At 61.1% G+C, this 54,632-nt stretch carries 58 protein-coding genes and 2 tRNA genes; 36 read left to right on the plus strand and 24 right to left on the minus strand.

The annotated features are described in order from the left end of the window. Window positions 1-203: 203 nt before the first annotated feature. Window positions 204-473, minus strand: a complete 270-nt coding sequence (locus GGQ85_RS13790; RefSeq protein WP_309774984.1) for a hypothetical protein — start codon at window positions 471-473, stop codon at window positions 204-206. 157 nt (window positions 474-630) lie between these two features. Here GGQ85_RS13790 and GGQ85_RS13795 point away from each other — a divergent pair, with 157 nt between their 5' ends. Then, window positions 631-999, plus strand: a complete 369-nt coding sequence (locus GGQ85_RS13795) for an IS1634 family transposase N-terminal domain-related protein (RefSeq protein WP_309774985.1) — start codon at window positions 631-633, stop codon at window positions 997-999. On the opposite strand, the gene GGQ85_RS13800 is transcribed toward GGQ85_RS13795, so the two are convergent. Then, window positions 974-1,474, minus strand: coding sequence for a hypothetical protein (locus GGQ85_RS13800; protein WP_309774986.1), 501 nt, complete (start codon window positions 1,472-1,474; stop codon window positions 974-976). The two genes, GGQ85_RS13795 and GGQ85_RS13800, sit on opposite strands and share 26 nt — an antisense overlap. Window positions 1,475-1,507: 33 nt before the next feature. Continuing rightward, window positions 1,508-2,152: a hypothetical protein gene (locus GGQ85_RS13805; RefSeq protein ID WP_309774987.1), complete on the minus strand. Its 645-nt coding sequence runs from the start codon at window positions 2,150-2,152 to the stop codon at window positions 1,508-1,510. Window positions 2,153-2,348: 196 nt separating this feature from the next. Here GGQ85_RS13805 and GGQ85_RS13810 point away from each other — a divergent pair, with 196 nt between their 5' ends. After that, entirely contained in the window at window positions 2,349-2,564 is a 216-nt protein-coding gene (locus GGQ85_RS13810) for a hypothetical protein (RefSeq protein WP_309774988.1), read from the plus strand. A 158-nt stretch (window positions 2,565-2,722) separates the two neighbouring features. Here the strand turns inward: GGQ85_RS13810 and GGQ85_RS13815 are convergent, their stop codons facing one another. Together GGQ85_RS13815 and GGQ85_RS13820 are read right to left on the minus strand one after the other, a co-directional pair. Further along, entirely contained in the window at window positions 2,723-3,616 is an 894-nt protein-coding gene (locus GGQ85_RS13815; protein WP_309774990.1) for a replication-relaxation family protein, read from the minus strand. A 74-nt stretch (window positions 3,617-3,690) separates the two neighbouring features. Next, entirely contained in the window at window positions 3,691-4,725 is a 1,035-nt protein-coding gene (locus GGQ85_RS13820) for a type IV secretory system conjugative DNA transfer family protein (protein ID WP_309774992.1), read from the minus strand. A gap of 120 nt (window positions 4,726-4,845) precedes the next feature. Between GGQ85_RS13820 and GGQ85_RS13825 the strand changes: the two genes are divergently transcribed. The 5 genes from GGQ85_RS13825 to GGQ85_RS13845 all read left to right on the plus strand — a co-directional run bounded on the left by GGQ85_RS13825 (window position 4,846) and on the right by GGQ85_RS13845 (window position 6,777). Then, a complete protein-coding gene (locus GGQ85_RS13825; protein WP_309774993.1) occupies window positions 4,846-4,977 on the plus strand; it encodes a hypothetical protein in 132 nt (43 codons plus the stop codon). Between the two features lie 57 nt (window positions 4,978-5,034). Further along, on the plus strand, window positions 5,035-5,394 hold the full coding sequence (locus tag GGQ85_RS13830) for a hypothetical protein (RefSeq protein ID WP_309774994.1): 360 nt from the start codon (window positions 5,035-5,037) through the stop codon (window positions 5,392-5,394). Further along, window positions 5,391-5,585, plus strand: coding sequence for a helix-turn-helix transcriptional regulator (locus GGQ85_RS13835; protein WP_309774995.1), 195 nt, complete (start codon window positions 5,391-5,393; stop codon window positions 5,583-5,585). The genes GGQ85_RS13830 and GGQ85_RS13835 overlap by 4 nt, the downstream gene beginning before the upstream one ends. Before the next feature lie 170 nt (window positions 5,586-5,755). Further along, window positions 5,756-6,199, plus strand: coding sequence for a hypothetical protein (locus tag GGQ85_RS13840; protein ID WP_309774996.1), 444 nt, complete (start codon window positions 5,756-5,758; stop codon window positions 6,197-6,199). Between the two features lie 47 nt (window positions 6,200-6,246). Further along, complete coding sequence (locus GGQ85_RS13845; protein WP_309774997.1) at window positions 6,247-6,777, plus strand: hypothetical protein; 531 nt, start codon at window positions 6,247-6,249, stop codon at window positions 6,775-6,777. A gap of 64 nt (window positions 6,778-6,841) precedes the next feature. Here GGQ85_RS13845 and GGQ85_RS13850 read toward each other — a convergent pair whose 3' ends face one another. From GGQ85_RS13850 to GGQ85_RS13860, 3 genes are all read right to left on the minus strand, one after another. Then, window positions 6,842-7,687, minus strand: coding sequence for a TrmH family RNA methyltransferase (locus tag GGQ85_RS13850; RefSeq protein WP_309774999.1), 846 nt, complete (start codon window positions 7,685-7,687; stop codon window positions 6,842-6,844). A 78-nt stretch (window positions 7,688-7,765) separates the two neighbouring features. Continuing rightward, window positions 7,766-7,851 (minus strand) — tRNA-Tyr (locus GGQ85_RS13855). A 207-nt stretch (window positions 7,852-8,058) separates the two neighbouring features. Next, window positions 8,059-8,235, minus strand: a complete 177-nt coding sequence (locus GGQ85_RS13860) for a hypothetical protein (RefSeq protein ID WP_158081533.1) — start codon at window positions 8,233-8,235, stop codon at window positions 8,059-8,061. 603 nt (window positions 8,236-8,838) lie between these two features. Between GGQ85_RS13860 and GGQ85_RS13865 the strand changes: the two genes are divergently transcribed. The 16 genes from GGQ85_RS13865 (at window position 8,839) to GGQ85_RS13945 (ending at window position 21,959) form a co-directional block, all read left to right on the plus strand. Then, window positions 8,839-9,492 carry a hypothetical protein gene (locus GGQ85_RS13865; RefSeq protein WP_079447132.1) on the plus strand — a complete coding sequence of 218 codons (654 nt, stop codon included), beginning with the start codon at window positions 8,839-8,841 and terminating at the stop codon, window positions 9,490-9,492. A gap of 414 nt (window positions 9,493-9,906) precedes the next feature. Beyond that, a tRNA-Gly gene (locus GGQ85_RS13870) sits at window positions 9,907-9,980 on the plus strand. Between the two features lie 316 nt (window positions 9,981-10,296). After that, window positions 10,297-10,710, plus strand: coding sequence for a GTA-gp10 family protein (locus GGQ85_RS13875; protein ID WP_079447130.1), 414 nt, complete (start codon window positions 10,297-10,299; stop codon window positions 10,708-10,710). A 538-nt stretch (window positions 10,711-11,248) separates the two neighbouring features. Beyond that, window positions 11,249-11,398, plus strand: coding sequence for a hypothetical protein (locus GGQ85_RS13880; protein WP_158081532.1), 150 nt, complete (start codon window positions 11,249-11,251; stop codon window positions 11,396-11,398). Window positions 11,399-11,433: 35 nt separating this feature from the next. Continuing rightward, window positions 11,434-12,183: an energy transducer TonB gene (locus tag GGQ85_RS13885; RefSeq protein WP_309775001.1), complete on the plus strand. Its 750-nt coding sequence runs from the start codon at window positions 11,434-11,436 to the stop codon at window positions 12,181-12,183. Between the two features lie 77 nt (window positions 12,184-12,260). After that, window positions 12,261-12,755, plus strand: coding sequence for a DUF3016 domain-containing protein (locus tag GGQ85_RS13890; RefSeq protein ID WP_309775002.1), 495 nt, complete (start codon window positions 12,261-12,263; stop codon window positions 12,753-12,755). Between the two features lie 355 nt (window positions 12,756-13,110). After that, window positions 13,111-14,337, plus strand: a complete 1,227-nt coding sequence (locus GGQ85_RS13895) for a PepSY-associated TM helix domain-containing protein (RefSeq protein WP_374708895.1) — start codon at window positions 13,111-13,113, stop codon at window positions 14,335-14,337. Then, a complete protein-coding gene (locus tag GGQ85_RS13900; protein WP_309775004.1) occupies window positions 14,337-14,867 on the plus strand; it encodes a PA2404 family protein in 531 nt (176 codons plus the stop codon). Before GGQ85_RS13895 ends, GGQ85_RS13900 begins: the two co-directional genes overlap by 1 nt. After that, window positions 14,864-15,190 carry a hypothetical protein gene (locus GGQ85_RS13905; protein WP_309775005.1) on the plus strand — a complete coding sequence of 109 codons (327 nt, stop codon included), beginning with the start codon at window positions 14,864-14,866 and terminating at the stop codon, window positions 15,188-15,190. Before GGQ85_RS13900 ends, GGQ85_RS13905 begins: the two co-directional genes overlap by 4 nt. A gap of 13 nt (window positions 15,191-15,203) precedes the next feature. Beyond that, window positions 15,204-16,436, plus strand: a complete 1,233-nt coding sequence (locus tag GGQ85_RS13910; protein ID WP_309775006.1) for an efflux RND transporter periplasmic adaptor subunit — start codon at window positions 15,204-15,206, stop codon at window positions 16,434-16,436. Continuing rightward, window positions 16,433-18,382, plus strand: coding sequence for an ABC transporter permease (locus GGQ85_RS13915; RefSeq protein ID WP_309775007.1), 1,950 nt, complete (start codon window positions 16,433-16,435; stop codon window positions 18,380-18,382). Before GGQ85_RS13910 ends, GGQ85_RS13915 begins: the two co-directional genes overlap by 4 nt. 19 nt (window positions 18,383-18,401) lie before the next feature. Further along, a complete protein-coding gene (gene exbB / locus GGQ85_RS13925) occupies window positions 18,402-19,556 on the plus strand; it encodes a tonB-system energizer ExbB (protein ID WP_374708896.1) in 1,155 nt (384 codons plus the stop codon). A 6-nt stretch (window positions 19,557-19,562) separates the two neighbouring features. Next, on the plus strand, window positions 19,563-20,045 hold the full coding sequence (exbD, locus tag GGQ85_RS13930) for a TonB system transport protein ExbD (RefSeq protein ID WP_292618271.1): 483 nt from the start codon (window positions 19,563-19,565) through the stop codon (window positions 20,043-20,045). Then, entirely contained in the window at window positions 20,042-20,839 is a 798-nt protein-coding gene (locus tag GGQ85_RS13935) for an energy transducer TonB family protein (RefSeq protein WP_309775008.1), read from the plus strand. The genes exbD and GGQ85_RS13935 overlap by 4 nt, the downstream gene beginning before the upstream one ends. After that, entirely contained in the window at window positions 20,836-21,411 is a 576-nt protein-coding gene (locus tag GGQ85_RS13940; protein ID WP_309774091.1) for an invasion associated locus B family protein, read from the plus strand. The genes GGQ85_RS13935 and GGQ85_RS13940 overlap by 4 nt, the downstream gene beginning before the upstream one ends. Before the next feature lie 107 nt (window positions 21,412-21,518). Next, entirely contained in the window at window positions 21,519-21,959 is a 441-nt protein-coding gene (locus GGQ85_RS13945) for a hypothetical protein (protein ID WP_309775009.1), read from the plus strand. Between the two features lie 39 nt (window positions 21,960-21,998). Here GGQ85_RS13945 and GGQ85_RS13950 read toward each other — a convergent pair whose 3' ends face one another. From GGQ85_RS13950 to GGQ85_RS13960, 3 genes are all read right to left on the minus strand, one after another. After that, window positions 21,999-22,562, minus strand: coding sequence for a nitroreductase family protein (locus GGQ85_RS13950; protein ID WP_309775010.1), 564 nt, complete (start codon window positions 22,560-22,562; stop codon window positions 21,999-22,001). Window positions 22,563-22,707: 145 nt separating this feature from the next. Next, the gene (thrS, locus tag GGQ85_RS13955; RefSeq protein WP_309775011.1) at window positions 22,708-24,750 is read right to left on the minus strand and encodes a threonine--tRNA ligase; all 2,043 of its coding nucleotides are present in this window, start codon (window positions 24,748-24,750) and stop codon (window positions 22,708-22,710) included. A gap of 144 nt (window positions 24,751-24,894) precedes the next feature. Continuing rightward, window positions 24,895-25,368: a copper uptake system-associated protein gene (locus GGQ85_RS13960; protein WP_309775012.1), complete on the minus strand. Its 474-nt coding sequence runs from the start codon at window positions 25,366-25,368 to the stop codon at window positions 24,895-24,897. Between the two features lie 28 nt (window positions 25,369-25,396). Here GGQ85_RS13960 and GGQ85_RS13965 point away from each other — a divergent pair, with 28 nt between their 5' ends. From GGQ85_RS13965 to GGQ85_RS13975, 3 genes are all read left to right on the plus strand, one after another. Continuing rightward, window positions 25,397-25,759 carry an ArsC family reductase gene (locus tag GGQ85_RS13965; protein ID WP_309775013.1) on the plus strand — a complete coding sequence of 121 codons (363 nt, stop codon included), beginning with the start codon at window positions 25,397-25,399 and terminating at the stop codon, window positions 25,757-25,759. 285 nt (window positions 25,760-26,044) lie between these two features. Next, entirely contained in the window at window positions 26,045-26,689 is a 645-nt protein-coding gene (locus GGQ85_RS13970; protein WP_309775046.1) for a DUF47 domain-containing protein, read from the plus strand. Window positions 26,690-26,703: 14 nt separating this feature from the next. Then, window positions 26,704-27,705, plus strand: a complete 1,002-nt coding sequence (locus GGQ85_RS13975; RefSeq protein ID WP_079447112.1) for an inorganic phosphate transporter — start codon at window positions 26,704-26,706, stop codon at window positions 27,703-27,705. Here GGQ85_RS13975 and sugE read toward each other — a convergent pair. Further along, entirely contained in the window at window positions 27,698-28,012 is a 315-nt protein-coding gene (sugE, locus tag GGQ85_RS13980) for a quaternary ammonium compound efflux SMR transporter SugE (RefSeq protein ID WP_079447111.1), read from the minus strand. The two genes, GGQ85_RS13975 and sugE, sit on opposite strands and share 8 nt — an antisense overlap. A gap of 179 nt (window positions 28,013-28,191) precedes the next feature. On the opposite strand from sugE, the gene GGQ85_RS13985 reads away from it, so the two are divergent. Further along, window positions 28,192-29,811, plus strand: a complete 1,620-nt coding sequence (locus GGQ85_RS13985; protein WP_079447188.1) for a peptide chain release factor 3 — start codon at window positions 28,192-28,194, stop codon at window positions 29,809-29,811. Window positions 29,812-29,951: 140 nt separating this feature from the next. Here the strand turns inward: GGQ85_RS13985 and GGQ85_RS13990 are convergent, their stop codons facing one another. Beyond that, complete coding sequence (locus tag GGQ85_RS13990; protein ID WP_309775014.1) at window positions 29,952-30,248, minus strand: hypothetical protein; 297 nt, start codon at window positions 30,246-30,248, stop codon at window positions 29,952-29,954. 171 nt (window positions 30,249-30,419) lie between these two features. Here GGQ85_RS13990 and GGQ85_RS13995 point away from each other — a divergent pair, with 171 nt between their 5' ends. The 6 genes from GGQ85_RS13995 (at window position 30,420) to der (ending at window position 36,840) form a co-directional block, all read left to right on the plus strand. Continuing rightward, entirely contained in the window at window positions 30,420-31,004 is a 585-nt protein-coding gene (locus tag GGQ85_RS13995) for an NnrU family protein (RefSeq protein ID WP_309775015.1), read from the plus strand. 1 nt (window position 31,005) lies between these two features. After that, a complete protein-coding gene (gene panB / locus GGQ85_RS14000) occupies window positions 31,006-31,830 on the plus strand; it encodes a 3-methyl-2-oxobutanoate hydroxymethyltransferase (protein ID WP_079447108.1) in 825 nt (274 codons plus the stop codon). Between the two features lie 173 nt (window positions 31,831-32,003). Continuing rightward, entirely contained in the window at window positions 32,004-33,818 is a 1,815-nt protein-coding gene (locus tag GGQ85_RS14005) for a di-heme-cytochrome C peroxidase (protein WP_309775016.1), read from the plus strand. Window positions 33,819-34,181: 363 nt separating this feature from the next. After that, window positions 34,182-34,835, plus strand: a complete 654-nt coding sequence (locus tag GGQ85_RS14010) for a tetratricopeptide repeat protein (protein WP_309775017.1) — start codon at window positions 34,182-34,184, stop codon at window positions 34,833-34,835. Window positions 34,836-34,873: 38 nt separating this feature from the next. Continuing rightward, entirely contained in the window at window positions 34,874-35,392 is a 519-nt protein-coding gene (locus tag GGQ85_RS14015; protein WP_079447106.1) for a hypothetical protein, read from the plus strand. Window positions 35,393-35,457: 65 nt separating this feature from the next. Further along, window positions 35,458-36,840: a ribosome biogenesis GTPase Der gene (gene der / locus GGQ85_RS14020; protein WP_309775019.1), complete on the plus strand. Its 1,383-nt coding sequence runs from the start codon at window positions 35,458-35,460 to the stop codon at window positions 36,838-36,840. Between the two features lie 450 nt (window positions 36,841-37,290). Here the strand turns inward: der and GGQ85_RS14025 are convergent, their stop codons facing one another. Next, complete coding sequence (locus tag GGQ85_RS14025; RefSeq protein ID WP_309775020.1) at window positions 37,291-38,034, minus strand: SDR family NAD(P)-dependent oxidoreductase; 744 nt, start codon at window positions 38,032-38,034, stop codon at window positions 37,291-37,293. A 52-nt stretch (window positions 38,035-38,086) separates the two neighbouring features. On the opposite strand from GGQ85_RS14025, the gene GGQ85_RS14030 reads away from it, so the two are divergent. Then, window positions 38,087-38,617 (plus strand): GNAT family N-acetyltransferase, encoded by a 531-nt coding sequence (locus GGQ85_RS14030; protein ID WP_079447103.1) that lies wholly within the window; start codon window positions 38,087-38,089, stop codon window positions 38,615-38,617. 27 nt (window positions 38,618-38,644) lie between these two features. Here GGQ85_RS14030 and purF read toward each other — a convergent pair whose 3' ends face one another. From purF to GGQ85_RS14060, 6 genes are all read right to left on the minus strand, one after another. Next, a complete protein-coding gene (gene purF, locus GGQ85_RS14035; RefSeq protein ID WP_309775022.1) occupies window positions 38,645-40,159 on the minus strand; it encodes an amidophosphoribosyltransferase in 1,515 nt (504 codons plus the stop codon). A gap of 58 nt (window positions 40,160-40,217) precedes the next feature. Beyond that, window positions 40,218-40,847, minus strand: coding sequence for a CvpA family protein (locus GGQ85_RS14040; RefSeq protein WP_309775024.1), 630 nt, complete (start codon window positions 40,845-40,847; stop codon window positions 40,218-40,220). Window positions 40,848-41,014: 167 nt separating this feature from the next. After that, a complete protein-coding gene (gene radA / locus GGQ85_RS14045) occupies window positions 41,015-42,466 on the minus strand; it encodes a DNA repair protein RadA (RefSeq protein WP_309775025.1) in 1,452 nt (483 codons plus the stop codon). A gap of 18 nt (window positions 42,467-42,484) precedes the next feature. Then, window positions 42,485-43,672 (minus strand): alanine racemase, encoded by a 1,188-nt coding sequence (alr, locus tag GGQ85_RS14050; RefSeq protein WP_309775026.1) that lies wholly within the window; start codon window positions 43,670-43,672, stop codon window positions 42,485-42,487. A 123-nt stretch (window positions 43,673-43,795) separates the two neighbouring features. Next, window positions 43,796-45,286: a replicative DNA helicase gene (locus tag GGQ85_RS14055; RefSeq protein WP_309775027.1), complete on the minus strand. Its 1,491-nt coding sequence runs from the start codon at window positions 45,284-45,286 to the stop codon at window positions 43,796-43,798. A 311-nt stretch (window positions 45,287-45,597) separates the two neighbouring features. Further along, complete coding sequence (locus GGQ85_RS14060; RefSeq protein ID WP_309775028.1) at window positions 45,598-46,848, minus strand: cyclopropane fatty acid synthase; 1,251 nt, start codon at window positions 46,846-46,848, stop codon at window positions 45,598-45,600. Window positions 46,849-47,104: 256 nt separating this feature from the next. Here GGQ85_RS14060 and GGQ85_RS14065 point away from each other — a divergent pair, with 256 nt between their 5' ends. Next, window positions 47,105-48,370 carry a hypothetical protein gene (locus GGQ85_RS14065; RefSeq protein ID WP_309775029.1) on the plus strand — a complete coding sequence of 422 codons (1,266 nt, stop codon included), beginning with the start codon at window positions 47,105-47,107 and terminating at the stop codon, window positions 48,368-48,370. A 53-nt stretch (window positions 48,371-48,423) separates the two neighbouring features. Here the strand turns inward: GGQ85_RS14065 and dprA are convergent, their stop codons facing one another. The 4 genes from dprA to GGQ85_RS14085 form a co-directional block, all read right to left on the minus strand. Next, a complete protein-coding gene (gene dprA, locus GGQ85_RS14070; protein ID WP_309775031.1) occupies window positions 48,424-49,542 on the minus strand; it encodes a DNA-processing protein DprA in 1,119 nt (372 codons plus the stop codon). A gap of 192 nt (window positions 49,543-49,734) precedes the next feature. Continuing rightward, on the minus strand, window positions 49,735-50,331 hold the full coding sequence (gene plsY / locus GGQ85_RS14075; RefSeq protein ID WP_079447096.1) for a glycerol-3-phosphate 1-O-acyltransferase PlsY: 597 nt from the start codon (window positions 50,329-50,331) through the stop codon (window positions 49,735-49,737). Window positions 50,332-50,492: 161 nt separating this feature from the next. Continuing rightward, a complete protein-coding gene (locus tag GGQ85_RS14080; protein WP_309775032.1) occupies window positions 50,493-51,794 on the minus strand; it encodes a dihydroorotase in 1,302 nt (433 codons plus the stop codon). Window positions 51,795-51,863: 69 nt separating this feature from the next. Continuing rightward, a complete protein-coding gene (locus GGQ85_RS14085; RefSeq protein WP_309775033.1) occupies window positions 51,864-52,817 on the minus strand; it encodes an aspartate carbamoyltransferase catalytic subunit in 954 nt (317 codons plus the stop codon). A gap of 174 nt (window positions 52,818-52,991) precedes the next feature. On the opposite strand from GGQ85_RS14085, the gene GGQ85_RS14090 reads away from it, so the two are divergent. Next, on the plus strand, window positions 52,992-54,632 hold the full coding sequence (locus GGQ85_RS14090; protein ID WP_309775034.1) for an acyl-CoA dehydrogenase family protein: 1,641 nt from the start codon (window positions 52,992-52,994) through the stop codon (window positions 54,630-54,632).

Below are 54,632 nucleotides of genomic sequence, written 5' to 3' on the forward strand. Positions count from 1 at the left end.
CTTCGCCGCCATGATCTGCTCCGTGACGAATCACGGAGCTCTATGAATCAGCGATCAAACCGATTGGGAATCCTGAATGTCGATCGGTTCTAGCCGTTAGCGAACTCTTCCAGCTCGACTTCGCGGATTATGGACATGGAACACCTCCACGGCTCATGATAACCCGGAAAGAAAAGGGCCCCCGGAGAGGAGGCCCTTTAAGCTTATTCCGCTGCCTTCATCATCAGCGGCTGCTCGTACTGAAGCATCAGCTCGATGAGCGCTGCGACGGCGCATCGCTTTTCCGTTTCCGTCTCAGCGAGGCGCACCGTGCGTATGGCCATCTCAAGCGCCCAGGCCTTCTTGACTGCCGCGTTGGCGATCTTGTTAAACACCAATGCCAGCTCCCGCGCCTTGTCATAGATCGGCGGCTTCGGCGCAGATCCCCAGCCGATCCCGTAATTGAAGCCCTTCGCTCTCGGATTGTCGTTCATCGTGGTTCTCCTTTTTGGAGACTTGAGTGTCGAACGATGAAGGCAGGGAGTCGATCGCCGCAGGATGCAACGTGGTGCACCCTGTTGCGGTTTGCGCCTCTGGAATCCCGGATCAACTTTTCTTACACGAAAGCTGGACGTGCAGGAGGAGGCGATCTTGTCCCATCTGGTTTGCCGGCGAGGAAAGTACTGGAGCATCGAGGAGAGCTACAGGGAGAACGGGAAGGTGAAGAAGCGCGTCCTGCGATACCTGGGCGCGCGGCGCTCCGATGATCCGCAGATACGGATGCAGCAGATGCTCGATACCGCCGAGCGCAAGGCCGAAGCGATAGCAGACAGGCAGCGCGCGGAGTTCGGGGAAACGGGCGCGGAGAGGCAAAGCCGCTTGAAGGAAGAAGCGAAGTTCTCGTCGGAGAGGTACTTGGAGGCTACGTGCGCGCCACCCGCAGCTTCGGAATCCGAAGCGGCATCGGGCGATAATGAAGAGGCGCCAGAGCCGTCTACCGGCACTTCCATTCCTTCATGACGGGATGCCACTCCCTGCAAACGATATATCTCCATCGGGCAGGTCTAGTGGCTGCCGCGACGAGATCTATGTGTACGGGCCACTGCGTGCGGCCGGGGCGCTCGTCCCAGCCGTTGACGCCAACGCCGTAGTCCGTGCCGAAAGCCATAACACCCTCCAGAATCTCGAAATAGACGGCGCAGGGATTGGTATATTGATCCCCCATCCAATCCGATCGCGGGGCGTTGCTCGGAAATTTGCGGGATCGGCCGGGCCGTTCGATCCTCTCGTGAATGACTCCGTCGCACGTCTGATTCACGTTCGAGTGCGGCGGCAAAGGCGGCGGAGGAGGGGGCAGCGCGGCGATGCGCTGGCGCTCGGCCCGCACCCACTTAGCGTCGCGGCACTCCTTGTCGCAGTAGGCGAGCTTGTAGACCCCTAACAGGAACAAGCATGCGCAGAACGCGATGCCGGCCATGAGTGCGTATTTGACCATAAGGAAAAAGCCCCGCCGAAGCGGAGCTTAAATTCATGCGGTGCGTCGAGGCAAGGGCACCACGTTGCCGGCCTCGAGCCATTTGGGCGGGAGCTTCAGCTCCCCCGTCTCGGGGTCGCGGCCGATGAAGCCGCTGATCGAGCCGTTTGGATGCCGGACCGGGACGTAGACCATTCCCCGGTAGAAGCCGATGTCGAAGCGCTCGGCGTCGTCTTCCGAGAAGCCCAGCGCCGCGACCTCGCCGGTGTACTTCAGCTTCTTGCGGAACGCCTCGGCGTCGAACTCCGTCTCTCTTTTGGATGAGCGGGTTGGCTCCCGCTTCTGTTCTGGGGGAACGGTGGCACGCTTGTTGCCAACTGTAACAGTACTGTCACTGTGTACCGTACTGTCTACCGTGCCGAACTCTTCCAGGAGAAACTTGGCGGCTTCTCCGAGCGTCTTGTATCCGCGTACATGCTTGACGAGGTCGATGACGCTGCCGCTCGCCTCCTGGCCGCCTGAGTGGCAATAGAAGCCCTTGCCGGGCGTTATCTTGATCGCGCGCTTGTTGTCGCTGTCGCAGTGCGGGCAGGGCGATCGGAATTCGTCCCCGTCCGGCGTCAGCTTCAGCCGCAGCGCGCGCGCCGCGTCCTCGATAGGGATAGCCGCCTTCAGCTCCGCGAAATTTATAAAGGGCAATGCCGCCTCCTCTGGTGGGGATAACGACCGTTCGTGGGTCCGCCTCCAATTGTACAATGGGTTTCGGAAGCGGTTCGGATGTCGGAGCATGGAGTGCAAGATGGCCCCGGCGGGTAAAACTGCCTTGTGCGCACAAGCCGAGAAATGACTCGGCGGGGCCACCTGCACTTCATGGCAGGAGAAAAGAGAGCTTTACATGCCGCAAGGTAATCAGCCGGTCGTCAAGTTTCGCATCGGCTTGGTGACGGCCACCGTCTGGCAGAACGAGAAATTCTACAACGTCACGCTCTCCAAGAGCTACAAGGACGAAGCCGGCGACTGGAAGGACAGCGACCAGCTCGGCCATGCCGAGCTGCTGAACGCCATAAAGGTGCTGGAGCGCTGCGAGGATTTCATCGCGGACCAGCACTGATAAAAAGCCCCGGCTAAATGCCGGGGTTCGCTTCTTTGTTGGGACAATTCGCCTTCGTATGTCCGACCTGGTTGCAGGTGCCGCATCGCTGCGGCGCTCTCTGCCTTTGAACTTCGCCGCCGAACAGGCGGGTTAGCTCGTCTTCCTTCTCCCTGATCTCACGCGAGAGCTGCATGGCTCTCTGCGCCTTCTCGTGGTTGTCCACCTAACAGCTCCATGAGGTTGAGCGTGCCGTCCTTCCCCTGCCACGGCACGATGAGATTGTCTGTCGGCAGGAGTTTCGGATTGATGCTGAGCGCGTAGAAGCGCGTTTTTCCCTTTTCAGGGAAAAGGTCGATAAGCGAGGCGGTATCGGGCCTCGTCGTCATGAAGGCCACGCTCGGCGCCACCTCGAAGCCGAAGCGGCTCTTATAGGCGCCGGTGCGGAAATACTCGGCGTACCGCTCCACCTTCGACTTCAGGCTCTGGCGAGCGTTCTGGCTGACCACCGGCTCGGTGCCGCGGTCCACTTCGATATGCGCAAATATCGTGCGGCTCCCGTCCGAGAAGCCGCGGGTGATGTCGGGCTCGAGCTTCGGGTGCTCGATGCGGAAGGGATAGGAGGCGTCCCGGGTGCTCTCGGGGCAGCGGTTATCCGCGAGGATGTGCTCCGGCCCCTTCACCTGGAACGGGGCGCGGTCGAGCAGGTATTCGATCTCGCTCCGCAGCAAGCGGTGCTTGAAGTGGTCGTTGCCGCCATGCGCGTAAACGTCGCCGTGCTTGGCCAGGAGCATCCGGCCGCGGGGCTTCAGCTCGAACACGCCGAAGCCGTTGCGCGGGATATAGGCCAGCTTCTCCTCGCGCGGCAGGTCGGGAAACCCGATGTAATGGCCCTTGGAGAGCAGGGTGAGCGCCTTGCGCGTGCCGTGGTACTTGCCGAGCGCGTGGTAGACGTACCGGGAGGGCAGCAGGTCGTAGCGGGCGAGGAGCTTGAGTATCGAGATCTCGCGCTCGTTGCCGGCCGTCGTATACTCGGGCTTTCCCGTCGTCCTGTAGTTTGAATGGCGCTCCATAAAGAGAGGATAGGCGGACGGCGTATTGCCGTCATCGGCGCAGATCGCACGTGTTGGCTATGTGGCATAGCCTATCACGGGTTTTTCTGCGTTAGCGGCTCGTCGTCGATGTCGGGCGCCGGCGGCGGGGCCTTGTAGGGGTACTTCGCGGCGAGCTCCGCCCTGAGCCGCTTGTAATCCTCCTCGTCCATCCTGTCCTGCTCTTTGAACTCGAACTTCTTGATAGGAAGGGTGAGCTTGGTGCGCTTGTTTAGAACCACGTCGACCGTGCCCGGTTCGATGCATTCCGAGTGGATGCTGGCGTTGTTGAGCGCTTTCTCCATCTCGGCATCGACGCCGTCCTGCCCCTTGTACTGGTAGGCCACCGTCATGCCGAGGCGGGCTTCGCCGGCTTTCGCAAATATCTTTATGAAGCTCTTGTCGAACGTGAGGTAATCGGCGGCTTCGTCGATGTAGACGTAAATCGGCTTCTTTTCCGTAAGCTTCATGCGCCGCATCATCACGTCGCTGAGCATCGCGATGAAGAGGCGGCCCAGGAGGTTCGTGCCCTCGTCGTCGTTCTTCTGATTGTCGGTATCGATGAGCAGCACCTTGCCGCCTTGGTGCAGTTCCTCGTACAGGTCGAATTTGCCCTCTTGATCGCCCCATCTGCCGGCGTTGAGGTTCTTGTAAAGCGGCGTGTGCCGCTTCTGGTTGATGAAGCTCGTCAGCCGCTCGTCGAGACCGCCGAGCGTCGCCGGGTTGAGCCCTTTGCGCGTCGTCCGAAACCAGTCCTGCACGTCCGACGGAAAGCTCCCTATCTCGCTGGGCAAAACTTCCCGGTCCATCTGCACGTACCGCAGGAGCTGCTCAAGGCTCTTGTTCCGGGAGTGGAGCGTCGCTTCCGCCAGGAAAGGAAGGGCGCGCTCCTGTCCCGGCGCGGGGTTGAGGTTGGCGAGCATGTAGGTGATGAGGGTTTTGGCTAGCTGCTTTCCCGCGTCCTTTTGGCTCGGTGTTTTCGCTTCCGCTCCAATGTAAAACGGGTTCAGCGGGAAGCGCACGTCGCTGTCGATGAGGATGAGCTTGCCGTCGAGCGGCTGCCCGGGGCCGAATACCGCAAGCTTGCGCATGTGGTCCACCATGCTCTTGCTGTCGATGATGACGACGGAGCATTCCTCCATTGCCGCACGATGCAGGTCGTCCCAGATTATGTGGCGCAGATAAGTGGACTTGCCCATGCGCGTGCGCCCATGCTCTTACTCGGTACCGGCGACAAGACAGCGCGCGTTCTGGAAGCCGCATCACGCGGGCCGTTCCTCCTGATCGCCGACGATGCTACCGCCGCCGCGTGCGCCGATCAGTTTCCCGGCGCCGCGCTTTAAAGCTAGCTTTACATGCGGACAATGGACCAGAACACATACACCAAGCTAGCGCGAAACATGATTCCCGCCGCGTTGAGCATGGCGACCTACGCAATCACCCTGATTATTTCGCTGCGCCTGCTTGCGCGGGGCATCGATGATAAAGCGGCGAGTATCGCAATCAGCCTCGGCTCGATGATTCCGGCGCTTCTGCTATGCATGCCCATCGTCGGAATCACACGCAGATCGGATGAGATGCAACGCAGGCTGCAACTGGAAGCTTTTGCTTTTGGTTTTGCAGGTACGACCCTCGCCACGTTCAGCTACGGCTTTCTGGAAAATGCCGGCTTCCCACGGTTGTCGGCCCTCACTGTTTGGCTGGTGCTGTGCGGCCTGTGGCTCATGGGCGTTCTTCTGGGCCACCTGAGCTACAGATGAACAACTGCATTCAGGAGCTTCGTACGCAACGCAATTGGTCACAGGCTGATTTGGCTGCTCGACTGGACGTTTCGCGTCAGACGATCAATGCACTCGAACGTGGACGATATGATCCAAGCCTGCCGCTGGCATTCAAAATCGCCCGCCTATTCAACCTGATCATCGAAGAGATATTTAGCGTGAGCGACTAACTCGTACGATGGGAGCAGGCGCGACCTGCGTTAACAATTCGATGGCGGGATTGTTCGCATTTGAACCTCGGCGCATCCCGAGACGTTAGGCTTACCGGAAGTTTCGGCGGCGGCCTTAACCCTTGCCGGCGTTGGTTCGATTAGGCTCTGCTATAATCCGGAGTCCAGTGATGCGTATCGGACTTGTGCTGGCCATTTTGATCGGGACCTCATTGACGGCTCTGGCCGACAGCGGTCCGGTGTTTGTGATTCCCGGACGTCCCGGCGTTCCCATCATCATCAATGGTGTCGATGCGTCCTATGCCGTCGTCGAGGGCGATTGGGGACTTTCTCGGAGGATACAACCGCAGCCCACGGTGTACGGCGGACGCTACGTCTATGAACCGCATGTCGGTCATTATTATCCGAGTCTTGGCCGCGCGCCCGGTTACGGCCGCCTCGAAATCGAGCCGCCGCCTAATCGCAAGCCACCGCGGCGAGCCGAAAGCTTTCATCAGTCGTGGTCGGCCCGTTCAAACCCAACTCCCGCACAATCCGACATCCCGCAGATGCCGCCTCCGGTGATCCTCGCGCCCAAGATCGGACCCTCGGGTTTGCCTCCAAACTTTCGTTGAGATCAACACGACCCAAATCGAACAAAGAAAACAGCGGGAGAAAGTAGATGCGTCAAATGATTTCCGGGATGGTCGCGGTTGCGGCCATCGTGGCCGCAAGTGTTGCGCCCGCAATGGCATGTGGAGGGTTGTTCACGAGTGGATGCTCTCCATGCCTGTCGTACAGCCCCTGCGTATCGGGTTATTATCCAGGCTATTACGGTGGTTACGGCTTCGCTGGCTACGAGAGCCTGCCGTCTCCGACACAGTACTATTATGTCAATCAAGGGCCAGTGTTCAGCGGTCCCGGCAATTTCGCACCAGTGCCGACCTATCAGGAAAATGCCGTTGCCGGATGGAATGCCTACAGTCGTCCTTACTTCTATCCTTACGACGGCGGTCGTTATGCCCACGCCATGCATCACTACTATGATGGCGCGCCCGCGACCGGCCCGGTCGTGTACAGCTATCGCTGGAATCGTACCCGGCATCACGGCCATGTTTCGCGCCATGGCGATCGCGCCGCTCTTCCGCGCGTGATTTATGGATCGGGACAACATCATGACTACCGTCATTCAGCGTGGTATCATGAGAACTGATCGGCGCGCCTGAAAAACAAACACGTTCCCGCAATGCCCGGTGCGAGCGGGCGTCTTCGTGCCGTCAGTGCATGAGGCCGAGATGGCTGGCGCCGATATAAAGCGCCAGCACCGCGGCATTCGAGACGTTAAGGCTCTTGATGTGACCAGGCATGTCGAGGCGCGCGACCGCGCTGCATGTGTCCCGCGTGAGCTGCCGCAGCCCTTTGCCTTCGGCGCCGAGTACCAGAGCCAATGGCTGCTGCAACTGGATGGCGGCGAGGTTTTCGCCACCGTCGCTGTCGAGACCGACGGTCATGAAGCCGCGGTCGTTCAGTCGGGTCAGCGCCCGCGCCAGATTCTGCACCAGCACCAGCGGCACAACCTCCAGCGCGCCAGAGGCGGACTTTGCCAGCACGCCGGTGGCCTCGGGACTGTGGCGCGCCGTGGTGACGATCGCTTTCACCGCAAAAGCCGCGGCCGATCGCATGATCGCGCCGACATTGTGCGGGTCTGTGATCTGGTCAAGCACCAGCACGATGCCTTCCTGCGTCAGCATCTCGATGTCAGGCGAGGGTAGGGGATCGGCTTCGGCGAGCAATCCCTGATGCACCGCGTCGGGGCCGAGGCGCTGATCGATGGCACTCGGACGCACGATTTCAGGCGTGATCCGGGTATTGATGTTTTCATGCGTGAGCCGCAGCGCGGCGTTTTCCGTAAGGAGCAGTTTTCGGATACGGCGGTGGGGATTCGCCAGCGCGGCTGTCACCGTATGCCAGCCGTAAAGCACCGCTGGGCCATCGGGGCCGGTCTCGCGAGCCCTCCGCACCGAACCATGCCTTGGTGGGCCCTTCCGGTGAGAATCCTTGACGTGGCTACTCCCAGGCCGTGAACCCCTCCGGAATCGCGGTTCTCGATCACGATCGCTCATGTGTGTTTGTCTCGGGGGGTGCGGGATCTATCGAGAAAATCGTAGCAATCGGAGACTTGAGAATGGTGAACTTGGGAATGGTGGGGGAGGTAGGACTCGAACCTACGAAGCCATAAGGCGGCTGATTTACAGTCAGCTCCCTTTGCCACTCGGGACACTCCCCCGCAACGCCATCGGATGTCACCTGCTGAAGTGGCCCGACCGACCATGGATGACATTAAAGGCACCTGCCCGGATGCCGAGCGCGCGGTTGCGCGTGTTTATGAGCGAAGCGCCCCGGCAAAGTCAACCGAGCGCTGGCCAAGAAGATGCACTTCCACGCATCCAATGGTGGAAATGGCCGGCCGTTGCTTAAGACTCATGACGCGGGTTCACTGCGCATATTCGAAAATTACGAATATCACGGCCAAAACAACGAACATGACCACGCCGATAATCAGACCGAGTTTACCCCTTCTGGTGCGGTCACTCCCGTGACCTCCACCGATATCGTCAGGTTTGCCATCGAATTCTCGCGAAGAACTGCGCCATTCCCAAAAATCATTCATCGTTCGCCTCCGTCGTCTCGATCGCCCGTTTCAAGCATGCTCCTTCCTGAAGCCAGTGCGGTGTTGTTGACCCTACTTATGCGCGAAGGAGAAAAACCGCTAGCGAGTTGGTGCAAGGCGGCATTCTCAAAGCGGCCGCGCCTGGTCGGCGAGGGCGCTGTGTCTACGAGTTTTTGAGCGGGACCCCGGCGGCATTCCAAGTCTTGGACGCCAGTTTTGGCACCGGCTCGATTGGCCGGTTGACCGTTCATGTCTTAAACTGGATTGGATGGGACGTCTGCGGCTGGTGGAGCCTAGACTTCATGAGCCAGAATTATCTTCTTGGCTCGCACGAGCCGTGATTAGGCGTGTTTCCCGCCAGTAGTCTCTTCTAATTGATTCAGTTCGACTTTTTGCCGCAGAATCGACGTCGTCGTGCTGCTCATTCAAGCAATTTAACCTCGACCGTCAATCTTAATTCATTCGCCTGTTCGCGTCTAGCTGGACAGGGCATGGCTGCCCGTCCTAGGTACCTGCCACCATGACCAGCGGTTCCGTGCCGGACATTTCAGAGCAGGGGCTTAGTTCCCGCGTTCCCCTCACTCCAGCATGCCGGGAGATACGATGATCCGACTGCTTATTGCATCGGCGATGATTTGCATTGTTGCCACACCCTCATCGGCCAGACCTTCTTCTAAGAAATGGCAGGTTGCCACCACGGGATGCGACGCGATGCGCCCCTGCTATGGCAACTGGAACCCGCAGTATGACTCGGCGGAGCACGCCAGCTGGCATTCCCATCATGTTGCTGTCCGGCACTGGGTCCGTCACAAGGGGCACAGACGAATTCCCGTCGGGCTTGCGCGGGTCATGGCCGAGGGCGCGGGGAGAGCGGTCGGTTTGATCCGTTCGGCCTCGGGTGCCAAGGCGCATGTTGCCAACCGCGCCACTGGTGCTTTTCAATGTCTGGTGTCGGCTCTCGACCGGCAGGGTTATCCGATCCGTTTTATGGGAGGCTGGCGAGCGCACGGAAGTGTGCATGGCTCTCTGCATCCGGCGGGATTGGCGCTCGATATCAACCAGTACGGACGCAACGTCACGCGGCCACGCATGCCCCACAACGAAATCGCGCTGGCGAACTCCTGCGGGCTAGTTGCGGGGGCGCAATGGGCACATGCCGACAGTGGCCATTTCCAACTTGGCGGCTGGAGCGGAGGACGGCATGAGGCACGCCGTCAACATCGACGCCGTACGCACTATGCCAACGCGCGATGGTGATGTCGGTTCAACGATTGACGCTCGTGGCGTACGGCCACGCTGGCGGCGCGGATCGGTCAGCGTGAACATTAATGCTGAGAGGGCCAGCTGCGCTGATATGGCGAGGTGCCCGACCGCATCCACCTGTTGTAGCGAAAAGGCGCGGCGAGCTGTCCCGCCGCGCCCCGATGTTTATTCTCGCTGGCCCGGGCGCTGAGTCGCCCTCCACGAGGCGAAAAGCCTAGCGGGCGATCCCAGCGAGGTGACAGCGCTCTGAACAAGACACTGGATCACCTCCTTTCGTTTGTTGTTGGAAACTAGATCATAGGCACGAACGCGCGGCATGTTAAGACCCTTGCTCGTCCGTTCCGGGATATTCATTGCGCTGCAGGATGGTTGAGGGTCCCGGCGCGACGTGATAGGTGATCGGCGGGCGCGGGTGTAGCTCAATGGTAGAGCAGCAGCCTTCCAAGCTGAATACGAGGGTTCGATTCCCTTCACCCGCTCCAGAAGGATTTCAATGCAGGAAAACGAGTTAGCCCTTCCGGCGCGTGGGTGACGCTCGTGATAAAATGAAGGTGATCGCCGAATTGCTCCCATGACCACATATGGCGAACCGTGAGCCGGAGCAGCCTTATCGCCTGATCCTCCCGGAACACGGCATGTGGTTAGCCGATGCGAGATGCTCGGCGGGAGAGCATCACAATAGAATAAAGAGCCGCCTCACCTACATATCGCACAGACGGTGTGGTCTGCTTTCGTATAACGCCGCCTGGGTTGCTGGAATCGCAGGCCGAATTGCCAAAGTAATCGAGGAGGTTTGAGATGACCAAAAACAACACCAATCGTTGCGCTCGCCAGATCAGTTTTGCCGGCAAGGTTCGTACCTTCAATTTGAACGACCCCAAGGTCCTCGCCATGATCGCAGGTGGAGCGAAATTGAAACAGGTCTCGAGGATGATCACGATTGCCCGTCTCGGCATAGGCAGGGCACCGCTGGCGGGGCAATACGGCGACACACCGGCGGCTTGCCACAGACGCTTTCTTGAAAAGATCTATTCGGCGACCGATGTGGAGAACGTCATCACCCTCGGGCTGATTGGTGGCGGGATGGCCGAAGATGAAGCTTTCGCGCTTGTTGATGAGCACGTCGTCGGTAAGCCCCTCGAAGCCAACGCGTTGATCGCATCGGAAACCATTGCCGCGCTGTTCGCCGATGCAGGTGATGCGAAAGCATAACGGAAATGGTTGCTTGAATCCCGGTCTTTGCTGATAGCTCAAGTTTCGGCAGGGTTAGGAATAAGGCGTCGCGCATCACCATCGACGGTTCGGCAATCACAAAGGCGATGCACGATGAAACATCGTGCCGGACGTTTGAATGGGTCTCAGTCGCGAGCATGACTGATGAGCCTTGCTACCGATGGTTTCAGTCCATCAGTTCCAGAAGACGACCCACCGTATCTCGAGCCGCTTCTGCCATTTTCACCGCGCTATCACGCGTAAGCGAATCTCGTTGCTTGCCGACGTCCTTTGATTGATCCCGGCAGCAAGCGGCTCGGCGATGCTCCCAGGCTCGCAATCGATCGCGAAATATTCTGTGTCGCTCCGACCGCGTCGCGGAGAGAAGCCCTCATTACTTTCGAGGTATTCAAGTTTGCTGGCTCTTGCAATGCCTTGAAGGCGGCACATGCCCAGCCTAGGTAGCTGCCATGCCCTGTGAGAAGCGCGCGGCTGCGTATGCGCGACGTTGTATTATTCGCAGGCCGGAGAGCGAAGAATGCACGCCATCATGCGAACTGTCCGCGCGGCTGATGGTCATTCTCTTTGTGCGTCCATCGTCATGGCCGTTCCGCAACGTGTTACCGCCATGCTGACCCGCGCCGATGTAATTCATCACCGTAAATCCCTGGTCGCGGACGGCGCGTGATGGGAAACCCCACCGCCATCATGCAAGGCGGTTGGATGCCTCGTCTTGTTGCGCGGAGAATCCCATCGTGTATCGCGCTCACTGCACATTTCGCTATCTTGTATACGCTGGTTTGCGATCCGACGGTCAAGCCGGTGGTCGGCGAACAGCCTGGTCCGGCCCTTGTCGAGATCGTCGTTGTTCCCTCCCATGGCTCAACCTTCGTCGAGCACGGTGAGGTTGCCGAACTAACGTCGGCGGAACTCGCTGAATTACCCCCGCCGACGCTCGCCGAGGACCCTCCGCCGGAGATTTCCGAACAAGGAGAAGCGGTAGAAAAGCCGGTGGCATTGCCGGCGCCGAGTCCGAAGCGGGCGTTAGTTCACAAGGCAAGCGCACCTCCTGTTCCGCCAGCCGCAAGCTCCGCACCGCCTCATACGAGTGTGCCGATCATGGGCGCGACCGGCGTGCCTGACCAACCCGAGATGGGAGCGAGCGATACCGATCAAGCGTCCGTCGGGGTCTCGCATGCTTGGAAAGCGAGGCTGCTCTCTCACCTGGAGCGCTACAAGCGCTATCCGAGCGAGGCCCGTATGAAAGGAACTGAAGGGACGGCGCTTTTGAGCTTCGGCATGGATCGCGACGGTCGGGTGCTCCGATATCATCTTGTGCGCTCTTCGGGTTCTCCTGAACTCGACGACGAAGCCTTCGCGATGATCGTGCGCGCATCTCCTTTACCCCCTGTGCCGCCGGAGATCACCGCGCAGGTCGTGCAACTCGTTGTTCCCGTGCGCTTCAGGATGTGAACTCGTCTCGGCAATTGCGCCTGGAAGGTTTCGGGATTCGTGCTTATGTTCGGTCAACGGGGGCCGAAAGGTGAACCATGCGCTGGAATCTTGGCATCGCTGCGGTTCTCGCAGTCATCATTCTTTCGCCGGCATCGAGCCACGCTGGCGTGAACGTGCGCTTCGTCAATTCTGACCGCTATACCGATGCAGGTTCATACGATACTTCGAGCGCGTCGGTAGAGGCGGCTTTCCGCGCTCATCTGGATCGTCTCGGCAAGCGATTTCTCGCGCCTGGGCAGAATCTCAACATAGATATCGTCGATATCGATCTTGCTGGCTATCAACAGCCGCTTCGTTTTGCTCCCAACAACGTCCGGATTGTTAATGGCGTCACGCTACCGAGGATCGTACTGCGTTATGCATTGACCGAAAGAGGCCGGCGTATGCGAAGTGGCGAAGAGACGCTCACCGATATCAACTACCAGATGAATCCGTCGGCGCGCTTTTCGGGCGATCGGTATGTATACGAGAAAGCACTGCTGGACGACTGGTTCCGGCGTACCTTCTCCACTAGTCGCCAGGGTTTCTGAGGCGGCTGTGCCTTTTCACTTTCTTTTATCAGGACCTGGGCGAACCCTTCTTTTTCCGCGATAGGGGAAGGTTGCCGCTCCGACGAGGTCATTGTGACGGTTGTGGAAGGCGTCGTCTATTCGCTTATCCAGGACCACGGCGCCGCAAATCTACTGAATCAAAAGCACTATTCCGTGTTCGGTAACTACGACACCGGCGCCCTTGTCCACCAAGTTCCGCTTCTGGAGTGGTTGGAAGAAAAAAGATGGGTGCGACTGGTTAGCTCATGACGTCAAAAAATTTTGTAGCGAGGGGGTTCAAAAAGCGGTTGCTCGAACGTCTCTAACTATAGGGTCGCCATTCTTTGACCTGCGGATGTCCCGTGGCGGGACAACCAGCGCGCCGAGGACAGCAGGAGTGAATGGAACCGCATCGCGTAAGACCTCAGGTGCCCGCCTGTGGTTCGTAATTCACGGTTGGCTTGCGCTGCCGATCTGGGCTTTTTTGTTCTTCGTTTGTCTGACAGGGTCGATCGCGACCGTCAGTCAGGAGATCATGTGGTTGGCATCTCCGATGGAGCGGGCCAATGCTCCCACGAATGACGCGCGGCTGCTCGGTTATGACGAGATACTGGCGGCGGTTGAGCGCGAGGTGCCCGGTGCGCGGGTGAGATTCATCTCGCGGCCGGTGAAGTCGATCTTCGCCCTGGGGGTGCAAGTGACACGCCCCGATGGCAGTTCCGCCAAGTTGTTCGTCAATCCATACACTGGCGTGGTGCAGGGCGAGCAGGGCACGTTCGATTTTCGTGATTTCACGCGCGCCTTGCACGGCTGGCTGTTGATGCCGTTCGACAGTAGCTTCCCGATTGGGTGGTACTTTGTCTCGGCCTTGTCGGTTCCACTGCTTGGTTCGCTGATCACAGGGATCGTCGTCTACAAGCGGTTCTGGCGTGCCTACCTGCAGCCCCGCCTTCGCATCGGCAAGGGCAAGCGCATCTTCTGGGGCGACCTGCACCGGCTGGCCGGGGTGTGGTCGATCCCATTCATCGCCATTATGGCGGTGACCGCAAGCTGGTTTTTGATCCAGGCGATTCTCAGCGACAACCACATTTCGATTTCAACGGCAGGTGTGCCGCCCGTGGTGGCGGGCACCGACGTGCCGGTGGTCGCCGAGGGCGCGCCGGCGCCGCGGATCACGCTGGGGCAAGCGGCCGAGATCGTGCATGCTCAGTTGCCTGATCTTGAGCCCAGCTTCGTGGAACTCCCGGACAGCGCCTACGGCCAAATCAGCGTCGGTGGGCGCGGCAATTATCCGCTGATTTTCGAGACGGTGGAGGTCAATCCCTACAACGGCAAGGTGGAGCGGGCGCGGCGCGTGTCCGACCGCTCCGCGCTCGAGCTCGTCACCGGCTCGATGCGGCCTTTGCACACCGGCGATTTCGCCGGCGTGTGGCTCAAGCTCATCTATCTGCTGTTCGGTCTGACGCTGACCACACTGGTGTTTTCCGGGATGATGGTGTGGACCAGGCGCACCGCGATCGAGACAGTGAAGATCGTCCGCGACCGCAGACATGTGCGGTTGGGGCTGGAGGCGACTGAGTAATGGCGGCGCTCGTATCCCCATCGCGCAATGCGTCGCTGTGGCAGCGCTGGCGATTCCATCTCAGCGCCTTGATGCTGATCGTGCCGATCGTTTCGGCGCCGGCCTTCTTCCAGGCAGATGCATTGTTCGGTGGCAAGAAGGGCCTCGGCGAGCGCGATATCGGCGAGGTTGTGGTTGGTCCGTGGACCGCGCGGATGGCCGAGTTCAAGCTGATCGAACCGGAGGCGGAAGGGCGTGCGGGTTACACCAAGTCTTTTGTCATGGCGCTGTGTCCGGCCTGTGTCGATCAGGTGAAGGCGGCATACTTGCGCGTCGGCAAGCCGCGCAACGTTCGTACCGCGGGCGCGCTGTTCTCGGGTACCCCTTATCGACAGTTTGCGGAAGTGCGGATTCCGGAGAAGGCCAGTGCTGACGGTATGTTGTGGGTGACGTTCGAGGGCTGGGACGGCGCGCGATACCAGACGTCGATCCCGATCCGCACAGCCTCGCCCTTGACTGCGGCCTGGCTCGAGAAGAGGGGGCGGATATGAAGGGGCTCTGGAAAGGCGGACTGACCATCGCCACCTTCGGCGCGGTGTCTTTCTTTATCGGTGCTGCCTGGGCGCATCCGCCGTTTTGTATCTGCAAGATGATCGATGCGACGACGGTGCGCTGCGAAGGCGGCTTCGCGGACGGCACCGGCGTTCCCGGGGTGAGGCTCGACGTCGTTCGCTACGACGAGACGATCATCCTGCAAACAAGCTTCGGGACCGACTCGACCGTCAGCTTCCGCAAGCCTGACGGCGAGTTCTATTTGCTGTTCGACGCTGGCCCCGGCCAGTCGTTCGACGTCGACTACAAAGACATTCAGTGAGCGGATGCCGACGATGAACGCCCCGGTGCCTCCTGACGATGTCGATGGCGTGACGCTGCTGCCGGCCTGGACCGCGCCGGCGCGGCGAACGCGCGGTTCCCGGCGGCTCGTCCTGGGGGTGAGCGTTGTCACACTGGCTGTGCTCGGCACCCTTGCTTTCATGGGATTCCGCGCGCCGTCGCCGGACAGCCTTTATGAGACCGTCGCCGTCACGCGGCAGGACATCGAGAGCACCGTTGCCGCGACCGGTAAAATACAGCCGCGCGCTTATGTCGATGTCGGCGCGCAGGTGTCCGGCCAGTTGAAGCGTCTTCACGTTGCCGTTGGCGACGAGGTGACCGCGGGGGCGGTCGTGGCGGAGATCGACGCCGAGATGCAGGCGGCCAAGGTCGAGGGCATTGAGGCGGACGTCGCGCGGTTGACCGCCGAACTCGCCGAGCAGGAAGCCGGGCTTGCGTTTGCAAAACGCAATGCCGAGCGCCACCTGACGCTGTCTCAGAGCAGCGCAGTTTCGAAAGTCGCTTTTGAGACGGCGGAGCGCGACCGCGACATCCTGATCGCTCGTATCGACGCTTCCAAAGCCCGCATCCGTCAGATGCAGGCCGATCTTCACGCGCAAAAAACAGCATTGCGCTTCGCCCGTATCACCGCGCCGATGGCGGGCACCGTGGTTTCGTTGGACGCGAAGGAGGGGCAGACCCTCAACGCGAACTATGATACGCCGCTGGTGCTGCAAATCGCCGACCTCGATACCATGACGGTGTGGACAGATGTGTCCGAAGCCGACGTCGTCAAGCTGCGTGAAGGCATGCCGCTGTGGTTCACCACATTGGGCCGGCCGGACCGCAAGTGGCATGCAACGCTCCGGCAAATCCAGCCGGCGCCGCGCCGGCCCGACAAGAAGGTCGAGGCCAAGGCTGCAACGCAATCGGGCAATGTCGTACTCTACACGGCGCTGTTCGACGTTCCCAACAAGGATGGCGGCTTGAAAGCCGGAATGACCGCACAGGTATTTTTCGTCACCGCCGCGGCGCAAAACGCCCTGGTCATTCCAGTGTCGTCGCTCAACGAAAAAAGCGAGGTTCGCGTTCTTCAGGGAGACGGGACCATCGCCGTCCGCAAGGTCGAGACTGGTGCCCGGACCCGCTTCCTCAGTGAAGTCACGAGCGGCCTCGCCGGTGGCGAACGGATCATCACGGGCGTGAAGGCGTCCGGCCCGCCCCCTAAGCTGAGGGTGGAGTCATGAACGCATCGCATGTCCCGCTCATCGACCTGACGGGCATTTGCCGCTCCTATCGCAGCGGCGATGTTGTTACCCGCGCGCTGCGCGGCGTCGAGCTGTCGATCTATTCCGGCGAGTTCGTCGCCATCGTCGGCGCCTCCGGATCCGGCAAGTCGACGCTGATGAATATCATCGGCCTGATCGACCGGCCGACGCAGGGCATCTACCGTTTTGCGGGACAGGATGTCGCCGGGCTCGATCGTGACGGTCTCGCCGCGCTGCGTCGCAATTCCTTCGGTTTCATCTTCCAGCAGTATCATTTGATCTCGACGGTAAGCGCGCTCGGCAATGTCGAGATGCCGGCGGTTCATGCCGGCGCGCCCCGCGCTTATCGTCATCGCCGCGCGTCCGCACTGCTGGCGCGGCTCGGCCTTGCCACGCGCATGTTCAATCGGCCGTCGCAGCTCTCGGGCGGCCAGCAGCAGCGTGTCTCGATCGCGCGCTCGCTGATGAACGGTGGCGCGGTGATCCTCGCTGACGAGCCGACGGGCGCGTTGGACAGCAAAAGCGGCACGGAAGTACTGGGGATCCTGAAAGAGCTTGCCGGCGCCGGGCACACGATCATCCTCATCACTCACGACTCGAACGTAGCCGCCGCGGCTGAGCGCATCATCCGGATCGAGGACGGACTGATCGCCTCTGACAGCGGCCGCGATGCTGGAAGGGTTCCGCGCTCCTCGGTTGCCGTTGCTGCATGGCATACGAATAGCACCTCGCCGCCGCTGTGGGCCTGGCTGGAGGAAGCAGCCCGCTCTGCCTTCGCCGCGCTGGCGGTCAATCCGGTTCGTACGGCGCTGACCCTGAGCGGCATCGTCATCGGCGTTGCTTCCGTCGTCGCCATGATGGCGATCGGGCGCGGCGCGCAGGCGTCGTTCATGGAGCGGGCCTCCGCCATCGGCACCAACTGGTTGGTGGTCAGCCGTGCGGGCGAATCCGCAGTGACCAGCATGCCGCTGACTCTCGCCGATGCCGAGGCGATCAAGGATCTTGCCAACGTGTCCGGGTCGATGCCGGCCTTGTGGGAAGCCGGCATATTGCGGCACGCCAACACGGATATGAACGCCGAAGTAATCGCCACCACGGCCGAGTTTCGGACGGTTCACAACTGGGATACGGCGAAGGGAATGTTCTTTACGAAGGAGGATGAGGTCAGCGGCAACGCCGTAATGTTGCTCGGTGCGACCCTCGCATTAAAACTGTTTCCCAATATCGCCGATCCTTCCGGCAGCCACGTTTTGGTCAACAACATTCCATTTCTTGTCACCGGCGTGCTCGAGTCCAAGGGCCTTTCCGAGAAGGGCATGGATCGGGACAATACCGTGGTGATGCCGCTTCGGACGGCTGCGATGCGACTCTATGGTAAGGACGAGCTGTCGGAGATCGTTGTCTCCATCGCCGATATGTCCCGTCTGCAACAGACCAAGGACGCCATCAAGTCGCTGTTGATCCGCCGCCACGGTCGCGAGGATTTTTGGCTGCACGATGCGGCGTCCGCCTTCCGCAAGGCCGAGGATGAGCGCCGCTCAAGTAATCTTTTGCTCGGCGCCATCGCCGCGATTTCGATGCTGGTCGGCGGTATCGGCATCATGAACATCATGCTGATCACCGTGGCCGAGCGCACCAGGGAAATCGGTGTCCGTGCCGCGATCGGGGCCAGGACCGCGGACATCCTGGGCCAGTTCCTGACCGAGGCGATCGTTTTGTCGGCAATCGGCGGCGTGTTCGGGTTGCTGCTCGGCGTGCTGATCGGAATAGCCGCAGCCACACTGTTCGGCATGACGGTAATTTTCTCGATCACGGCAGCGATCGGCGCGGTGACGGGGGCAGTGGTTATGGGAACGCTGTTCGGCTTCATGCCGGCGTTTCGCGCGGCGCGGCTTGATCCTGTCGTGGCGCTGTCAAGTCAATAGGAACAAGGAACGGGGAATCATGACGGGATTTGTAACAAGGGCGATACGTCTTGGGTTTGTCGTCGCGCTCGCCGTTCTGGCGATTGCGGCGCCGGCGACTGCGCAGCAGCAGGGGGAGCATCCGGCTGCGGCGGGATCTGGGCCGTCGGCGCATCCCGCCACCCAGCCTTCACCGCGGCCGGCATTACCGACGCAGCCATCATCGTCAGTGCCGATGTCTTCCCAAGCAGCATCGACGCCGATGCAGCCGTCCGCGCAGCCATCGTCCGCATCGCCAACGACACCGCCGTCGTCGGTGACATCGCCCACGCCGTCGTCTTCTTCGGGTGTACCTGCGGCTGAAGCTTCGTCCGGGGAGGCACCGGCGGCATCGTCTGACGCGGCCGCGCCTCTGGATCAATCAGCTGCGCCGGCTGCCGCGCCAGCACCGGATGCCTCGTCCTCCACGCTTCCGCAAGACCTGTCGCCGTGGGGCATGTTCATGCAGGCCGACATCATCGTGAAGGCGGTGATGATCGGGCTTGCGTTTGCGTCGCTGGTGACGTGGACGATCTGGCTGGCGCGGGGGCTGGATCTGGCGGCTTCACGGCGTCGGGCACAGAGCTGCCTGCGCAAGCTCGAGCGCGCCGACACTCTTGCGGCGGCACGGGCAGAGATCTCTGAAGGGTGGACCGGAAAGGGCCCGGTGTCTGATCTGATGGAGGCGGCGGAGAACGAATGCAGGCGCTCGAACGATCTGTCCTCTGAGGGCATCAAGGAGCGTCTGGCCATCGCGCTGTCGCGTATCGAGGCCAAGTCGGGGCGCGACATCGCCCGCGGCACGGGCTTGCTTGCGACCATCGGGGCGACCGCGCCGTTCGTCGGGCTGTTCGGCACGGTGTGGGGCATCATGAACTCCTTTATCGGCATCTCGCATTCCAAGACCACCAATCTTGCGGTGGTGGCGCCGGGCATCGCCGAGGCCTTGCTTGCGACCGCGCTCGGGCTCGTCGCCGCGATTCCGGCGGTGATCATCTACAACGTGTTCGCGCGTGCGCTTTCGAGCTACCGGGCGCTGCTGTCGGATGCCTCCGGCGAGATCATTCAGCACATCTCGCGCGACCTGGAACGTCAGGAGCGGGGGCTTGGACCGTCCGTGGTGCCGCTGTCGCGCGGCCGCTCCGCTGCGGAGTGAGCCCTCATGGCGGTATCTCTGAAGAACCCGCAGGACGGCGGCATCGACGAGCTGAGCGAAATCAACGTCACTCCGTTCATCGACGTGATGCTGGTGCTTTTGATCATCTTCATGGTGGCGGCGCCTTTATCGACGGTGGATATCGCGGTCGACCTGCCGGTGTCGAATGCACAGCCGCAGCCGCGTCCCGACAAACCGGTATTTTTGACGGTGAAGCAGGATCTGACGCTGGCACTTGGCAACGACGAGGTGCCGCGCAATACCCTTCAGGCAACGCTCGATCAGCAGACCAGCAATGACCGCGAGCAGCGGGTGTTTCTGCGCGCCGACGGGACGGTGGCTTACAACGAGCTGATGAAGGTGATGAACCTGTTGCGCGAGGCCGGCTATCTCAAGATCGCGCTGGTTGGGCTGGAGGATACCGGACAGGTGCAAGCAGGTGGCGTGGCCGCCGGTAGCAGTGCGCCAGCGGCGGCGACCAAGCCATGAGGATCGACTGGCGCGATCCGGACGGGCGGCCGGAAGGCGCGATGACCAGGGCCGCGGCGCTGCGCTGGACCGCGGCCGGGCTTGCGGTGGTCGCGGTGCACGCTGGCGGCATCTGGCTGGCGTTGCACTGGCCGGCGCAGGCCGAGACGCCGGGCGATCCGCCGGCCGCGATCATGATGGAGCTGGCGCCGCTGGCGGTGGCGCCGGAGGTGCCGCAGCAGGACATCGCGCCGGGGCCGCAGATGGAGGAGGCCGAGGAGGAGCAGCCCGAACCGGAGAAGCCGGTCGAGGAGAAGCCAGATCCGACGCCGCCGGAAGTGAAGGAAGCCGAGCTCAAGCCGCCGCCGACGCCGAAGGTGGAGAAGGCGGAGGTGGTGCTGCCGGCCAAGACGGAGCCACTGAGGCCGAAGCCGAAGAAGAAAAAGAAGAAGGCGCCGCGCACCACCGCGCCGCAGAGTTCACAGGCGCAGCGCGCCGATCGCGCCGCCGCGCCCGCGGAAGGCATGGCCTCGTCGATGTCGCCGAGCTCCTGGCGCGGCGCGCTGATGGCGCATCTCAACCGCCACAAGCGTTTCCCGTCCGGTGCGGCGGGGGCGGGGGTTGCGACGGTTGCGTTCACGATCGATCGCTCCGGCCGCGTGCTGTCGGCGCGCCTGGTGCGCTCGGCCGGCGACGCCGCGCTCGACGCAGAAGCCGCCTCGCTGCCGCGCCGCGCCAGTCCCGTTCCCGCCCCGCCGCCCGATGTCGGCGGCGGTTCAATCACACTCGCCGTTCCAATCAGGTTCAGTCGATGATGTCAGCAAATCTCACACGAACATGCCTGCTCACTCTCGCCGCCGCGATCACAGCCGCAACGATGACCGCGGCTCAGGCCCAGCAACCGGCGGTGCAGCAGCCGGCCACATCAGCGGCAACGCTGCCGAACGGGGCTTCGTCGGTGAACGAGACCTTCGGCGACTGGACCGTCGATTGCCGGATCATCGAGCGGCGCAAGCAATGCTTGTTGTCGCAGGCGCAGGGCAACAAGGAAACCGGCAGGCGGGTCTACGCCATCGAGCTGAACCCTGCCGTGGGCGGCAAGGTCGATGGCACCATCCTGATGCCGTTCGGGCTCAATCTCGATGCCGGCGCGGTGCTCAAGCTCGACGACAAAGACCTCGGAAAGGGACTGCGCTTCTCGACCTGTGTGCCGCAGGGCTGCCTGTTGCCGGTGAATTTCCCGGCCGCGGCCACCGACGCCATGCGCAAGGGTACGAAACTCGTGGTCGCCTCGCTCAACCTCTCCAGCAACGAGGCCGTCACCTTCAACGTCTCGCTCAACGGCTTCGGTCCCGCGCTGGCGCGCGCAACAGAACTCGCAAAATAGCGACAGTCGAGAGAACGGGGTTTGGCGAGATCATACTCAATCAAAGGACAGGCCAGGGTTGGTGCAACGCAGTTGAGTCAAACAACCACCAAATCAGGAGATTGCCCATGCTGACGCTGGTTAAGGATGATCTCTCCGTCCAGCAGGAATCGCCACCGCCTCAACGCGATTACAACCGGCGTCGCTTCCTCTCATGGCTCCGCGATGAGGTGGCGATCCTGCGCACGCTCGGTATGGATCATCGCCGCATCGCCGCGCAGCTCGATATCGAGGAGCACGACGTGCGGGCGTTCTGCCCCAAGCCGAGCGAGAAAGCTCCGCGCCGCAACCTGCCGCGTCGCGCCGTGGAGGCGTTGCTTCATGGCCGCCACGCCTCGCTCGGCGGCCGGACCGTCGCCAAACGCAGCCGCCATCTCGTCGAGATCGCAACCGCCTACACCTGGGATGAATTGTTGTCCGAGCCGGGCGTCGGATCCGTCACCGCAAACCAGATCGTGCTCTGGCTCGAAGAACGAGACAAGACACTCAAGAGATCGGAAACGGAGTGATCGGCCGGCGCCCGCCACGAGATGCGAATGCTCGAACCGCTAGAATCGGGTGACGATATCCGACAGGGCTGGACGAGGCCGGTCCTTGCTGGGCTTGGTCGGCGTGCCGATATGAATAAAGCCCGCGAATCTTTCGTCCGACTTTAACCCGAGGCCGTCGAGCACGTCGCGATCGTAGGCGAACCAGCCAGTCAGCCAGTTCGCTCCATAGCCGAGCGCGGTGACGGCCGTAACGATATTCATGGCGCTGGCCCCTGCCGACAACACCTGCTCCCATGACGGCACACTGGGGTGTTGCTTTATGCAACTCACCACACCGATTACCAGGGGCGCTTCCATCAACTGGCGCTTTTCGATTTCGACCTCGTCCTGCGGTGCCGACGGATTTTTGCTCGCGTAGACACGGGCGATGACGTCGCCGGCGCGGGCGCGTGCGTCGCCTTCGAACACGATGAATCGCCACGGCGCGATCTTGCCGTGATCAGGCACGCGGGCGCCGATGGTGAGGATGATATCGATCTCCTCAGCCGAGGGGCAGGGCCCGCTCATGTCGCGTGGCTTGACCGAGCGGCGGGTGCGCAGGAATTCGATAATATCGGACATAAGTGCTCTCGTTGAACTTGCTGCCGCCCGCTTGGCTCGCGCAAGGGGGGACGCGATTGTGATCGATCTATTTGCGGGCGGGCGCGTGTTCCTTGGCAAAGCTTGCCGGCATGTAACTGATACGTATCTTTTTCGAAGCCCGCAGCTACTGCGGTATCTTGCGGTGTTGGATGTCCGGCGGCATGGCTTCCTCCACAAGCGCGGCAATGGCCTCACCGGTTGGCATCACCTTCTGGCCATCGCTACCGAGACGGCGGATGGAAACCGATTTGGTCTCAGCTTCCTTCTTGCCGACCACGAGCAATGCAGGAATTTTCGCCAGCGAGTGCTCGCGCACTTTGTAGTTGATCTTCGCGTTGCGCAGATCGATTTCGACACGAAGTCCCGCACGCCGCGCTGCGGCTGCGACTTCCCTGGCGTATTCATCACCATCCGAAGTAATGGTGGTGACGACTGCCTGCACGGGCGCGAGCCAAAGCGGAAAGTGGCCGGCAAAGTGCTCGATCAAGATGCCGATGAAGCGTTCGATCGATCCGCAGATCGCGCGATGCACCATCACGGGTGCCTTCTTGCCGCCATCGGCGTCAATGTAGAATGCGCCGAACCGCTCTGGCAGATTGAAGTCCACTTGCGTTGTGCCGCATTGCCAGTCGCGGCCGATGGCGTCGCGCAGCACGTATTCGAACTTCGGTCCGTAGAATGCGCCTTCGCCGGGATTGGTCTCAGTCTTGACCCGGTTGTTTGATGCGGCGATGCGCTTGAGAACATCCGCCATCACCGCTTCGGCGTGATCCCACGCCGCGTCCGAGCCCACCCGCTTCTCGGGGCGTGTCGAGAGTTTCACCGTTAGATCGCCGTCGAAACCGAAATCGGCATAGGTCGAAAGGATCAGTTCGTTGATCTTGAGGCACTCGTCGGCGAGCTGCTGCTCGGTGCAGAAGATGTGCGCGTCGTCCTGCGTGAAGCCGCGCACGCGCATCAGGCCGTGCATGGCGCCCGACGGCTCGTAGCGATGGACCACGCCGAATTCGGCGAGCCGCAGCGGCAGGTCGCGGTAGCTTTTGAGCCCGTGCTTGAAGAGTTGCACGTGGCCCGGACAGTTCATCGGCTTGATCGTGAACCAGCGCTTGTCCTCAGCCTCGTCGCCGGCCGACTGCGCCGCGAACATGTTCTCGCGATACCATTCCCAGTGGCCCGAGGTCTCCCATAGCGACTTATCGAGCATTTGCGGCGCATTGACCTCGTCGTAGTCGCCGGTGAGGCGGCGGCGCATATAGGCGATCACGGCCTGGAAAATGGTCCAGCCCTTGGCGTGCCAGAACACCACGCCCGGACCTTCTTCCTGGAAATGAAACAGGTCGAGTTCGCGGCCGAGCTTGCGATGATCGCGCTTCTCGGCTTCCTCAATCTGCTTGAGGTAGGCATCGAGGTCTTCCTGCTTAGCAAACGCCGTGCCGTAGATGCGCGTCAGCATCGGATTATTGCTGTCGCCGCGCCAGTACGCGCCTGCCACCTTCATCAGCTTGAAGGCGTTGCCGATCTTGCCGGTGGAGGTCATGTGCGGGCCGCGACAGAGGTCGAACCAGTCGCCCTGGTAGTAGATCTTGATCGGCTCGTTGCCGGGGATGGCGTCGACGAGTTCGACCTTGAAGGCCTCGCCCTTGTCGCGGAATACCTGCTTGGTCTTTTCGCGATCCCAGACGTCCTTGGTGAAAGGCTTGTCGCGCGCGATGATCTCGCGCATTTTCTTCTCGATCGCGGCAAAATCCTCGACCGAGAACGGCTCGTTGCGGAAGAAGTCGTAATAGAATCCGTTCTCGATCACGGGGCCGATGGTCACTTGCGTGCCCGGCCAAAGTGTTTGCACGGCTTCCGCCAGCACATGCGCGGCGTCATGGCGAATTAATTCCAGCGCGCGAGGGTCGTCGCGGCTGATGAATTCGATCTTTGCATCCTGTTCGATCGGATCGGCAAGATCGCTGACGACGCCGTCGAGCGCCATTGCAACCGTTCGCTTCGCCAGCGATGGCGAGATTCCCTTGGCGATTTCCAGGCCGGTGATGTTTCTCGGAAACTCACGTTCTGCACCGTCGGGGAAGGTGAGAACGACGTTGTCGGTGGGCGAGGCGGGCTTCAAGTTGGCGAGGCCATACCGGAATCCCGACGAGGGGTCTTGTTTGTCGGACATCAGTCTCTCCTGTGGCTCACTCCTGCGAACGAGCGCAGGTAAGCGGGATGCTGCGGTATAGCAGCCGATTTGCGGCATGCAACCGGTGAAAGTCACCGCCGCCAAATCCCGAGGCGAAAGCCGCCTTTGTCCTTTTACCGTTGATCAGTGCGCCCGATCATGAGCCGGAGGGTGGTTGCCCGCCTCGTCCATCCGCAGCAGCCCCTCAAACCGGGCAAACATTGCAAGCCGGTCGGCCGGAACCGTTTGCTCGGCTTTCGCGAGCGCTTGGGCGAGTGCGTTTGCGACATCAGGGGCAATGCCGGCATGCCGCAAGGCCTCGGCGCTCCTGATTTCGTCTCTCGCGCAGAGGACTATGGTCCAGCGTCCGTGCTTGTTACGGAGGAGCGCCCGCCCGCCGGTCTCGCCCTGCGTCCAGCCCGCAATCGCATAGCCTGCCAGGGCGACCACAGGCGCGACATCCAGCTTTGCTTCCGGCTTGTCGAAGGTCGAATGGAGCAGATCGCGCACAGCGTCCTCGTCAGGCCCCGCGATCGCCGATCCGGCGAGGCCCCAGAGTACGATGAGTGCGGCAAGTAGTTTCGTCAGCACCGAAATCTCCTTATACATCCGCTTCATAATACAACAATCTCCGGAGCGCCTTGCGTTGACCAACACCATCTACGGCATCAAGAACTGCGACACCATGAAGAAGGCGCGCGCGTGGCTCGACGATCATGGCATCGGCTACAACTTTCATGACTACAAGACGGCTGGCATCGATGACGCCCGGCTCAAAAGATGGGTCGCAAAGCTCGGCTGGGAAACATTGCTCAACCGCGCCGGCACCACGTTTCGCAAATTGCCGGATGTGGAGAAGGCGGGATTGACGGAAGCCCGCGCATTGGCACTCATGATTGAACAGCCTTCGATGATCAAACGACCTGTGCTGGAGGCCGGTGGCAAGCTGCTCGTCGGCTTCAAGCCAGAGCTCTATGAAAAAGAGCTTCGACCGTCGAAGGCGAAGTGAAAGCGCTGCTTCGCTAATTTCTTTACGTCGCCGGCGTGAACGGGTCACGGTGATCCAGTCGCGATTTTCGTCGTCTGCGCGATGGTCCGCCGCAGCGGTGGTCAGCGAAATTGCTCATGATTTCAAGCAATCGTTGTGAATCCATCATCCGGGCAGGAGGCCCATAAACCGGTGGATGATCCCGGCGGTTGCGATGCCGATTGCCCACCTTTGCCGGAAATGGTTTATGACATCCCTGCGATCCGGACTGGCGGCCCGGTTCTTGTCTGCAAAGTGGATGTTGCGATGCTGCGTTTGTTCCGGTCCTTTCTGCCGAAAGAGGAGCGCTTTTTCGATTTATTTGCCCGTCATTCGCAGACAGTTGTGCATGGGGCAGCTGCGCTTCAGGGAATGCTGAAGGGTGGTGAAGAAACGCCGGTTTTTTGCCAGCGGGTCAGCCAGCTTGAAAACGATGCGGACGGCATCACGCGCGAGGTGCTGACGGCGGTTCGGCGCACCTTCATCACGCCATTCGATCGCGTCGACATTAAAAACCTGATCACTTCGATGGATGACGCCATCGACCAGATGCAGCAGACGGCGAAGGCCGTGGTGCTGTTCGAGGTGCTCAGCTTTGAGCCGCCGATGCGTGAGATAGGTACGCTGATCGTGGAATGTGCCAATCTGGTCCATCGGGCGCTGCCGTTGCTGGAGTCGATCAGCAACAACGTCGCGATGCTGATGGCAATCACCGAGGAACTGGGCAAGCTGGAAGGCCGTGTCGATGATCTGCACGATATCGGCCTGAAGGAGCTTTTCTTGAAGCACCGCAACGCCAATGCCATGGACTTCATTGTCGGTGTCGAGATCTACGATCACTTGGAGAAGGTCGCGGACCGCTTCGATGACGTAGCCAACGAGATCAGCAGCATCGTCATCGAGCAGGTATAGGGCAGGGCCGCACCGTGGACGCCATTGGTCTTCCGGTCCTTGTCGGCCTGATCGCCGTCGCGCTGCTGTTCGATTTCCTGAACGGACTGCACGACGCCGCGAATTCGATCGCGACCATCGTCTCCACCCGAGTGCTGCGACCGCAATACGCGGTGGTCTGGGCGGCGTTCTTCAACTTTGTCGCCTTCATGGTATTCGGTCTGCATGTCGCAAATACCATCGGCACCGGAATCATAGATCCGAATGTGATTGACGCGCAGGTGATCTTCGCTGCGCTGGTTGGCGCCATTGTCTGGAACGTGGTCACCTGGGGACTCGGGATTCCGTCAAGCAGCTCGCACGCCCTGATCGGTGGTCTGGTTGGTGGAGGCATCGCCAAAGCCGGTCTTTCGGCGGCGGTCTGGAGCGGTCTGTCGAAGACGTTACTTGCGATCGTATTATCGCCGCTGGTTGGTTTTCTGCTTGCGCTGGTGCTGGTCGCCATCGTCTCATGGCTATCGGTGCGCTCGACGCCTTTCGCGGTCGATCGCGCATTCCGCATTTTTCAGTTTTTTTCGGCTTCGCTTTATTCGTTGGGCCATGGTGGGAATGACGCGCAGAAGACCATGGGCATCATTGCCGTGCTGCTGTTTTCGCAAGGTTATCTCGGCAGCGAATTCAGCGTACCGTTCTGGGTGGTGCTGTCCTGTCAGGCTGCAATGGCGCTGGGAACCCTAATGGGCGGCTGGCGGATCGTGCGGACGATGGGTCTTCGTATCACCAAGCTGACGCCGATGCAGGGCTTCTGCGCGGAGACCGGCGGCGCGGCCACATTATTCATGGCGACGTTTCTCGGCGTCCCGGTATCGACGACCCACACCATCACCGGCTCCATCGTGGGCGTCGGCGCGGCGCGGCGGTTGTCCGCGGTACGCTGGAACGTCGCCAGTTCCATCGTCTATGCGTGGGTCATCACAATTCCTGCATCGGCAATCGTCGCCGCGCTGGCCTATTGGGTCGTGGCGTTCGTCAAGTAACAAGCTTTAGCCCGGCGATTCCGGCGACGATGAGGCCGATGCAGGCGAGCCGCGCCATCGTCGCCGGATCACCGAATAGCACGATGCCGAGAATTGCGGTTCCGACCGCGCCGATGCCGGTCCAGACCGCGTAGGCGGTACCGATCGGAAGCGTTTTGAGCGCCAGTCCGAGCAACGCCATGCTGATCGCCATAGCCGTCAATGTCAGCACCGACGGCATTAGCCGCGTGAATCCTTCAGTGTATTTAAGGCCGATCGCCCAGCCAACTTCCATCAATCCGGCGGCGAGCAACAAAAACCAGGCCATAAGGCCCTCCCAAATCATGAGGCAGGGCCGTCCCCGCAGTGGTCGTGTGAGATGGAAGGTCGTCCTTCCCCAGCCTTGATATGGGGCAGGCGGGAGCGCCCGGCAAGCTCCCGGCGGCGCTTGAGGTACGGGATGGAAACCCCTTGATCCGGCCGATTTTCCCTGCCACACGCTCGCTGATGTCCGACCTCGCTTTGCAGACTGACACGTCTCCGCGCTCGCCATTGGCGGCCGAAGTCGCGCGCCGGCGCACTTTCGCGATCATCTCGCATCCGGATGCCGGCAAGACGACGCTGACGGAAAAGCTTCTACTGTTCGGCGGCGCCATCAATCTTGCCGGGCAGGTGAAAGCAAAAGGGGAGCGACGCAATACCCGTTCCGACTGGATGAAAATCGAGCGTGACCGTGGAATCTCGGTGGTCACTTCCGTGATGACGTTCGAGTTCGATGGCCGGGTATTTAACCTGCTGGACACGCCTGGCCACGAGGACTTTTCCGAGGACACCTACCGCACCCTGACCGCGGTGGATTCGGCCGTCATGGTGATCGACGCGGCAAAGGGCATCGAGGCGCGCACCCGAAAGCTGTTCGAGGTCTGCCGTCTGCGTGATATCCCGATCATCACCTTCATCAACAAGATGGATCGGGAGAGCCGCGATACCTTCGAGTTGCTGGACGAGATTGAGAAGACTTTGGCGCTCGATACCACTCCGATGACATGGCCGGTCGGACGCGGCCGCGATTTTCTCGGTACCTACGATATTGCGACCGGCGGCATCCGCCTGCTCGAGGGCAGCGGCGCCAAGACCGGCGCGGCCGAACGGATCGACATCGCAGATCTCGCGGCGCGCAACGCCAATCTGAATGTCGATGAGGTCAGGGAGGAACTGGCGCTGGTAACCGAAGCCTGCAAGCCGTTCGAGCTTGAGGCATTTCGCGAGGGGCACCTAACCCCGGTGTATTTTGGCTCGGCGCTGCGCAATTTCGGCGTCGGTGATCTTCTGGAAGGACTCGGAAAGTTCGCGCCTCCTCCGCGCGCGCAGGAGTCCAATCTGCGCAAGGTCGAGGCCGATGAGCCGCGCATGACCGCCTTCGTATTCAAGATTCAAGCGAACATGGATCCCAATCATCGCGACCGCATCGCCTTTGCGCGTCTATGTTCCGGCAAGCTCACGCGCGGCATGAAGGCGAAGCTGGTGCGCACCGGCAAGCCGATGCCGCTGTCGTCGCCGCAGTTCTTCTTTGCGCAGGATCGCGCCATTGCGGATGAGGCTTTCGCCGGCGACGTGGTCGGCATTCCCAATCATGGTACGTTGCGGATCGGCGATACCCTGACCGAAGGTGAGGATGTCACCTTTGTAGGTGTGCCGTCGTTCGCGCCGGAAATCGTGCGGCGAGTGAGGCTAACCGATGCGATGAAGGCGAAAAAGCTGAAGGAGGCACTGCAGCAGATGTCGGAGGAGGGCGTGGTGCAGGTTTTCCGCCCGCGCGACGGCGCGCCTGCTCTCGTCGGCGTTGTCGGGATGTTGCAGCTGGATGTGCTGAAAGCTCGGCTCGATGCCGAATATTCGCTGCCGGTGGATTTCGAAATCTGCGAATTTCAGCTTGCGCGCTGGATTTCATCCGACGACCGCAAGAAGCTCGATGCCTTCATCGCCGCCAACGGCTCCGGCGTCGCTGACGACGTCGATGGCGACCCGGTATTTCTGGCTAAGAACGAATTCTATCTTGGCTACACACGAGATCGCGCCGAAGGTATCGTCTTTTCAAGCGTCAAGGACGTGAAGAAGTCGGCATAATCCCGCAACGAAAAACGGCCGGTGTCTGGACCGGCCGTTTCCCGAAAAACGCGTACTAGTGGAGTGAGTTTGACATTCGATAACCACTTTTGCAGCAAACCCGGCAAGCGAATGTCAAATTCAAGGTCCCACTAGAGCCACTAGCGCATCGAGCCGCCCGTGCGGGCGCTGCCGTTGATGTTCGCAGGCGGCGTATCTGCCGAGCCGGAGGCGCCAGCATCGACCCCGCTGCGCCCTGGCGCCGCGCCGACCGTACCCTTCGCCGATCCTTTCGGATGAACCTTCTGGGTATGTGCGGATCCGGACGCTCCTGCGCTGCCACGGATGCTGTCGTTCTGCTGTGCTTGACCCTGGGGTGAGAGCTGCTGGGCCTGGGCACCGGCAACTCCAAAGGCTGTGATAGCGGCGGCGGCGGCGACGAGAAGTCTGACGTTCATTGAAAGCTCCATCTGGTTTGGTGGAGCGGTGATCGTGCGCTGGCGTTCTTCGTTTTTTTTGGGTGATTGCTAGGTGTTGTTGCGACGAAAACGTGTTTGCCTCTGTTATTGCGCCGTGTTGCCTGAAACTCCTCGAAAATGTTAATCGAGACCAGCTCATAGGAGGATACGATGGGACTACTCGTGATGATTGCTGGCCTTGTTGTGTTCCTCGGGGTGCATCTCGCGGCAACTAAGCGCGATTTTCGTGCACGGTTAATCTCGTCCTATGGTGAAGGACCATACAAGGTGGGATTTTCGCTGATTTCCGCGGTTGGTGTCGCGCTGATTGTGTGGGGATTCCTGGACTACCGCGCCACCGGCTTGATCGACGTCTGGCATCCGCCGCGCGTGATGAAGCACATCGCGGAAGCGCTGATTTTGCCCGCCATCATTCTTATGGTCGCGTCCTATATCCGCGGCCGCATCTACGCGAAGCTGAAGCATCCGTTGTTGGTAGGGGTGAAGCTGTGGGCGACGGCGCATCTGCTCGCCAACGGAGATCTCGGCTCGATCATTTTGTTCGGATCGATTCTTGCTTGGGCGGTTATCGATCGCATTTCGCTCAAACGCCGCTCTGATCCAAGCGGCCTACCGATTCCAGTCGGCGGGGTTCGCAACGACGTGATTGCGGTTATCGTTGGCCTCGTCCTTTATCTTGCACTCGGCGCTCTCTTCCATCCGTACGTTGTCGGCGTTCCCGTCTTCGGAGCCTGAGATGTCGATTCAGTCGACCATCAGTCGCAGGACAGCACCCGACATTCGCGCTCGCAAGAACAGCGATCCAATCGTGATGCTGACCTCGTATCATGCTCATACAGCAGCGCTGGTCGACCGCTATTGCGATGTCATCTTGGTCGGCGACAGTCTGGGTAACGTGATGCACGGTTTCGAGACCACCGTGCCGGTCACGCTCGACATGATGATCCTGCAGGGCCGCGCGGTGATGCGCGGGTCACAACATGCATTGGTCGTGGTGGACATGCCGTTCGGCTCGTATGAGGCCTCGAAGGAGCAGGCGTTTCATTCCGCCGCGCGCCTTCTCAAGGAGACGCTTTGCGGCGCGGTGAAGCTCGAAGGCGGCGTGAAGATGGCGGAGACCATTGCATTTCTTTCCGAGCGCGGAATTCCCGTCATGGGGCATGTCGGCCTGACACCGCAATCGATCAACACGCTCGGCTCATTTCGTGCGCAGGGACGCGAGGAAGGAACTTGGCAGCCGATCGAGGACGATGCGCGTGCCGTGGCGGAGGCGGGCGCGTTCTCGATGGTGATCGAAGCGGTTGCGGAGCCGTTGGCGCGCAAGATCACGGAAACGGTGGCGATCCCGACGATCGGCATCGGTGCCAGTCCCGCCTGCGACGGCCAGGTGCTGGTGTTGGAGGACATGCTCGGCTTGTCGCCGCGAGCGCCGAAATTTGTCCGGCGCTATGGCGAACTCGGCCCCATGATCGAGGCCGCGATCGAAGGTTATGCACGCGACGTGCGTAGCCGCGCCTTTCCCGGTCCCGAGCACGTTTATGCGATGAAGCCGAAGAGCTAGATCGCCATGGCCGGTTCGAACTCCTCATCAAGTTTATGATCGCTTGACTAGAATTTTCTTGTTGTATCAACCATTGCGAGAACACGCTATCCGTGCGAAGTAACGTCCACGCTCGCTTGCGGTGTGTCAACAACAACATGGCAGCCCTAAATGGCTGTGCGCTCGGAGCACAGATGCGAACTCTTATTCTGGCCCTCGTCCTCCTGAATTTTCCTCTCGCCACCTCATCCTTTGCCGACGAGTCTGGTCCGGTATTCGTTGACCAAGGCTCAGCTTGGGATATGCCCAGCCGCACCGATTTCTACACGCGCGATCAAGGTTCGCGCCTCATTCCATTGGCGTGGCTCAAGGCACTCAAGCAAGCTGACGGGGCTCCCTTTCTTTCCGGCGGGCTGACACGATACGGATATTTGCCGGCGCTCGATGCTTCGCAGGAGCTTCCTGTCGGTTTTTATGCATCAGGCCCGACGGGCGCGAAGGTTGTCGGGATGACGTGCTCCGCCTGTCACACCCGCCAGATCAAGGTCGCAGAACGGCAGTATCGTATCGATGGCGGGCTGGCGCTCGTCGATTTCCAAACGTTCTTAAGCGATCTCGATAAGGCGATGGCGCGGGCAACGTCCGACGATGCCGCGTTCAATGCATTTGCAGCGTCTGTCCTTCAGACGGCCAAGCCCGATAGCAATAAAGTCGCCGCGCTGCGGAGCGACGTCGATGCATGGTACGTGCGATACCACACCATCATTGATCGATCTCTTCCGAACACCGCCTGGGGATTGGGGCGCCTCGATGCAGTCGGCATGATCTTCAATCGCGTGACGGGGTTGGGCATCGGCCCGGAGCCGACATTTTTGATCCCCGAAAACATTCACAGAGCCGATGCGCCGGTACGCTATCCTTTTCTCTGGAACGCGCCAAAACAGGACAAGACGCAGTGGCCGGGATTCGCCGACAACGGGAGCGATATCCTCGGGCTGGCTCGGAATGTTGGCGAAGTGATGGGCGTGTTCGGCAACTTCCAGCCGACGCACGATGGCCTGTTTATCGACTTCCTGAACAATAATTCGGTGAATTTTGACGGGCTGCAAAAGCTTGAGGATCTGGCAAAGAAAATCGGGCCGCCGAAATGGCCATGGTCCGTCGACGCCGCGCTGGCGGCCAAGGGCAAAACGATCTTTGAACGGTCGGCGGCTGATGGCGGCTGCCAGGAATGCCATGGCCAAAAAGCCGGCACGGAGCGTTTTCCATTTCAGCAGACCTGGGCGACGCCAATTCAGAACGTCGGGACGGACACGCGTGAATACGATATCCTGGGATGGACGGCCAAATCGGGAGTCCTGAAAGGTGCTTACATTCCGTTCGCGACCAAGCCTCTGAAAGAAACCGACCTCGCATTCAACATCCTTTCGACCTCGGTGATAGGCACGATCGGAGAGCACGTCCTGAGCTTTTCGAAAGGCACCTCACCACGAGCCCTTGGTGTTTCTGCCAAGCCCGAGGTCGCGCAGGGCGCGTCCGAGCCTGTCGATGCCACTCGACTCCCAACCGTCTTGCAGGACTTGCCGGGTGCATTCAGGTTTCCCGACGCCGCTGCAACTCCTGAAACCCGTCTTCGACTCGACATGGATGCTGGAAGCTCAAGCTCGAAAACGGACGCTGCAGCCCCAACGCCTCCGAAGGGCGCCTATGAATCGCGGGTTCTCTACGGCATATGGGCGGCCGCTCCGTACCTGCACAATGGCTCGGTCGCGAGTCTTGCCGAGTTGCTCAAGCCTGCAAGCCAACGGCAGCAGCGTTTTGCGATCGGTCCCGACTATGACGTGAATAACATTGGCATTGCTTTAAATCAGGCCCAGGCCGGCAATGTTCGCGAAACAACCGGTTGCGACGATCTGAACTCAGGCAACAGCCGTTGCGGTCACGAATTTGGGACGAGCCTGCCGGATGCTGACAAGAAAGCTCTTCTCGAATATCTGAAAACGCTTTGACGGCTGGCCTGCTTCGCCAAGCGTATTTCGTAACACCGTTCCGGCCTTACGCGACGTCAACCTGTTGTTCATCGAACAGCGTGGATGAAGACAAGTGAAGCTGGGACGGTGTTGTCAGCATGAAAAGTACGGCTTGGCATCGCGTTCTTCGTGACACAGGAACTCCGGCAGTCGAGCCTCACCGTAGCGTCATGTCCTCGGGCTTGACCCGAGGATGGAATCCGGTTCGCGTGAAGAAAACGCTTTAGCCGATCGGACTCGCTTTTGCCTTGTCGGTGCCATATCGCTACGATATCGCGGTCGCTATTGGTGGGGGCGCGCGCGGCGCGGCGCTGTGGTTTGGGGAAGCGGGGATAGCAGTAAGTGACTGAGATATTTAGTGAAATTGATGATGAGCTGCGTCGCGAACAGGTCCAGAGAATTTGGAGCCGCTATTCGGCGCTAATCATTGCCGCCATCATTCTCGTGATTGCCGCTGTCGGCGGTTGGCGTGGATACCAATATCTCCAGACCCAGAAGGCCGCCGAGGCCAGTTCGACCTTTGAAGCGGCGGCTGCGCTGGCCGATCAAAACAAGCATGCCGAAGCGGAAGCGGCTTTCACCAAACTGGCGGAGACCGCACCGCCCGGATATCGTAATCTGTCGCGGCTTCGCGCCGCTGCTGAAGCCGCCAAGCATGACGTCAATGCAGCGGTGAAACTTTATGATGCGATTGCCGCCGACAGCGGGTTCAGCAGCGCCGAGCGTGATCTTGCGCGGGTGCGCGCCGCCGGATTGCTGGTGGACACCGAAACCTACAACAACATGCTGCAGCGGCTCGAGCCGACGACTGCGCCCGAGGCGACCTTTCGCCATACCGCGCGCGAGCTTTTGGCGTTATCCGCCTGGCGTAACGACGACACCACGGCTGCACGGAAGTGGCTCGACATGATCAGCGAGGACGGCCAGACGCCGTCCAGCCTGCGCAACCGCGCCGAAGCCCTGCAAGCTTTGCTGCCGCCGGTTGCGAAGAGCTGAGCAGGTTTGTCGAACTCAAGCTTGAACGAGAACCGTCGATGCGCCGCTCGCAACGCCTATTGACTTTCGCTGTTCTGATTTCGCTGTGCGGCGTGCTGGCTGGTTGCGGTAGTGGCGGCCTGAACAATTGGGATCCGTCCGATTTGCTCGGCTTCCTCGATACGAAGAAGAAGATGCAGGGTAACCGCCAGCCGGTTTTCCCGGGTGGCGTTCCGGGCATCGAGCAAGGCGTGCCGAAGGATCTTTACAAGAGCGACGGCGAGCTTCAGCAAGCTCAGCCTGCCACGGCACCGGCGCCGGAATCGGGGCGGGCGCGACAACAGGGCGCAGCAAACGGCTCGTCCGGTGGCGCCGAGGCCGCCGCCGCTGATGCCGGCACTGCCGCCGCCGCGCCCAGCAAGCCCAAGCGTCTCGTTCATCGGCGGGCCACGTCCCTGCCAAAAGAAGAGTCCCCGTCGGCGCAGCAGGCTGCACCGCCGCCGCCTGCCGCACAACAGACCGAGCCGGCAGCGTCGCCATTCCCGGCACCGATGCCCAGCGGCAGCTTCTCGCGCTGACAGCGGTATCGGCGCTGCTGAAACACTGGTATTGAGACGCCGCCCGGAACGGGCGCGGAGCGTCGATGTCCTTCACCATTGCCATCATAGGCCGACCCAATGTCGGCAAGTCGACCCTGTTCAATCGTCTGGTCGGGCAGAAGCTGGCGCTGGTTGATGACGAGCCAGGCGTCACACGTGATCGCCGCGAAGGACAGGCTCGGCTCGGCGACCTCGATTTCACGGTGATCGACACCGCTGGTCTCGATGAAGGTCCGCGCGGCTCGCTGACGGCGCGAATGCAGCAGCAGACCGAAGCTGCGATTGCAGCCGCCGATGCCCTGATGTTCGTATTCGATGCGCGTGCGGGCCTCACGCCGACCGATCGTTCGTTCGCCGATTTCGCGCGCCGCGCCAACAAGCCGGTTGTGCTCGTCGCCAACAAGAGCGAGGGCAGGCACGGGGACGCCGGGGCTCTGGAATCCTATGCGCTGGGCCTTGGCGATCCGATCGGGGTGTCCGCCGAGCACGGCGAGGGCATGAGCGATTTGTATGACGCATTGCGTGCCGTGATGCCGGAGCCAGCCGAAGAAGCCGAGGAATTCGACGATGACGACATCATCGAGTCCGACGATATCTCGCAGCGGCCGATCCGCGTGGCGATTGTCGGGCGCCCCAATGCCGGCAAATCGACACTGATCAATTATCTGCTTGGGGAAGAGCGGCTGCTGACCAGTTCCGAAGCCGGCACCACGCGGGATTCCATTTCGGTCGAGCTCGACTGGAAGGGACGCGATTTTCGCATCTTCGACACCGCCGGGCTACGGCGCAGGTCGCGGATCGAGGAGAAGCTCGAGAAACTGTCGGTGGCGGATACGTTGCGCGCCGTCAGGTTCGCCGAAGTCGTCGTGCTGATGATGGATGTGCAGAACAAATTCGAGGAGCAGGACCTCCGCATCGCCGACCTGATCGAACGTGAAGGCCGCGCTCTGGTGATTGCCGTCAACAAATGGGATCTGATGGATCGGGGATCCGGCCGGATCGCGTCGCTGCGTACCGATGCAGATCACTGGCTACCGCAGGTCAAGGGTGCGCCGATTGTCGCGGTCTCCGGCCTGACGGGCGACGGGATCGACGGCCTAATGACGGCGATCCAAAGCGCCTACGCCGTCTGGAATCGTCGTGTGCCGACCGCGGCGCTCAATCTCTGGTTCGAGCAGGCGGTCGATGCCAACCCGCCGCCAGCTGTTTCGGGTCGGCGATTGAAACTCAACTATGTAACCCAGGCCAAGGCGCGGCCGCCGAGTTTCATTGTGTTCTGTTCGCGGGCGGACGCGGTTCCGGAATCCTATCTGCGCTATCTCGTCAACAGCCTGCGCGGCTTTTTCGATCTCCCCGGCACGCCGATCCGCGTCACGCTTCGCGAAAAAGCTAATCCGTTCGCGCATAAGCGCAAGCGCAAGTCATAGCGCGCACCGCTAATCGATTTGTCGATCAGAATTGCCAGAAGCAGGACGCCGTCACCGGCTGCAAGGAGGCTGTGCGCGCTGCAGAAGATGCGCTCTGTAATTCTCCAACAAGTCGGCGGCCAATCCGGCCGGAGTTCGGCAGTCGCCGTCGGCCTTTTCGTCGGACGGTGAGTTCTTGAGGGTAAAAGCGCGTATCACGCGCTCGACAACGGCTTGCATCGACAGCTCCTGACCCGCCCGACACCATCCATCGCGTATTTCCAGTCATTTGTGAGGCGGCCGTCCCAAATGGTTCAATACCCCGGCGCTAGCGGAACGCGACCGATGACGGCCAATCGCCGGCGCGCCTATAGCGTTTTCGAGCGAAGTGGAAACCGGTTCGCGGGAAGAAACGCGTTAAATCAAAATCATGGAGCTCCGCTTCTGATTCCCATCCGAAGCGGAACGGCTCTAGGCCGGCGGCGAGCCGAAGCTCATAACCTCGCGGCTGGCGTAGTCGTATAGTTTTCCGGTCTCGCTCCAGGAGGGAAGGCACATCGGTATAATGAGATCCGCAACCTGTTCCGGCGTGTCCAGCGTCATGGGATCCTCGCCGGGGAACACTGTGGCGCGCATCCGGGTCCGGATCGGTCCCGGATCGAACAGGTTGACGCGGAGCGGAGTCGAGGCGGTCTCGTTTGCCCAGCATCGCGCCAGCGTGTCCAGCGCCGCCTTCGAGGCTGCATAGGGGCCGCGATAAGCGTTGGCCTCGCCAGCAGCGCTGGCGGTAACGAATACCGCGCGTCCGGCATCCGATTGCTGCAGCAACGGTTCCATGCAGCGGATCAATTGAAAATTCGCGGTGACGTTGATCGCCATCACGTCCTGCCATGGCTTCATCTCGATGTGGCCAAGCGGGGAGGATGGACCGGCGATGCCCGCGTTGCCGATGAGGATATCGAGTTTGCCGTGACGCTCGTTCAGGGCCGCGCCGAGCCGTGCGATTCCATCGAAGTCGGTGAGATTGAGCGGCACCAGCGTCGCGTTGCCGCCGTCCTTGCGGATGTCGTCGTCGAGTTCTTCGAGCCCGCCTTGCGTGCGCGCAACTGCGATGACATGCGCGCCGGCTTTGGCAAGCGCGCGTGCGGTGGCGTAGCCGATGCCGCGCGAGGCGCCGCTGACAAGCGCTATGCGGGAGGCGAGCGGTTGTGTCATGACTGGGGTGCTTCGTGCTAGGGGGGGGACGAGGACGGAGGTTCTGTGCCTTATGCCCGAATTATCTGGCGAGGCCAAAGGCGAATGGAGGCCGATGGTGCCCAGTGACCTGCCGCAGGTACTGGCAGTTGCAAAAGAGGTTCATCCAGCGTTTCCAGAGGATGCGGAAGTGTTCGCCGAGCGGCTCTGCCTTTACACGGCTGGCTGCCTGGTCTTCCACGCCGGCAGGACTATCGCCGGCTATGTCATCAGCCATCCGTGGCGGGCCAAGGATCCGCCGGCGTTGAATTCATACCTCGGCGAGTTGCCCAGGCGACCTGAAACTTACTATATTCACGACCTTGCATTGCTGTCCGGGTTGCGTGGGACCGGCGCGGCGTCATTGGCGGTGTCGCAGGTGCTCGTGCGAGCGGGTAAGGAAAGACTCGCCACCGTTTCGCTGGTGGCAGTCAATGACTCCGCGGGATTTTGGGTGCGACATGGCTTCCGCGCGATCCCGCTCGACGAGATCGGTGACGTCACACTGATGCGGAAGCTGCATGGTTACAGCAAAGCGGCGTCGTTCATGGTTCGGCAGTTTTGACTGCGGTCGCTTGTGGGGCGTGTCCGGTCAGCTCGCTTCCGCGAGCAGCGACAACTGATGGGGTTGCGGTTCGACGTCAGTATGGTCGGTAAGATTGGTCGGATAGGCGCCAGTAAAGCAATGATCGGAATATTTCGGGTTCGCCGGATCACGTCCGGGTTCTCCCATGGCGCGGTACATGCCGTCGATGGAGAGGAAGGCAAGCGAATCCGCGCCGATCATGTCACGCATCTGCTCGAGGCTGTGGGTCGCGGCCAATAGTCCGCTCCGGTCGGGCAGGTCGATGCCGTAGTAATCGGGATGGATGATCGGCGGCGAAGCCAGGCGGAAGTGCACCTCCGTGGCCCCGGCATCGCGCATCATGCGAACGATCTTTCTTGAAGTCGTGCCGCGCACCAGCGAGTCGTCGATCAGGATGATGCGTTTGCCGGCGATCGCGGCGCGGTTGGCGGAATGCTTCATCCGGACGCCAAGTTCGCGGACGCTTTGGGCCGGCTGGATGAACGTGCGCCCGACATAATGGTTTCTGATGATCCCGAGTTCGTACGGCACCCCGGAAAACTGGCTGTAGCCAAGGGCGGCAGGCACGCCGGAATCGGGCACCGGTACCACGACATCGACCTCGGCGTGACTCTCACGGGCCAGTTGTGCGCCGAACGCCTTGCGAACTTCGTAGACCGAACGGCCTTCGACGATCGAATCTGGCCGTGAAAAATAGATGTATTCGAAGATGCACGGCCTTGGCGGCATCGGTGGAAAGGGCTTGTGAATTTCAGTCTGGATGGTGCCATCGACACGATGGAACACGATGACTTCGCCGGGTTCGATGTCACGGACATACTTTGCGCCGATGATATCGAGCGCACAGGTTTCCGAGGTAAGGATCGGACAACCGTCGAGTTCGCCGAGCACGAGCGGGCGGATGCCCCGCGGATCACGCGTTCCGACCAGCTTCTTGTTAGTCAGCGACACCAGCGCATAGGCGCCCTCGAGAGCCCGAAGCGCTTCGATATAGCGCTCGATGAAGCGGCCGCGCCTTGACTGTGCGACCAGATGAAGGATGGCCTCGGTGTCGGTGGTCGATTGCATCAACGCGCCGCGGCCTACCAATTCGCGACGTAGCGTCAGTCCGTTAGTGAGGTTACCGTTGTGCGCAACGGCGAAGCCGCCTGCGTTGAGTTCGGCGAACAGCGGTTGCACATTCCGCAGGATGGTGCCCCCGGTGGTGGAGTAGCGGGTGTGGCCGACAGCGGCGCTGCCGGGGAGACGTTCGATTACCTCGCGGCGGGAGAAGGCGTCACCGACAAGTCCGAGCCGGCGTTCAGAGTGAAAGCGATGGCCATCGAAGGTCACGATGCCGGCCGCTTCCTGGCCGCGATGCTGGAGTGCGTGAAGGCCAAGCGCAGTGATCGCTGCGGCTTCTGGATGGCCGAAGATGCCGAACACGCCGCATTCCTCACGGAGCATGTCGCCGTCAAGATCGAAATCAGATTCGGAATCGTGCGAGGACGCGTCGCTGGAAAGGCTCTGCTGACAGTCCATTGCGCCTCACTATTCGGTCGGACCTGAATAAGTCGTGAACGTCAAGTCCGCGTTCTAACTACTGTTCCGCCGGTTTGCCGTCGATCAGCTTTTGCAGGCCGTCTCGGGCAGGTTTGGAATAGCCCTCGGAACCCGGTGACGTAGGTTCCGCATCCGGCTGCTCCTCTTCGGGCTTATTCTTCTTGAGCTTGTTTAAAATGGTGTTCTCGGGATCGTCCGGCAAGAGCGACTGTAGCCAGACGCCAGTGGAGTTGAGCACCGTGAGCGATTTTGCCGCCGTGACCCAATCGGGCCGCTGCTTGTCCGGAACCAGCCAGGTGAAAAACAGGAAGGCAACCACGACGATCAGCAGACCCCGCGCCAGTCCGAACAGGAAACCAAGGGTACGGTCGAGTGCGCCGATCCTGGAATCGAGGACCATGTCGGAAATGCGTGTCGTGATGAGGGAAATCACGATCAAGGTGCCGATGAAAACGCCACCGATGACGGCGGCAGCCGCGATCGTATCGTTGTTAATATAATTCTTGGCGAACGGCAGGAGCTTCTGGAACGAGTAAAGGGTGGCCAGCGCGGCTATGCCCCACGAGGCAATCGACAGAATTTCGCGCATGAAGCCGCGGATCATCGCCAGCAGCCCCGAAATCAGCATTACGGCTAGCAGAACGAGGTCGAGGATGGTTATCGGCATCGGCTGGTCAGGTCCGCTCGTAAAATCTCAAACCACGAATCGTTGCTTATTGCTGGTCTCGCAGATGATCATACAGCGCGTCCAGCAGGGACATTTTCGCACAACACTATCATTGGCCTTGCGGCCGCCGAATGTATAGCGGCGGGCGGTCGCAAGGTCACGCCGCTTTAGCCGTCCTGACGACGGAATCGGGCAGGTGTGGCATTTTTCTCCGGCTCGGTGGCCTTGCCAGAGCGGCTTTGTCCGCGCGCTGCGATATCCGCCACCAGCGTCGTCAATCCGGCGACGGTATTGAGCGACAGGCCAGCATCGCCGCCGACGTCTCCACGGGCCGATTCCGGCAGCACGGCACGTCCGAATCCGAGCTTGGCGGCTTCTTTCAGCCGTGCCGAGGTTTGGGCCACCGGTCTGACCGCGCCAGATAGCGAAATCTCGCCGAAATAGACCGCGTCGGTCGGGAGTTGGGCGTTTGTCAGTGAAGACACGAGCGCCGCAGCCGCGGCAAGATCGGCGGCTGGCTCGTTGATTCGCAGACCACCCGCCACATTGAAATAAACGTCGTGACCCGAGAGCTTGACCCCGCAGTGAGCTTCGAGAACCGCCAGCACCATGGACAACCGGCTCGAATCCCAACCGACGACGGCGCGCCGCGGTGTGCCGAGCGAGGTCGGAGCCACCAATGCCTGTAGTTCCACCAGCACCGGCCTGGTGCCCTCGATGCCCGCGAAGACCGCCGTGCCCGGACTACCGAGATCACGTTCCGACAGGAACAGTTCGGACGGATTGGAGACTTCGCGCAAGCCGAGTCCTGTCATCTCGAAGACGCCGATCTCGTCGGTAGGGCCGAACCGGTTCTTCACCGCTCGCAGAATACGGAATTGTTGAGAGCCTTCACCTTCGAACGACAGCACGGCGTCGACCATGTGCTCGACCACGCGGGGGCCAGCGATCTGGCCGTCCTTGGTGACGTGGCCCACCAGAATCAGCGCCGCCCCGGACTTTTTTGCGAAACGAATGAGGGCCTGCGCCGAAGCGCGCACCTGGGTTACGGTTCCCGGCGCGGATTCCACCGTGTCGGTCCACATGGTCTGGATCGAGTCGATCACCACAAGGCGCGGCACCGACCCTTCGGACAGAGTGGCGACGATATCTTCAACAGAGGTTTCCGCTGCCAGTTGCACCGGTGCGTCGGCAAGCCCAAGGCGTTCGGCGCGCAATCGCACTTGCGCGACCGCTTCCTCACCGGAGATATAGACGGCGCGATGGCCGGCGCGCGCCAGCAGGCTCGTCGCTTGCGTGAGTAAAGTCGATTTGCCGATCCCCGGGTCGCCGCCGACCAGCAGCACCGAGCCGCGGACAAAGCCGCCGCCGGTGACGCGATCGAGCTCAGTCATGCCGGAGGAGAGGCGCGGCGCATCCTGCGTCTTACCCGTTAGCGTTTCCAGTGTGAACAATCGGCCCTTGCGCTTGGAGCGGATGCTGACCGGCATCGTCGTCGCGCCGGTTACGTCCTCCTCGGCCAGCGTATTCCACTCGCCGCAAGCGTCGCACTTGCCCTGCCAGCGGTTATAGGCCGCGCCGCAGTTCTGGCAGACGAAGGAGAGGACGGATTTGGGCATTCTGTGATCGACGCTAGCTCACGACTCGGCTGGACCGCCCTTGTAGATTCGGTTGTAGCGGCCGCCCAGGCTGGTCAGCACCTCGTAACCGATGGTGCCGAAATAGTGAGCGAGTTCGTCCACGGTGATGCCTTCGCCGATGAGCGTCGCCAGATGGCCGCGCCGGACTCCCGCGTGAGATGGCAGGTCGGTGATGTCGACCGCCAACAGGTCCATGGAAATCCGGCCTGCTACCGGGCATCGCGTTCCGGCGACAACGACGTCGGCTCCGCGTGTACCGTCATTGCTGCCGCCGGCACGGAAATATCCGTCGGCGTATCCCGCCGAGACAACGGCAAGCCGGGTCGGTCGCCGCGCGGTCCACGTCGCGCCGTAGCCGACGCTTTCGCCTTTGTCGATCGAGCGGGTCTGCAAGATCCGCGCCTTCAACTCGACCACCGGCTGCATCGGATTGGTGGCTTCCGGCGTGGGGTTGACGCCGTAGAGCGCGGCGCCCGGACGCACCAAGTCAAATTGATATTGCGGCCCGAGAAAAATACCAGACGAGTTCGCCAGCGAAGACGGAACGCCGGAAAACAGCCTGGCGGTCTCCCGAAACGCCGCGACCTGACTGGCATTGAGAGGATGATGGAGGCTTTCCGCGCACGCCAGATGACTCATCACCAGTGTGATACCATGATCGCCAGCGTCGATCCTTGGAAGGATGCCTTGCGCTTCATCGATCGTGAGACCGAGGCGGTTCATGCCGGTGTCGATGTGGATGGCAGCGCCGCCCGCCCAGCCGGTACGGCGGCAAAACACGTCCCATTCCGCAAGTTCGTTGAGATCGCCGATCACGGGCCGGCAATTGATTGCCGCGAAAGCGTCACCGCAATTCTGAAAGAAGCCGTCCAGCACATAGATGTCGGCCCCGGCCGCGGCACCGCGCACCACGCGCGCCTCATCGAGCGTGGCAACGAAAAACGTTTTGCATCCGGCGGCGCTCAGCGCGCGCACCACGGGTCGGGCTCCACAGCCGTAAGCGTCGGCCTTGACCACCCCCGCACATTCGGCGGGCACCGCGGTCTTTTCGAGCTTGCGCCAGTTGGCGACTATGGCGTCCAGATCGACGGTGAGGGTGCCGATCGCCGCAGCCGTCGCAATAGCCGCGCCGGCATCGGCGGGCACGCTGCTGGAGGTCATTTTGGAATCGGGCATGAGATTCATGCCGCATGGTACGCTCGGCTGTGCGGCGGTTCAACAGCGCGAGTCGTATGCTTGGAAAGGCTGTAAATCGAGCCTGCTCATATTGTAGCGCGCCGCATCGTGAGGCGACTGTCGGAATCGACGCTAGATGCGTTCGGGCAGGTGACCGTCATGTGCGAGGTCGCTGAAGCGGGTGAACTGGCCTTCGAACTGTAGTTCGACGGTGCCGGTCGGCCCATGGCGCTGCTTGCCGATGATGACTTCGGCTTTGCCGTGCACCAGATGCATCTCGAGTTGCCATTTCTCATGTTCAGGCGTGCCGGGCCGAGGCTCCTTGTTCTGGAGGTAATACTCTTCGCGATAGACGAACATCACGACATCGGCGTCCTGTTCGATCGAGCCTGATTCGCGCAAATCTGAGAGTTGCGGGCGCTTGTCGTCGCGATTTTCGACCTGACGCGACAATTGCGACAGCGCGATGATCGGAACGTTCAGCTCCTTCGCCAGCGCTTTCAGGCTGGTGGTGATTTCGGTGACTTCCTGCACGCGGTTGTCGCTGCGCTTGCCGCTACCCAGCAGAAGCTGGATGTAGTCGATCACCAAGACGTCGAGCCCTCTCTGCCGCTTCAGACGGCGGGCTCGCGCGGTCAGTTGTGAAATCGAAAGGCCGCCGGTTTCGTCGACGAAGAGCGGCAGGTGCTCCAGCTCGATGGTGTGATCGCGGATCTTCTCGAAATCGTTTTCAGTGATGCCGCCGCGCCGAATATTGCTCGAGGGAATGCAGGTCTGCTCGGCGAGAATACGAGTCGCCAGTTGCTCCGCCGACATTTCGCAGGAGAAGAAGCCCACGATCCCGCCATTGACGGTCTTCATCGTGCCGTCAGGCTGAAGCTCCGACTCATGAGTCTTGGCAATGTTGTAGGCGATGTTGGTCGCGAGCGCGGTCTTGCCCATGCCCGGCCTGCCGGCCACGATGATCAGGTCGGACTGCTGCAATCCGCCCATTTTCGAGTCGAGATCGCGCAGGCCCGTCGCGATGCCGGAAAGCTTTCCATCGCGGCGGTAGGCGTTGGCCGCCATGTCGAGTGCGATCTTCATCGCCTGCGAGAATTTCTGGAAGCCGCCTTCATAGCGGCCGGATTCGGCCAGCTCGTAGAGTCGGCGCTCGGCGTCCTCAATCTGCGCTCGCGGCGCGAAATCGACCGGCGCGTCGTAGGCGACGTTGACCATGTCCTCGCCGATGTGAATCAGGTCGCGGCGTAACGCCTGCTCATAGATTGTGCGTCCGTAATGCAGGGCGTTGATGATCGTGGTCGCTTCCGCCGCCAGACGGGCGAGGTACTGACTTACGGTCATTCCGCCGATATCGGTTTCAGCGGGAACGAACGTCTTGACCGTGACAGGCGTTGCGATCTTGCCAGCGCGGATCAGGCTGCCTGCGGTTTCAAAGATGGTCCGATGCATCGAGTGGAAAAAGTGCTTCGGCTCAAGGAAATCCGAAACCCTGTAAAATGCGTCGTTGTTGACCAGAATGGCGCCGAGAAGGCCGCACTCCGCTTCGATGTTGTGCGGCGGGGTGCGATAGGCTGGTGTCGTCGCGTCAGGCGCAAGCTTCAGGATGTTCGAATCAGCCATGGCTTTCGGATTCTGACCTGGATTATTTGTGGGATACAGGCCCCGCATAAAGCGCCGCTCCGGTGGACGGCGAAAGCAAGGTTCTGCCCCTTATGCCCGATTCCCACATGACCTTGAATGAAACTTGAGTCGAAAATGCAAGGAACTTGACTGTCGCCAGCGACAAATCTCCGTCCGACTCGCCGAGCCGGGCTGACGCTCAAAACGAAACTTCGAATGGATGACGGAGCGACTTTGCATATCGGCCTATATTCACAGCACTAAGGATCGCACTTAGCCTTCGAAACTGAAATTTCCCGATTTGAAGCGGCTCATTCGCCGGCGATTTGAAACCGCGGCCGCTGTTTTTGCTCAAGATTGCGCAGTTTCGCTTCCCCACATTGGATATAATCGCGCGTCATAGGCACGGTGCCTTGCCGTTTCGTGATCTGAACTTGGAAATTCATCAGGTTCTGCTTCCGGAACGACATTTCCGATGCTGCCAAATAAAACTCCCACATGCGCGCGAACCGCTCATCGTAGAGCCACACGGCTTCTTCGCGTCTCGCCATGAAGCGCTCGCGCCATGCGTTCAGCGTCTCTGCATAGTGCAGACGCAGGATTTCGATGTCGCAGACGAGCAGTCCGGCGCCCTCGATGGCTGACAGGACTTCGGACAGCGCGGGGATGTAGCCGCCCGGAAAGATGTACTTCGCGATCCAGGGATTGGTAATGCCCGGGCCCTCGGAACGGCCGATCGAATGCAGCAGCATTATGCCGTCGGGTTCAAGCAGCTCGGCGCAACGTTTGAAAAAGGTATCGTAGTGGTCGACGCCGACATGCTCGAACATCCCGACAGATACGATGCGATCGAACGATCCGGGAATATCGCGATAATCCTGGAGCAGGAATTTCGTCGACCGCGTCATGTTGTTCTCAGCCGCGCGGGCTTTCGACACCTGAAGTTGTTCGGTCGAAAGCGTGATGCCGGTGACGTTGGCGCCAGTCATTTCCGCGAGATAAAGGCTGAGGCCGCCCCAGCCCGAGCCGATATCGAGGACGTTGTGGCCGCGCTCGACCAGAATCTTGGCGGTGATATGCCGCTTCTTTGCAAGCTGGGCGTCGTCCAGCGTCATGTCCGGAGTTTCGAAATACGCACAACTGTATTGTTTGTCGGCATCGAGAAACAGTGAGTAGAGACGGCCGTCGAGATCGTAATGGCGCGAGACGTTGTTTATGGAACGTCCGCGAGGATTGAATTGCTGGAAGTTGCGGACAAGATAGCGGAGCCACCATTGCAGCTTCGCCCAGCGCGGCATGATGTCGGGCTGGTCGAGGATGATCGCCAGAACGTCGGCAACCGATCCCCGTTCGACGAGCATTGTGCCGTCGGTGTAGGCCTCGCCGAAAGACATTTCAGGATCGAGCAGAAGCTGGCGTGCGACGTCTTTCGTGGTCAGCCGGACCCGAACCGGTTCCCCGGTGCCATCGCCGCAAGTGAAGGCCATACCGCTCGCGGTTACGAATGTGATCGAGCCGCGCCGGATAAATTGGTTCAGAAAAAACCGTAATAAACGGTCCATCGAAACCACCATCATCACGAGGACGCATCAGCCGCCATAACGTCTGGGAATGGCGTCCAAGTTCCATCAGCAATAATAATTAATAATAATAATGTCGCGGAAGCCGGTTCACCAATGTTCTGATCGCAAGGCCGATATCCGGAATCGAGCTGCGGTCATGTGTTTACATTCATCTCTACGCTTCCATTCGCAGCATAATGAGCTAAAAGGTGTGCCGCCGCGGCGGCCGCGCAATTTCCGCACCCGGAGGATGAGAATGTCGAGCCGAGCGCTCAGTTTAGCGACGATGCTTATGATCGTTGTTTTCGCGGGTGATGCCGGAGCGCAAAATCTCGAGGCAGGAAAGTCGGCTGCCCAGATGTTTTCGGGGAACTGCGCCTCCTGCCACAAAGCGGTGCGCGGGCTACTCAGGACGGTACCGCCCGGATCGTTGCCAGGCTTCCTGCGCCAGCATTATACCACCGGCCCCGACATGGCCGGGATGCTTAGTGCCTATCTGATTTCCAGAGGCGCGACCGATCAGCGGTCCCGCCCTGAACGACCCAGGTTATCTCCGGGTGATGTGAGACCGGAACCGAGGCAGGCGGAGGGACAGGGCAGGAGGCCGCTTCCCCAGGCGGCGCAGCCTGATCCTTCCGCGCAGAATGAACCACAGGCAGGTAAGGACCGGTATGGAAGGCGCATCATGCGGCCGGCCGCCGAGAATCCCGAGACTGCGAGACCGGCTTCGGAGGAGGCCAGTCAGCAGGATAGGCGGAAGCCTCGAGACAGGAAAAAGCTCAGCAAGCAAAGCAAGCCGGCCCCGGACGAATCGACGAAAGCTGGCGCCGCGGGGCAGGGCGCGTCTCCGAGCGACGCTGCGACGAAGCCCGAGACGGCGAAGACTGAACCGTCCGACGTGACGCCAGCCAAGGAAAAAGAAGCGGTTAAGGAAGAACCAGCTAACGGACAGACGCCCAAGGCGCAGCCCGGCAAGAAAGAAGCAGCCGAAGAAAAGACGGTCAAGGACGAAGCGCCAAAAACGGAGCCTGCCAAGAAACAGGCCGACGAGAAACAGCCTGCTCTGGAGCAAGCCGCAAAGCCGCAAGCGGTCAAGCCGGACGCATCGAAGCCTGATCCAGCCAAATCCGAGAGCGATAAGGCCGACGTCGGTAGAAGCGAAACGGGAAAACCTGGCGTTGATAAATCTGAAGCCGAGAAACCCAGCGCCGCAAGTAGCAAGGCGGACAGCACTCCGACCGATGCTGCGCCTTTCGGTGAACCCAAAACGGTGCCTCTGCGCGCCGATCCCGTTCCGGCGGTGACGCCTGCGCCGAAGGTCGGCAAGAGCGAAGCCCTGCCGCCGTCGGAAGCAGCGAGTTCCACGCTTGCGCCAGCTCCCTCCGACTCTGTCGCCGTATCGTCGCCATCGACCTCCGCAGCGCCGTCGCCATCAGCTTCGCCTAGGACGGAGCCGGCATCGCCGCCATTGGAGCCCGCGGCTTCTTGGTCCGCGCCGCCGCCATCGGCTCCCATCCAGTAGTCGCTTTGAAGACGCTACGATCGCTGCAACTTCGAATCGAGTCGAACAGACCGTCAGATCATTGATACCAAACCGCCGCCATGGCGCTCCAGTCGTCCGGCCAGTTCCAGTTCAAGCAGGACCGTGCGCACGACGGCCGGTGGGGCATCCGCCAACCGAATCAGATCGTCGAGCCCAATCGGCGCGGGACCAAGCAAGGCGACGATGCGCGCACGGTCGCTTGCGGCAGGCTCTTCGGTCCAGGTGCTCTCGTGCTCCGGTTCTTCAGCGGGTAGATCGACCGGCCGTCTCAAGATCGGCCGGACGGCATTGATGACGTCGGATGCCTCGGTAATCAGAGTCGCGCCCTGCTTGATAAGATCGTTAGTGCCAGCAGCACGAGGATCGAGCGGCGAGCCCGGCACGGCGAAAACCTCGCGGCCTTGCTCGGCGGCGATGCGGGCGGTGATCAGTGAGCCAGATCGATGCGCGGCCTCGACCACGACAACACCGATCGCAGCGCCCGAGATCAGGCGGTTGCGCCGCGGGAAATCACGGGCTCGTGGCACATGCCCCATCGGCATTTCAGAAATCGCGCCGCCGCCTTCCAGTATTGCCGCTAGCAGGTCCTCATGCTCCGACGGATAGATACGGTCGTGGCCACCGGCAAGCACTGCGACAGTACCGCGTGCCAGGCTTGCACGATGCGCCGCCTGATCGATGCCGCGTGCCAGTCCCGATACGATGACGAAACCGGCATCGCCGAGATTATGCGCCAGCGTTTGCGCGAACTTGTGACCGGCGCCGGATGCATTGCGTGAGCCGACGATCGCGATCATGGGGCGCTCCATGACATCGAGGTTGCCGCGCACACCAAGCAGTGGCGGCGCGTCGTCGATCATTGCAAGGTGCGGGGGATAGCCGGCCTCTCCTGGCGCTAGCAAACTGACGCCGATCCGCCGGGCAGCCGCCAACTCGTTCCGCGCCTCGGCTTCCGCACAAAGCCGGCCGGGACGCGAAGCTCCGCCACGCCGCGCCAGATCGGGTAGCCGGATGAGGGCCTCACGGGCGCTGCCGAAATGGTTCACGAGGGAACGAAAGGTCCGAGGCCCGACGTTTTCGGACCGGATAAGCCGCAGCCAATCGATCCGCTGCGCTTCGTTCAGCCGCCTGTCTGGATTCCGGATGTCCACGCCTGCCCCCAAAGCTAGAGCGTTTTCGAGCGAAGTGGATACCGGTTCGCGTGAAGAAAACGCGTCAAAACAACAAACTGGAGCTCGCTCCCAATCAGTAAAAAGCGGAAATGCTCCAGGTGAGCTTTGCCCAAGTTGTCGCGAGGGAGCAACCTTGGATGCGGCGTTGATCAACTTGATCCCAGATCGCCGTTACGCTTTCGCGCCGATCCTGCCTTCGCTGCCCGCGGAAAGACGCCGGATGTTGTCGCGGTGTTTAAACCACAACAGCACGGTCAGCACCGCAAACAGCAGCGCTTGCTGCGGGTGTCCGAGCCACCACAACAGCAGCGGCGTGAGCAGACTGGCGATGAGTGCCGATAGTGACGAGTAGCGTGTCGTGAACGCCACGAGCAGCCAGATCGCGCAGAAGGCGAGCGCTGTCGCCCAGCACAGGCCCAGCAGTACCCCGATATAGGTTGCGACGCCCTTGCCGCCGTGGAATTTCAGCCACACCGGAAAAAGGTGGCCGAGAAACGCACCGAGTGCCGCAGCCATGGCGGCCGCAGGCCCCCATAGCGATCCTGCAACAAGTACGGCGGCAGTGCCCTTGAGCATATCTCCAACAAGCGTTGCCGCGGCGAGTCGCTTGTGTCCGGTCCGCAGCACGTTGGTTGCACCGATATTGCCGGAGCCGACCGAACGCAGATCTTGCGTTCCGGCGAGCCGCGTCAAAATCATCCCGAACGGGACTGAGCCGAACAGGTAGCCGAAGACGAAGGCGATCACGGCAATGATGGAAGAAGACATCGTGAGGGGCTCCGGGCTTCACTTCGCAGATGTAAACCATAGATCGGCGTCATCGCGCCATAACCGACATGTCAAGGTAGAGAATGAGGTTCGCGTCCATCCGCCTGCGCAGCGGGTGTTCCTTGGTTCGGATACCTTCGCTGGCCGCCCTTATTGTGGCGTCAGACGTGTTCGAAAACCGTGCGTCCGCCGACGATTGTGCGGACGACACGGCCCAGGAAGCGCGACTCGTCAAATGGCGTATTCTTGCATTGCGATTTGAGATCGGCGGGATCGAGAATCCAGGGGACGTCAGGATCGATCACGATCACATCGGCGGGTGCGCCCGGTTGTAATGATCCACCCGGCAAACCCAGCAATTCTGCGGGCCGCGTCGACATTGCCCGGATCAGGGTTTTGATATCGAGTTCCCCGTTGTGTACAAGCCGCAGCGCCGCCGTCAGCATGGTTTCTAACCCTATCGCGCCGGACACAGCTTCCGCGAAAGGCAGGCGCTTGGTTTCCACGTCCTGCGGGTTATGGTCGGACATCACCACATCGATCAGGCCTGACGCCAGCGCCGCGACCAGCGCGCGGCGGTCATCCTCGCCGCGCAGTGGCGGCGACAACTTCAGAAACGTGCGGTATGGACCGATATCGTTTTCATTTAGAGTCAGATGATTGATTGACGCGGACGCGGTGACAGGAAGTCCGGCCTCGCGCGCGCGATGGAGAATATCGAGAGATTCCGCGCAGGTGAGCGACGCCGCATGGTAACGGCCGCCGGTGAGTCCCACGAGCCGCATGTCGCGCTCCAGAACCACCGCTTCCGCGGCCGTCGGGACGCCCGTCAATCCGAGACGGGCAGATAACTCACCTTCATTCATGACGCCTTCGCCGACCAAAAAGGCATCTTCGGTGTGATGGACGATCAGCGCGTCGAAATCGCGGGCATAGGTGAGGGCGCGGCGCATTACCCCGGCGTTCATCACGCTGCGGGCGCCATCGGTGAAGGCGACCGCGCCTGCCTCCTTCAAGAGGCCGATCTCGGTCATTTCCTTGCCGGCAAGACCCTTGGTCAGCGCCGCCATCGGATGAATGTTGACGATCGCGGTGTCCCGCGCGCGGCGCAGCACGAAATCGACGGTTGCGGAATTGTCGATCACCGGCGAAGTGTCAGGCTGGCAGACAATGGTGGTGATCCCGCCGGCAGCGGCGGCGCGGCTCGCGGATGCAAAGGTTTCGCGATGGCCGGCACCCGGCTCGCCGACGAAAGCGCGTATGTCGATCAGGCCGGGCGCGACGATCTTGCCGGCACAGTCGATGATGTCGGTGCCTTCGGGCACGCCTGCGGCGCCGATGCCGTGGCGCGCGTCACGAACGACCTCGTCAGTGATGAGCACATCCCCAGGGCCATCGAGATCGAGGGCAGGGTCGACGATGCGAGCGTTGGCGAGCAGGACGGGGCGGTGACCGCTTAGCATGTGCTGCACCTTCGCAAATCGAGAGCGCTCGCTAATGCTCGCCCTGCAAATCGGCCGGAACGGTCGGGTTCATGCATTCGGCAGATTCCTCGCCAGCGCCTCCAGCACTGCCATCCGCACCGCTACGCCCATTTCCACTTGTTCGCGGATCAGAGACTGCGTGCCGTCCGCGACGATTGAATCAATCTCAACGCCGCGATTCATCGGCCCCGGATGCATGACCAGCGCGTCAGGTTTGGCGTATGCGAGCTTTTTCTGGTCGAGGCCGTAATAATGGAAGTACTCGGAACTCGACGGCACGAACGAGCCGCTCATCCGTTCGCGTTGCAGCCGGAGCATCATCACGATGTCTGCGCCGTCCAGCCCCTCGCGCATATTGCGGGCGACTTCGACGCCCATGCGCTCGATGCCCGGTGGCAGCAGCGTGGAGGGTGCAACGACGCGGACCCGCGCGCCCATGGCGTTGAGCAGGATGATATTGGAGCGCGCGACGCGCGAGTGGAGCACGTCGCCGCAAATCGCGACCAGAAGTCCCTCCAGCCGTCCTTTGTTGCGGCGGATGGTCAGGGCATCCAACAGCGCCTGGGTAGGATGTTCGTGGGCGCCATCGCCGGCATTGATGACGGAACCGTCAACCTTGCGCGCCAGAAGCTCCACCGCGCCGGAAGCTGAATGTCGCATCACCAGAATGTCCGGGTGCATGGCGTTGAGCGTCATCGCGGTATCGACCAGCGTCTCCCCCTTGCGAGTCGACATTGACGATACCGACATATTCATCACGTCGGCGCCGAGCCGCTTGCCGGCGATCTCGAATGACGACTGGGTGCGGGTCGAAGCCTCGAAGAACAGGTTGATCTGGGTGCGCCCGCGCAAGGAGGTTCGTTTCTTGTCCACCTGGCGGTTCAATTCGACGTATTCTTCGGAAAGGTCGAGGAGGCCGGTAATGTCGGCGACGGAAAGGCCCTCGATGCCCAGCAGATGCCGGTGTCCGAGGACAAAGCTCGATTTGGCTGGCGATGTCATTAAAGCCAGAGCTATAGGCAGAGTTACCCCGTCGGGCAAGGCCGAACAGCGCGCAGGCAGGTTATCCCCCGCCGAAGCGGAGGTCACGGTAAACGAAGCGAAGACCCGTCGGCGTGAACTCGCCGCGGTTCCGGCATAAAGTCGCATGGGCATCAGCGCCGGCGGAGGTGGTTCATGACGCAACCATTCAGGACGCACGAGGTCTTCAACCAGTCGCCGCCGTTCGAGGACGTTGATCTATTTACGCTCGACCGTCCGTTGGCGGAGGCGGCAGCTGCGAACGGCGGAGCCACAGCCCGCGACGAAATGGAGGCGTTCGGAAAGCATTGGGGCTCGGCGGCGATGGCCGCGCGCGGCCGTCTGGCCAACGAAAACCCGCCGAAGCTGCGACTGTTCGATGCGCGCGGTAACCGGCGCGACGAGGTCGAATTCCATCCATCCTATCACGAACTGATAGCGAACAGCGCTCATGCCGGTCTCCACAATTCCACCTGGACGGCCGAGGGCAAACCCGCGGCCGGCGCGGCGGAAGTGGTGCGCGCAGCAAAATTCTATATGGCTGCGCAGGTCGAGACCGGACATCTCTGTCCGATCACCATGACCCGCGCTTCAGTGGCGGCGCTCGCGGCGCAGCCGGACATGTTGGCGAAAACGATGCCGGTGATTGCGACCCGCAGCTACGACCCGTCGGTTGCGCCGTGGTGGACCAAGCGCGGCATCACCCTGGGCATGGGCATGACCGAGAAGCAGGGCGGCACCGACGTGTCCATCAACCAGACCCGCGCCGTCCGCGATGGCGACGCCTATCGTATCACCGGTCACAAGTGGTTCATGTCGGCGCCGATGTGCGACGCGTTCCTGGTGCTGGCGCAGGCGGATGGCGGACTGACATGCTTTTTCATGCCACGCTTCCGTCCAGACGGCTCAGTCAACACGATTCATCTCCAGCGGCTGAAGGACAAGCTCGGCAATCGCTCCAATGCTTCGTCCGAAGTGGAATTTATCGAGGCTTATGCCCGGCGTGTCGGTGACGAAGGAAACGGCATTCGCACCATCATCCAGATGGTGCAGTTAACACGGCAGGATTGCGCCATCGCCTCGGTAGGCTTGATGCGCTCGGGGCTGGCACATGCGCTGCATCACACACGTCATCGCAGCGTGTTCCAGAAACGTCTCGTCGATCAGCCCTTGATGCATGCGGTTCTTGCCGATATGGCGCTGCATGTGGAAGCGTCGTTGGCATTGGTGATGCGGCTGTGTCGCGCGTGCGATGAAGCTCCGTCTAACCCGAAAGCGGCGACATGGATGCGGCTTTTAACGCCCGCGGTGAAATATTGGATCTGCAAGAGCTCGCCGGGCTTTCTGTATGAGGCGATGGAGTGCCTGGGGGGAAACGGCTATGTCGAGGAGAATATTCTGCCTCGTCACTATCGCGAGGCGCCGGTAAACGCGATCTGGGAAGGGTCCGGAAACGTGATGTGCCTCGACGTGCTGCGGGCACTGGCCCACGAAGGCGAGGCGGCTGTCGCCGTGCTCGAAGATTTCGTGGCGGATACCAATGGTTTGCCCGGTGCGGCGGAAGCGGTAGCATTTCTTGCCAAGACTTTCCGTCGGCCCGACTGTGAGCGCGTCGCGCGCCAGGCGGTGGAGACGCTCGCGCAACTGGCCGCGGTCGCGGCGCTCAACCGGACCTCGCCAAATCAGGCCGCGCTGTTTGCGACGACACGGCTCGGCGGCACGCATGGGCGCCTGTTCGGAACGGCCGAATTGTCCGCCGCCCAAAGCCGCGATCTGCTAGAGCGGGCGCTGCCATGA

The organism is Nitrobacter vulgaris (assembly GCF_031453995.1).
Classification (GTDB): Bacteria; Pseudomonadota; Alphaproteobacteria; order Rhizobiales; family Xanthobacteraceae; genus Nitrobacter; species Nitrobacter vulgaris.

Excerpts from the sequence above, each read along its gene's own strand:
- GGQ85_RS13790 (WP_309774984.1), bottom strand. The coding sequence starts at position 473 with ATGAACGACAATCCGAGAGCGAAGGGCTTCAATTACGGGATCGGCTGG.
- GGQ85_RS13800 (WP_309774986.1), bottom strand. The coding sequence starts at position 1,474 with ATGGTCAAATACGCACTCATGGCCGGCATCGCGTTCTGCGCATGCTTG.
- GGQ85_RS13810 (WP_309774988.1), top strand. The coding sequence starts at position 2,349 with ATGCCGCAAGGTAATCAGCCGGTCGTCAAGTTTCGCATCGGCTTGGTG.
- GGQ85_RS13815 (WP_309774990.1), bottom strand. The coding sequence starts at position 3,616 with ATGGAGCGCCATTCAAACTACAGGACGACGGGAAAGCCCGAGTATACG.
- GGQ85_RS13820 (WP_309774992.1), bottom strand. The coding sequence starts at position 4,725 with ATGCGCAAGCTTGCGGTATTCGGCCCCGGGCAGCCGCTCGACGGCAAG.
- GGQ85_RS13825 (WP_309774993.1), top strand. The coding sequence starts at position 4,846 with ATGCTCTTACTCGGTACCGGCGACAAGACAGCGCGCGTTCTGGAAGCC.
- GGQ85_RS13830 (WP_309774994.1), top strand. The coding sequence starts at position 5,035 with ATGATTCCCGCCGCGTTGAGCATGGCGACCTACGCAATCACCCTGATT.
- GGQ85_RS13835 (WP_309774995.1), top strand. The coding sequence starts at position 5,391 with ATGAACAACTGCATTCAGGAGCTTCGTACGCAACGCAATTGGTCACAG.
- GGQ85_RS13840 (WP_309774996.1), top strand. The coding sequence starts at position 5,756 with ATGCGTATCGGACTTGTGCTGGCCATTTTGATCGGGACCTCATTGACG.
- GGQ85_RS13845 (WP_309774997.1), top strand. The coding sequence starts at position 6,247 with ATGCGTCAAATGATTTCCGGGATGGTCGCGGTTGCGGCCATCGTGGCC.
- GGQ85_RS13850 (WP_309774999.1), bottom strand. The coding sequence starts at position 7,687 with ATGAGCGATCGTGATCGAGAACCGCGATTCCGGAGGGGTTCACGGCCT.
- GGQ85_RS13860 (WP_158081533.1), bottom strand. The coding sequence starts at position 8,235 with ATGAATGATTTTTGGGAATGGCGCAGTTCTTCGCGAGAATTCGATGGC.
- GGQ85_RS13865 (WP_079447132.1), top strand. The coding sequence starts at position 8,839 with ATGATCCGACTGCTTATTGCATCGGCGATGATTTGCATTGTTGCCACA.
- GGQ85_RS13875 (WP_079447130.1), top strand. The coding sequence starts at position 10,297 with ATGACCAAAAACAACACCAATCGTTGCGCTCGCCAGATCAGTTTTGCC.
- GGQ85_RS13880 (WP_158081532.1), top strand. The coding sequence starts at position 11,249 with ATGCACGCCATCATGCGAACTGTCCGCGCGGCTGATGGTCATTCTCTT.
- GGQ85_RS13885 (WP_309775001.1), top strand. The coding sequence starts at position 11,434 with ATGCCTCGTCTTGTTGCGCGGAGAATCCCATCGTGTATCGCGCTCACT.
- GGQ85_RS13890 (WP_309775002.1), top strand. The coding sequence starts at position 12,261 with ATGCGCTGGAATCTTGGCATCGCTGCGGTTCTCGCAGTCATCATTCTT.
- GGQ85_RS13895 (WP_374708895.1), top strand. The coding sequence starts at position 13,111 with ATGTCCCGTGGCGGGACAACCAGCGCGCCGAGGACAGCAGGAGTGAAT.
- GGQ85_RS13900 (WP_309775004.1), top strand. The coding sequence starts at position 14,337 with ATGGCGGCGCTCGTATCCCCATCGCGCAATGCGTCGCTGTGGCAGCGC.
- GGQ85_RS13905 (WP_309775005.1), top strand. The coding sequence starts at position 14,864 with ATGAAGGGGCTCTGGAAAGGCGGACTGACCATCGCCACCTTCGGCGCG.
- GGQ85_RS13910 (WP_309775006.1), top strand. The coding sequence starts at position 15,204 with ATGAACGCCCCGGTGCCTCCTGACGATGTCGATGGCGTGACGCTGCTG.
- GGQ85_RS13915 (WP_309775007.1), top strand. The coding sequence starts at position 16,433 with ATGAACGCATCGCATGTCCCGCTCATCGACCTGACGGGCATTTGCCGC.
- exbB (WP_374708896.1), top strand. The coding sequence starts at position 18,402 with ATGACGGGATTTGTAACAAGGGCGATACGTCTTGGGTTTGTCGTCGCG.
- exbD (WP_292618271.1), top strand. The coding sequence starts at position 19,563 with ATGGCGGTATCTCTGAAGAACCCGCAGGACGGCGGCATCGACGAGCTG.
- GGQ85_RS13935 (WP_309775008.1), top strand. The coding sequence starts at position 20,042 with ATGAGGATCGACTGGCGCGATCCGGACGGGCGGCCGGAAGGCGCGATG.
- GGQ85_RS13940 (WP_309774091.1), top strand. The coding sequence starts at position 20,836 with ATGATGTCAGCAAATCTCACACGAACATGCCTGCTCACTCTCGCCGCC.
- GGQ85_RS13945 (WP_309775009.1), top strand. The coding sequence starts at position 21,519 with ATGCTGACGCTGGTTAAGGATGATCTCTCCGTCCAGCAGGAATCGCCA.
- GGQ85_RS13950 (WP_309775010.1), bottom strand. The coding sequence starts at position 22,562 with ATGTCCGATATTATCGAATTCCTGCGCACCCGCCGCTCGGTCAAGCCA.
- thrS (WP_309775011.1), bottom strand. The coding sequence starts at position 24,750 with ATGTCCGACAAACAAGACCCCTCGTCGGGATTCCGGTATGGCCTCGCC.
- GGQ85_RS13960 (WP_309775012.1), bottom strand. The coding sequence starts at position 25,368 with ATGAAGCGGATGTATAAGGAGATTTCGGTGCTGACGAAACTACTTGCC.
- GGQ85_RS13970 (WP_309775046.1), top strand. The coding sequence starts at position 26,045 with ATGCTGCGTTTGTTCCGGTCCTTTCTGCCGAAAGAGGAGCGCTTTTTC.
- sugE (WP_079447111.1), bottom strand. The coding sequence starts at position 28,012 with ATGGCCTGGTTTTTGTTGCTCGCCGCCGGATTGATGGAAGTTGGCTGG.
- GGQ85_RS13985 (WP_079447188.1), top strand. The coding sequence starts at position 28,192 with ATGTCCGACCTCGCTTTGCAGACTGACACGTCTCCGCGCTCGCCATTG.
- GGQ85_RS13990 (WP_309775014.1), bottom strand. The coding sequence starts at position 30,248 with ATGAACGTCAGACTTCTCGTCGCCGCCGCCGCCGCTATCACAGCCTTT.
- GGQ85_RS13995 (WP_309775015.1), top strand. The coding sequence starts at position 30,420 with ATGGGACTACTCGTGATGATTGCTGGCCTTGTTGTGTTCCTCGGGGTG.
- panB (WP_079447108.1), top strand. The coding sequence starts at position 31,006 with ATGTCGATTCAGTCGACCATCAGTCGCAGGACAGCACCCGACATTCGC.
- GGQ85_RS14005 (WP_309775016.1), top strand. The coding sequence starts at position 32,004 with ATGCGAACTCTTATTCTGGCCCTCGTCCTCCTGAATTTTCCTCTCGCC.
- GGQ85_RS14015 (WP_079447106.1), top strand. The coding sequence starts at position 34,874 with ATGCGCCGCTCGCAACGCCTATTGACTTTCGCTGTTCTGATTTCGCTG.
- der (WP_309775019.1), top strand. The coding sequence starts at position 35,458 with ATGTCCTTCACCATTGCCATCATAGGCCGACCCAATGTCGGCAAGTCG.
- GGQ85_RS14025 (WP_309775020.1), bottom strand. The coding sequence starts at position 38,034 with ATGACACAACCGCTCGCCTCCCGCATAGCGCTTGTCAGCGGCGCCTCG.
- GGQ85_RS14030 (WP_079447103.1), top strand. The coding sequence starts at position 38,087 with ATGCCCGAATTATCTGGCGAGGCCAAAGGCGAATGGAGGCCGATGGTG.
- purF (WP_309775022.1), bottom strand. The coding sequence starts at position 40,159 with ATGGACTGTCAGCAGAGCCTTTCCAGCGACGCGTCCTCGCACGATTCC.
- GGQ85_RS14040 (WP_309775024.1), bottom strand. The coding sequence starts at position 40,847 with ATGCCGATAACCATCCTCGACCTCGTTCTGCTAGCCGTAATGCTGATT.
- radA (WP_309775025.1), bottom strand. The coding sequence starts at position 42,466 with ATGCCCAAATCCGTCCTCTCCTTCGTCTGCCAGAACTGCGGCGCGGCC.
- alr (WP_309775026.1), bottom strand. The coding sequence starts at position 43,672 with ATGAATCTCATGCCCGATTCCAAAATGACCTCCAGCAGCGTGCCCGCC.
- GGQ85_RS14055 (WP_309775027.1), bottom strand. The coding sequence starts at position 45,286 with ATGGCTGATTCGAACATCCTGAAGCTTGCGCCTGACGCGACGACACCA.
- GGQ85_RS14060 (WP_309775028.1), bottom strand. The coding sequence starts at position 46,848 with ATGGACCGTTTATTACGGTTTTTTCTGAACCAATTTATCCGGCGCGGC.
- GGQ85_RS14065 (WP_309775029.1), top strand. The coding sequence starts at position 47,105 with ATGTCGAGCCGAGCGCTCAGTTTAGCGACGATGCTTATGATCGTTGTT.
- plsY (WP_079447096.1), bottom strand. The coding sequence starts at position 50,331 with ATGTCTTCTTCCATCATTGCCGTGATCGCCTTCGTCTTCGGCTACCTG.
- GGQ85_RS14080 (WP_309775032.1), bottom strand. The coding sequence starts at position 51,794 with ATGCTAAGCGGTCACCGCCCCGTCCTGCTCGCCAACGCTCGCATCGTC.
- GGQ85_RS14085 (WP_309775033.1), bottom strand. The coding sequence starts at position 52,817 with ATGACATCGCCAGCCAAATCGAGCTTTGTCCTCGGACACCGGCATCTG.
- GGQ85_RS14090 (WP_309775034.1), top strand. The coding sequence starts at position 52,992 with ATGACGCAACCATTCAGGACGCACGAGGTCTTCAACCAGTCGCCGCCG.